The organism is Streptomyces sp. NPDC053673, assembly GCF_055585225.1.
In genome coordinates, this window is the sequence record NZ_JBVJKN010000031.1 from 1 (window position 1) to 56,778 (window position 56,778).

General features: G+C 68.7%; 46 protein-coding genes, 1 tRNA gene and 4 pseudogenes (1 of these 51 only partly in view). 21 read left to right on the top strand and 30 right to left on the bottom strand.

Annotated features, from left to right (window positions below; all coding sequences use genetic code 11):
• Positions 1-139: 139 nt before the first annotated feature.
• The 3 genes from ACZ6ZQ_RS30965 to ACZ6ZQ_RS30975 are packed head-to-tail and all read right to left on the bottom strand — an operon-like array spanning position 140 to position 2,887.
• Positions 140-1,342: a cysteine desulfurase family protein gene (locus ACZ6ZQ_RS30965; protein WP_469771830.1), complete on the bottom strand. Its 1,203-nt coding sequence runs from the start codon at positions 1,340-1,342 to the stop codon at positions 140-142.
• Positions 1,335-1,733 carry an iron-sulfur cluster assembly scaffold protein gene (locus ACZ6ZQ_RS30970; RefSeq protein WP_469771831.1) on the bottom strand — a complete coding sequence of 133 codons (399 nt, stop codon included), beginning with the start codon at positions 1,731-1,733 and terminating at the stop codon, positions 1,335-1,337. The genes ACZ6ZQ_RS30965 and ACZ6ZQ_RS30970 overlap by 8 nt, the downstream gene beginning before the upstream one ends.
• A 5-nt stretch (positions 1,734-1,738) precedes the next feature.
• Positions 1,739-2,887, bottom strand: a complete 1,149-nt coding sequence (locus ACZ6ZQ_RS30975) for a LuxE/PaaK family acyltransferase (protein ID WP_469771832.1) — start codon at positions 2,885-2,887, stop codon at positions 1,739-1,741.
• A 142-nt stretch (positions 2,888-3,029) separates the two neighbouring features.
• Between ACZ6ZQ_RS30975 and ACZ6ZQ_RS30980 the strand changes: the two genes are divergently transcribed.
• The 3 genes from ACZ6ZQ_RS30980 to ACZ6ZQ_RS30990 all read left to right on the top strand — a co-directional run bounded on the left by ACZ6ZQ_RS30980 (position 3,030) and on the right by ACZ6ZQ_RS30990 (position 4,935).
• Positions 3,030-3,395, top strand: a complete 366-nt coding sequence (locus ACZ6ZQ_RS30980; RefSeq protein ID WP_469771833.1) for a BlaI/MecI/CopY family transcriptional regulator — start codon at positions 3,030-3,032, stop codon at positions 3,393-3,395.
• Between the two features lie 146 nt (positions 3,396-3,541).
• Positions 3,542-4,390 (top strand): M56 family metallopeptidase, encoded by an 849-nt coding sequence (locus tag ACZ6ZQ_RS30985; RefSeq protein ID WP_469771834.1) that lies wholly within the window; start codon positions 3,542-3,544, stop codon positions 4,388-4,390.
• A gap of 59 nt (positions 4,391-4,449) precedes the next feature.
• Entirely contained in the window at positions 4,450-4,935 is a 486-nt protein-coding gene (locus ACZ6ZQ_RS30990; protein ID WP_469771835.1) for an SRPBCC family protein, read from the top strand.
• Between the two features lie 230 nt (positions 4,936-5,165).
• Here the strand turns inward: ACZ6ZQ_RS30990 and ACZ6ZQ_RS30995 are convergent, their stop codons facing one another.
• The 4 genes from ACZ6ZQ_RS30995 to ACZ6ZQ_RS31010 all read right to left on the bottom strand — a co-directional run bounded on the left by ACZ6ZQ_RS30995 (position 5,166) and on the right by ACZ6ZQ_RS31010 (position 9,398).
• Positions 5,166-6,767 (bottom strand): DHA2 family efflux MFS transporter permease subunit, encoded by a 1,602-nt coding sequence (locus ACZ6ZQ_RS30995; protein ID WP_469771836.1) that lies wholly within the window; start codon positions 6,765-6,767, stop codon positions 5,166-5,168.
• Positions 6,768-6,990: 223 nt separating this feature from the next.
• Positions 6,991-7,716, bottom strand: a complete 726-nt coding sequence (locus ACZ6ZQ_RS31000; protein ID WP_469771837.1) for a cation efflux transmembrane domain-containing protein — start codon at positions 7,714-7,716, stop codon at positions 6,991-6,993.
• Positions 7,716-8,051, bottom strand: coding sequence for an ArsR/SmtB family transcription factor (locus ACZ6ZQ_RS31005; protein WP_469771838.1), 336 nt, complete (start codon positions 8,049-8,051; stop codon positions 7,716-7,718). Before ACZ6ZQ_RS31005 ends, ACZ6ZQ_RS31000 begins: the two co-directional genes overlap by 1 nt.
• Positions 8,052-8,396: 345 nt before the next feature.
• Complete coding sequence (locus tag ACZ6ZQ_RS31010; protein ID WP_469771839.1) at positions 8,397-9,398, bottom strand: cation diffusion facilitator family transporter; 1,002 nt, start codon at positions 9,396-9,398, stop codon at positions 8,397-8,399.
• A 1,127-nt stretch (positions 9,399-10,525) separates the two neighbouring features.
• On the opposite strand from ACZ6ZQ_RS31010, the gene ACZ6ZQ_RS31015 reads away from it, so the two are divergent.
• Complete coding sequence (locus tag ACZ6ZQ_RS31015) at positions 10,526-10,708, top strand: hypothetical protein (protein ID WP_469771840.1); 183 nt, start codon at positions 10,526-10,528, stop codon at positions 10,706-10,708.
• A gap of 35 nt (positions 10,709-10,743) precedes the next feature.
• On the opposite strand, the gene ACZ6ZQ_RS31020 is transcribed toward ACZ6ZQ_RS31015, so the two are convergent.
• The 3 genes and pseudogenes from ACZ6ZQ_RS31020 to ACZ6ZQ_RS31030 form a co-directional block, all read right to left on the bottom strand.
• Positions 10,744-11,949, bottom strand: coding sequence for a hypothetical protein (locus ACZ6ZQ_RS31020; RefSeq protein WP_469771841.1), 1,206 nt, complete (start codon positions 11,947-11,949; stop codon positions 10,744-10,746).
• A gap of 543 nt (positions 11,950-12,492) precedes the next feature.
• A complete protein-coding gene (locus ACZ6ZQ_RS31025) occupies positions 12,493-13,218 on the bottom strand; it encodes a DUF4328 domain-containing protein (protein WP_469771842.1) in 726 nt (241 codons plus the stop codon).
• Between the two features lie 246 nt (positions 13,219-13,464).
• Positions 13,465-13,724, bottom strand: a pseudogene (locus ACZ6ZQ_RS31030) (IS5/IS1182 family transposase); the annotation flags it as partial.
• Between the two features lie 234 nt (positions 13,725-13,958).
• Between ACZ6ZQ_RS31030 and ACZ6ZQ_RS31035 the strand changes: the two are divergent.
• A complete protein-coding gene (locus ACZ6ZQ_RS31035) occupies positions 13,959-15,476 on the top strand; it encodes a DHA2 family efflux MFS transporter permease subunit (protein ID WP_469771843.1) in 1,518 nt (505 codons plus the stop codon).
• Between the two features lie 443 nt (positions 15,477-15,919).
• Positions 15,920-16,174, top strand: a complete 255-nt coding sequence (locus ACZ6ZQ_RS31040; protein ID WP_469771892.1) for an EF-hand domain-containing protein — start codon at positions 15,920-15,922, stop codon at positions 16,172-16,174.
• Between the two features lie 722 nt (positions 16,175-16,896).
• Here the strand turns inward: ACZ6ZQ_RS31040 and ACZ6ZQ_RS31045 are convergent.
• On the bottom strand, positions 16,897-17,346 hold the full coding sequence (locus tag ACZ6ZQ_RS31045; protein ID WP_469771893.1) for a hypothetical protein: 450 nt from the start codon (positions 17,344-17,346) through the stop codon (positions 16,897-16,899).
• A gap of 739 nt (positions 17,347-18,085) precedes the next feature.
• Between ACZ6ZQ_RS31045 and ACZ6ZQ_RS31050 the strand changes: the two genes are divergently transcribed.
• Positions 18,086-18,928, top strand: a complete 843-nt coding sequence (locus ACZ6ZQ_RS31050; RefSeq protein ID WP_469771844.1) for a squalene/phytoene synthase family protein — start codon at positions 18,086-18,088, stop codon at positions 18,926-18,928.
• 474 nt (positions 18,929-19,402) lie between these two features.
• Positions 19,403-19,777, top strand: coding sequence for a hypothetical protein (locus tag ACZ6ZQ_RS31055; RefSeq protein WP_469771845.1), 375 nt, complete (start codon positions 19,403-19,405; stop codon positions 19,775-19,777).
• 136 nt (positions 19,778-19,913) lie between these two features.
• Here the strand turns inward: ACZ6ZQ_RS31055 and ACZ6ZQ_RS31060 are convergent, their stop codons facing one another.
• The 4 genes from ACZ6ZQ_RS31060 to ACZ6ZQ_RS31075 all read right to left on the bottom strand — a co-directional run bounded on the left by ACZ6ZQ_RS31060 (position 19,914) and on the right by ACZ6ZQ_RS31075 (position 25,153).
• Entirely contained in the window at positions 19,914-21,437 is a 1,524-nt protein-coding gene (locus ACZ6ZQ_RS31060; RefSeq protein ID WP_469771846.1) for a hypothetical protein, read from the bottom strand.
• 424 nt (positions 21,438-21,861) lie between these two features.
• Positions 21,862-21,934: transfer RNA gene (locus ACZ6ZQ_RS31065), tRNA-Gln, on the bottom strand.
• 68 nt (positions 21,935-22,002) lie between these two features.
• Positions 22,003-23,385 carry a hypothetical protein gene (locus ACZ6ZQ_RS31070; protein ID WP_469771847.1) on the bottom strand — a complete coding sequence of 461 codons (1,383 nt, stop codon included), beginning with the start codon at positions 23,383-23,385 and terminating at the stop codon, positions 22,003-22,005.
• Positions 23,386-23,935: 550 nt separating this feature from the next.
• Positions 23,936-25,153 (bottom strand): acyltransferase domain-containing protein, encoded by a 1,218-nt coding sequence (locus tag ACZ6ZQ_RS31075; RefSeq protein WP_469771848.1) that lies wholly within the window; start codon positions 25,151-25,153, stop codon positions 23,936-23,938.
• Between the two features lie 683 nt (positions 25,154-25,836).
• Between ACZ6ZQ_RS31075 and ACZ6ZQ_RS31080 the strand changes: the two are divergent.
• From ACZ6ZQ_RS31080 to ACZ6ZQ_RS31100, 5 genes and pseudogenes are all read left to right on the top strand, one after another.
• Positions 25,837-26,013: pseudogene (locus ACZ6ZQ_RS31080) on the top strand (HNH endonuclease); the annotation flags it as partial.
• Between the two features lie 110 nt (positions 26,014-26,123).
• Positions 26,124-28,301: a recombinase family protein gene (locus ACZ6ZQ_RS31085; protein ID WP_469771849.1), complete on the top strand. Its 2,178-nt coding sequence runs from the start codon at positions 26,124-26,126 to the stop codon at positions 28,299-28,301.
• A 533-nt stretch (positions 28,302-28,834) separates the two neighbouring features.
• The gene (locus ACZ6ZQ_RS31090; RefSeq protein WP_469771850.1) at positions 28,835-29,443 is read left to right on the top strand and encodes a DJ-1/PfpI family protein; all 609 of its coding nucleotides are present in this window, start codon (positions 28,835-28,837) and stop codon (positions 29,441-29,443) included.
• Positions 29,444-29,608: 165 nt separating this feature from the next.
• Complete coding sequence (locus tag ACZ6ZQ_RS31095; protein WP_469771851.1) at positions 29,609-30,097, top strand: DUF4265 domain-containing protein; 489 nt, start codon at positions 29,609-29,611, stop codon at positions 30,095-30,097.
• 2,102 nt (positions 30,098-32,199) lie between these two features.
• Positions 32,200-32,601, top strand: a complete 402-nt coding sequence (locus tag ACZ6ZQ_RS31100; protein ID WP_469771852.1) for an SMI1/KNR4 family protein — start codon at positions 32,200-32,202, stop codon at positions 32,599-32,601.
• Positions 32,602-32,728: 127 nt separating this feature from the next.
• Here ACZ6ZQ_RS31100 and ACZ6ZQ_RS31105 read toward each other — a convergent pair whose 3' ends face one another.
• From ACZ6ZQ_RS31105 to ACZ6ZQ_RS31115, 3 genes are all read right to left on the bottom strand, one after another.
• A complete protein-coding gene (locus tag ACZ6ZQ_RS31105) occupies positions 32,729-33,124 on the bottom strand; it encodes a hypothetical protein (RefSeq protein WP_469771853.1) in 396 nt (131 codons plus the stop codon).
• Positions 33,125-33,522: 398 nt separating this feature from the next.
• On the bottom strand, positions 33,523-34,467 hold the full coding sequence (locus ACZ6ZQ_RS31110) for a PLL family lectin (protein ID WP_469771854.1): 945 nt from the start codon (positions 34,465-34,467) through the stop codon (positions 33,523-33,525).
• A gap of 251 nt (positions 34,468-34,718) precedes the next feature.
• Positions 34,719-36,173 carry a DUF6777 domain-containing protein gene (locus ACZ6ZQ_RS31115; RefSeq protein ID WP_469771855.1) on the bottom strand — a complete coding sequence of 485 codons (1,455 nt, stop codon included), beginning with the start codon at positions 36,171-36,173 and terminating at the stop codon, positions 34,719-34,721.
• A gap of 300 nt (positions 36,174-36,473) precedes the next feature.
• On the opposite strand from ACZ6ZQ_RS31115, the gene ACZ6ZQ_RS31120 reads away from it, so the two are divergent.
• From ACZ6ZQ_RS31120 to ACZ6ZQ_RS31130, 3 genes are all read left to right on the top strand, one after another.
• On the top strand, positions 36,474-39,623 hold the full coding sequence (locus ACZ6ZQ_RS31120) for an ATP-binding protein (RefSeq protein ID WP_469771856.1): 3,150 nt from the start codon (positions 36,474-36,476) through the stop codon (positions 39,621-39,623).
• 340 nt (positions 39,624-39,963) lie between these two features.
• Positions 39,964-41,358, top strand: coding sequence for an ISL3 family transposase (locus tag ACZ6ZQ_RS31125; RefSeq protein ID WP_469771857.1), 1,395 nt, complete (start codon positions 39,964-39,966; stop codon positions 41,356-41,358).
• A gap of 106 nt (positions 41,359-41,464) precedes the next feature.
• On the top strand, positions 41,465-41,983 hold the full coding sequence (locus ACZ6ZQ_RS31130) for a radical SAM protein (protein WP_469771858.1): 519 nt from the start codon (positions 41,465-41,467) through the stop codon (positions 41,981-41,983).
• Between the two features lie 6 nt (positions 41,984-41,989).
• On the opposite strand, the gene ACZ6ZQ_RS31135 is transcribed toward ACZ6ZQ_RS31130, so the two are convergent.
• Positions 41,990-42,454, bottom strand: coding sequence for a hypothetical protein (locus tag ACZ6ZQ_RS31135; protein ID WP_469771859.1), 465 nt, complete (start codon positions 42,452-42,454; stop codon positions 41,990-41,992).
• Positions 42,455-43,265: 811 nt separating this feature from the next.
• Here ACZ6ZQ_RS31135 and ACZ6ZQ_RS31140 point away from each other — a divergent pair.
• Positions 43,266-43,556 (top strand): transposase, encoded by a 291-nt coding sequence (locus tag ACZ6ZQ_RS31140; protein WP_469771894.1) that lies wholly within the window; start codon positions 43,266-43,268, stop codon positions 43,554-43,556.
• Positions 43,557-43,580: 24 nt separating this feature from the next.
• On the opposite strand, the gene ACZ6ZQ_RS31145 is transcribed toward ACZ6ZQ_RS31140, so the two are convergent.
• Both ACZ6ZQ_RS31145 and ACZ6ZQ_RS31150 read right to left on the bottom strand, forming a co-directional pair.
• Positions 43,581-44,078, bottom strand: a complete 498-nt coding sequence (locus tag ACZ6ZQ_RS31145; protein WP_469771860.1) for a hypothetical protein — start codon at positions 44,076-44,078, stop codon at positions 43,581-43,583.
• 1,157 nt (positions 44,079-45,235) lie between these two features.
• On the bottom strand, positions 45,236-46,225 hold the full coding sequence (locus ACZ6ZQ_RS31150) for a hypothetical protein (RefSeq protein ID WP_469771861.1): 990 nt from the start codon (positions 46,223-46,225) through the stop codon (positions 45,236-45,238).
• Positions 46,226-46,475: 250 nt separating this feature from the next.
• Between ACZ6ZQ_RS31150 and ACZ6ZQ_RS31155 the strand changes: the two genes are divergently transcribed.
• Both ACZ6ZQ_RS31155 and ACZ6ZQ_RS31160 read left to right on the top strand, forming a co-directional pair.
• On the top strand, positions 46,476-46,727 hold the full coding sequence (locus ACZ6ZQ_RS31155; protein ID WP_469771862.1) for a ribosomal protein L7/L12: 252 nt from the start codon (positions 46,476-46,478) through the stop codon (positions 46,725-46,727).
• Between the two features lie 283 nt (positions 46,728-47,010).
• Positions 47,011-47,271 carry a hypothetical protein gene (locus tag ACZ6ZQ_RS31160; protein ID WP_469771863.1) on the top strand — a complete coding sequence of 87 codons (261 nt, stop codon included), beginning with the start codon at positions 47,011-47,013 and terminating at the stop codon, positions 47,269-47,271.
• Here ACZ6ZQ_RS31160 and ACZ6ZQ_RS31165 read toward each other — a convergent pair.
• Positions 47,268-47,459, bottom strand: coding sequence for a hypothetical protein (locus ACZ6ZQ_RS31165; RefSeq protein WP_469771864.1), 192 nt, complete (start codon positions 47,457-47,459; stop codon positions 47,268-47,270). The genes ACZ6ZQ_RS31160 and ACZ6ZQ_RS31165 overlap by 4 nt on opposite strands.
• Before the next feature lie 242 nt (positions 47,460-47,701).
• Between ACZ6ZQ_RS31165 and ACZ6ZQ_RS31170 the strand changes: the two genes are divergently transcribed.
• Entirely contained in the window at positions 47,702-48,367 is a 666-nt protein-coding gene (locus tag ACZ6ZQ_RS31170; RefSeq protein ID WP_469771865.1) for a nitroreductase, read from the top strand.
• Positions 48,368-48,402: 35 nt separating this feature from the next.
• Here ACZ6ZQ_RS31170 and ACZ6ZQ_RS31175 read toward each other — a convergent pair.
• A pseudogene (locus ACZ6ZQ_RS31175) lies at positions 48,403-48,951 on the bottom strand (ATP-binding protein); the annotation flags it as partial.
• 144 nt (positions 48,952-49,095) lie between these two features.
• On the opposite strand from ACZ6ZQ_RS31175, the gene ACZ6ZQ_RS31180 reads away from it, so the two are divergent.
• The gene (locus tag ACZ6ZQ_RS31180) at positions 49,096-49,698 is read left to right on the top strand and encodes a DJ-1/PfpI family protein (RefSeq protein WP_469771866.1); all 603 of its coding nucleotides are present in this window, start codon (positions 49,096-49,098) and stop codon (positions 49,696-49,698) included.
• A 20-nt stretch (positions 49,699-49,718) separates the two neighbouring features.
• On the opposite strand, the gene ACZ6ZQ_RS31185 is transcribed toward ACZ6ZQ_RS31180, so the two are convergent.
• From ACZ6ZQ_RS31185 to ACZ6ZQ_RS31215, 7 genes and pseudogenes are all read right to left on the bottom strand, one after another.
• Positions 49,719-50,183, bottom strand: a complete 465-nt coding sequence (locus ACZ6ZQ_RS31185; protein WP_469771867.1) for a DUF6262 family protein — start codon at positions 50,181-50,183, stop codon at positions 49,719-49,721.
• A gap of 5 nt (positions 50,184-50,188) precedes the next feature.
• Positions 50,189-52,378 (bottom strand): tyrosine-type recombinase/integrase, encoded by a 2,190-nt coding sequence (locus tag ACZ6ZQ_RS31190; RefSeq protein ID WP_469771868.1) that lies wholly within the window; start codon positions 52,376-52,378, stop codon positions 50,189-50,191.
• Entirely contained in the window at positions 52,375-53,028 is a 654-nt protein-coding gene (locus tag ACZ6ZQ_RS31195) for a tyrosine-type recombinase/integrase (protein WP_469771895.1), read from the bottom strand. Before ACZ6ZQ_RS31195 ends, ACZ6ZQ_RS31190 begins: the two co-directional genes overlap by 4 nt.
• A complete protein-coding gene (locus tag ACZ6ZQ_RS31200; RefSeq protein ID WP_469771869.1) occupies positions 52,944-53,531 on the bottom strand; it encodes a site-specific integrase in 588 nt (195 codons plus the stop codon). Before ACZ6ZQ_RS31200 ends, ACZ6ZQ_RS31195 begins: the two co-directional genes overlap by 85 nt.
• Before the next feature lie 172 nt (positions 53,532-53,703).
• Positions 53,704-53,955 (bottom strand): annotated as a pseudogene (locus ACZ6ZQ_RS31205) (ATP-binding protein); the annotation flags it as partial.
• Entirely contained in the window at positions 53,952-55,595 is a 1,644-nt protein-coding gene (gene istA / locus ACZ6ZQ_RS31210) for an IS21 family transposase (RefSeq protein WP_469771870.1), read from the bottom strand. The gene istA and the pseudogene ACZ6ZQ_RS31205, both read right to left, overlap by 4 nt.
• A 1,179-nt stretch (positions 55,596-56,774) precedes the next feature.
• Positions 56,775-56,778, bottom strand: partial view of a hypothetical protein gene (locus ACZ6ZQ_RS31215; protein ID WP_469771871.1) — the final stretch only. Its footprint extends 515 nt past the window's final position; the window shows 4 of its 519 coding nt (coding positions 516-519); its start codon lies off the right edge, out of view; the stop codon is at positions 56,775-56,777.

The following is a 56,778-nucleotide window of genomic DNA, read 5'->3' on the forward strand; positions in this document are numbered from 1 at the left end:
GTCATCCACGTACGTCCAGTACGCGGATGATCTCCCCCAGAGCTGCGCCTGGGAGGTGCCCCCACCGCCTTGCGATTGCACGCACCGGACGCCGCACGCCCCGCCCTGCGGGCGGACGGCGCTATGTGTCAGACACGACCTAGGCGTGGGTCTGCTGCGGCGCGTCGGCCGGGCCGAGCGCCCGCAGCTTGCCGACGACCTCGACGGTCCGCCCGGCCGCCGCCGTGACCGCGTCCAGGGTGCTGGTGCGGCCGGGGCTGAACCGGACCGAGGAGCGGGCGCGTTGGGCGGGGATGCCCATCGCGGTGAGCACGTGGGAGGGCTCGTCGCTGCCGGCGTGGCAGGCGGAGCCGGCCGAGACGCAGATGCCGTGGACGGCGAGCACGTCGACGAGGGTGTCGCCGCGTATGCCGGTGAAGGACACGTTCAGTGTCTCCGGCAGGCAGGGCGCGCCCTCGCCGTTGACGGTGACGTCGCCCGCCTCCTCAAGGCCCTTGAGCAGCGTCGTGCGCAGGGCGTGGCGGTGTGCCTGGAACGCTTCGTCGTCCAGATGCCTGAGGGCCGCGGTCGCGGCTGCGGCCATGCCGAGCACTCCGGGCACGTTCTCCGTGCCGGCGCGCAGGCCGCGTTCCTGGCTGCCGCCGCGGATCAGCGGCGCCAAGTGCACCCCTGGGGCGACTTTGAGGGCGCCGACGCCCTTGGGGCCGTAGAACTTGTGCGCCGAGACCGACACCAGGTCGGCGCCGAGGCCGGCGAGGCTCACCTTGCCGGCGGTCTGCACCGCGTCGGTGTGCATCAGGGCGCCGGCGTCGTGGGCGATGTCGGCGATGTCGGCGACCGGCTGGAGGACACCGGTCTCGTTGTTGGCGTGCATCACGGAGACGAGCACGGTGTTCGGCCGCAGCGCGCGGCGCACGTCCTCGGGGTCGATCCAGCCGCGTGCATCGGGCCGCAGGATCGTGACCTCTGCCCCGAGTTCGCGGGCCATGGCGCACGATTCGAGGACGGCGGAGTGCTCGATCGCCGTCGTGATGAGGTGTACGGGGCGCCGGCCCTGGGCGGCCAGGACGGTGCCGCACACGGCGAGCGCGTCGGCCTCCGACCCGCCGCCGGTGAAGACCACATCGTCGGCCGTGCAGTCCAGGAGCGCGGCCAGCTGGGTGCGGGAGGAGTCGAGGGCTTCCTTGGCCTCGTCGCCGGCGTCGTGCCGGCTGGAGGGGTTCCCGGTGATGGTCATGCCGCGCAGGACCGCGTCGACCGCTTCCGGGCAGACGGGGCTGGTGGCCGCGTGGTCGAGGTAGATGCCCGTTCCGCCCACGGTGGGCGGGGACGGACTAGGCACAGATGAGGGGTGCGTCATCGTCCACTCCCTCCCGGTGGTTGGTCACCAGGCGGTGCGCCACCTGCCGGCCCAGCGCGGCGACGTGCCGCTGGTCGGGGGCGAGCCCGCCGAGCATCGCCTCGACCCGCTCGTCGTCCCACGTCTCGATCTCGGCGAGCTTGCTGCCCAGGGCGGCTTCGGTGATGACGCTGGCGGTGGCCAGTGAGGCGGCGCAGCCGTGGGCGCGGAAGCGGATCTCCTCAACGGCGCCGTCGCTGATGCGGGCGGTGAGCATGATCTGGTCACCGCACACCGGGTTGCCGATGAACGCCTTCACATCCGGGTTGTCGAGCTCGCCGGCGTTGCGCGGGTTGGTGAAGTGGTCCACCACGGTCGGGCTGTAGCGCGGCATCGGTCTCAGCCCTCCACCGGCGCGGCGGTGGGGACCTCGCACTCGGCGACGATCTCCTGGCTGTCGATGAACTTCTCGATGCTCACCGCGCAGCAGCCGAGTTCGGCGCCCTGCAGGCGGCGGCGGAAGGACACCGTCTGGCCGGTGCGGCCGCACGGGCAGGGGGTGTGGTCGACCTCGCCGACGTCCTCGCTGAGGATGAACGCGGGGTAGCCGGTGGACAGCGCGTCCAGCAGGGCGATGACGCCGGTCTTGCCGGGGGCGAGTTCGACGTCGGTGTTCTCGACGTCGCGAATCGAGATGTAGGACCACGGCGGCACGTGCTTGCGGTGGTGCTCGCACTCCATGGCCAGCATGTTCGACTCGATCATGCCGTACATGTCGCGGACCCGGTCCGCGGGAATGCCCAGGTACTTCTCGATCTTGGCGTTGAACTCCTCGCGGCTGATGGACTCGCCGGTGTAGCGCTTCCAGCCGCCGAGGGTGATGACCAGCGACTCGGCATCGAGCTTGAGGGTGACGTCCTCCAGCTCCAGGTAGCGCAGGAGCCGGCCGACGAGGAACGGCGGGCCGATGATGTGCCGCGTCATCGACTCCTCCCACTTGTCGAGCTGGCTGAGCGCTTCCTCGGGGTCGAAGGCGTAGTCGCGCACGATGTAGGCGTGGTCGTCGAGCAGGCCGTTGAGGACGTTGAACGCCTTGACCATGCCCATCTCCGGCGTCTCGGCCGTCGACGGGCACAGGAACAGGCCCGCTCCCTTGCCGACCTGGAAGAACTCCCGGTACTGGGCGAAGATCGCGGTCATCACGCGGCTGACCGTGGTGATGTCGCGGCGGGCGACGCTCGGGACGCCGCCGGTGCCGGTGGAGCGGATCTCCAGCTCGACGTCGGTCAGCGGGGCGGTCATCAGGACGTGGGCGTCGGGCTGCTTGAACATGCGCACCGGCAGCAGCGGGATCTTCACCACGTCGGCAAGGGTGGTGATGTCGTCGGCCTTCACACCGGCGGCATCGCACTGGGCGCGGTAGAAGGCGTTGTGCTCGGCGTGCTCGGCGAACGAGCCGCGCAGGGCGGCGGTGACCGAGGCTTCCCACTCGCTCATCGGCTGGCGGAAGGCAGTGTCCGGACAGCCGAGCATGGCAGCGAGTTCCATGAAATCCCCCTTGGATGTGAGCAGCAAGAAACTGCAGCACGCGGCCTGGCGTCGGCGGTGAGGCCCGACCACGGCGCGACCTACTATTGCAGTAGTACTACGCGGATAGTCAAGGATCGGCCGATGTTCTATGCTGCTCGCCATGGCGAGACTGGGTGACCTCGAGCGAGCGGTGCTGGACTGCCTGTGGCAGTCCGACGAACCGCAGACCGTGCGCGAGGTCCATGAGGCACTGGCGGGCCGCCAGTTGGCGTACACGACGGTCATGACCACGCTGCAGCGCCTGGCCCGCAAGGGCCTGGTCACCCAGGACTCCCAGGCCCGTGCGCACCGCTTCAGCGCGGTCGCCACACGGGAGGAGATGTTCACCGAGCTCATGACCGACGCACTGGGGATCGCCGGCGACGAGCACGAGGCGATGCTCCGGTTCGTCGACGTCATCAGCCCCGAAGCCCGCGCCGCACTCGCCGAGACCCTCGGCGAGAAGGAGCGTGACACGCGGGATTGACGTAGGACCCGCGCACGCCGCCGGCAAAGCCGGGCGGCACCGGCTCCCTGGGGAGGAAGCCGGCCCTGCGGATGCGAACAAGTGGACCTGTGTGACTGGGGGGTTACGTGGATGCGCTCTGCCTTGTGTTGTTATCCGTCCTGCTGATGACCGTGGTCTTTGCCGCGGTCACCCATGGAAAATGGCCCTACCGGGCCCCCTGCGCCGCGCTGTGCCTGTGGCTGGCCGGCTGCGTCGGCGCACTCACGGCGCTGCTGTGCGCCACCTATGTGCTGGTCTCGCCTCCGCATGTGTCCTTACAGCACCAGGCGCTGAACCTGTCGGCCGGCCTCACGGCCGTGGTGATCGCGTGGGTCTTCGTCCTGCGCGTTGCTCATGCCTACGTGAGGATCCACCGGCAGGGCTCCCAGCGCCGAAAGCGGCATCTGACCCTGCTCGGGCTGTTCGGCCGCAGGATCCAGCACCTGCCGGCGGTGGTACTGCCCAGCCGTCAGCCACTCGCCTACAGCGTTCCAGGGCCCAGGGGTGGTCATGCCGTCATCTCCGACGTCGTCCTTGCCGAGTTCAGCCGGGAAGAGGTCGACTCCGTGCTCGCCCACGAGCACGCCCATCTGCGGCAGCGGCACCATCTCCTGACGCAGCTCAGTGATGCCTTGTGCGCGGCGCTGCCCAAGCGGCCGTTCTCGGTCCGCTTCGCTGAGCGCTTCCACGGTCTGATCGAGATGCGGGCCGACTGCGCCGCCCGCCTGAAGTGCGGGCGCCACACCACGGCCAGCGCGCTGGCGCGGATGGCCCACGACAAGAGTCCCGAGCCTGATGCGGGGGCCGGTTGCCCGGTGGCCGCCCGTCGCCGGCATCTGCTGTCCAACCGCCGATGTTGCAGCTCCCTGACTTCTTCGGCCGTCTTCTGTATGGCGTGCGCTGTTGCTGTCGCTCCAGCCGTCCTCATGGCCGCCGGCGTACTGGCCGCGGCGTGTACCTGGATCTGCCGATGACCGCCCTCCGCGTGAGGGCTTTTTTGTTGAGCCGAGAACGTCTTCGAGAAGGGTTGCCGATGGACGCGAGAGTCTCCGAGTCCATAGAGATCGCTGTGCCGCCGAGCGTCGTGTACGCGGCGGTGACGAACGTGGCCGACATGGGCCGCTGGAGCCCCGAGTGCACCGGCGCCGACGTCAAGAACGACGGCCTGGCCCCCGGGGTGCGGCCGGGCATGAAGTTCACCGGTCACAACCGCTCCGCCAAGCGGCCCTGGTCGACCCAGTGCACCGTGACCGCGGCCGAGCCGGGCGAGCGGTTCGCCTTCCTCTCCCGCGGCGTGGGTCTGCGCGTCGCGATCTGGAGCTACCGCTTCGAGCCGCTCAACTTCGGCCAGGCGACCAAGGTCACCGAGACGTGGATCGACCAGCGCGGCTGGTTCATGCACTTCATCGGCCCCAAGGTCAGCGGCATCCACGACCGCGCCACCCATAACCGCCAGACGATGAAGGTCACCCTCCAGCGCCTGAAGGAGACACTGGAGAAGGAGCATCAGACCAGCTGACCGCTGCGTGCGGCAGCGACCACCGTGCGAGGGGGTGCGCGCCCGTATCGGGGCGCGCACCCCCTCGCACTGCCTGCTGGATGTTCCCTGCTGCTTGGTTGAACCGGACTGCCGGGCCGGACGGGGGCGCCGGCCCGGCAGTGGTGGGGCGCGGCACGGCACGGGGGATGGAAACCGTGCCGCGCCCGCCTGGCCGTGCCCAGCACGGGCGGGTACGACCAGGCGCCTTGTTACGAGGTGGCCGCCCCTGCCTGCGCCGCTTCCTCGGGCGATTCGGCCGGCAGGGGCGTCTCGTCCCGGGCCGGCAACAGGGCCACCACGACGACCGCGGTGACCGCGGCAAGGCCGGCGCAGATCCACGACACCGTCGACATGCCGGCCACGAACGCGTCCCGCGCCGCATCGGCGAGGGAACCCGCCTGCGCGGCCGGGAGCTTCTCCGCCACCTGGAGCGCGCCGGCCACGTTGTCCCTGATCGCCTCCTGAGCCTGGCCGGGCAGGACAGCGGGAATGTCGCCGTCCACGTTGTTGCGGTAGGCGGAGTTCAGTGAGCTGCCGAGGACCGCGACTCCGACCGAGGCGCCGATCTGGCGCATGCTGTTGGCCAGCGCGGAGCCTGCCCCGACCTGGTCGGCGGGCAGGGAGCTGAGGATGGCATCCAGCGTGGTGGGCATGGTGAAGCCGAGGGCCAGGCCCATGATGGCGAGCGCGGTTCCGGTGACGGTGAAGTCGGTGTCGGGATCCACCGTGGCCAGCAGGCCAAGGCCCGCGACCCAGAAGACCATGCCGACGGCGACGATCACCTTGGTGCCGATGCGGCCGACCAGCCTGCCGCCGACGGCGGCCGCGACGATCAGGGCACCGATCATGGGCAGCAGGTGCAGGCCGGTGTCCATGGCGTCCTTGCCCTGGACCTGCTGCAGGAACTGCGGGACCACGAACAGCACACCGAACAGGATGAACATCACCGCGGAGATGGCGACGCTGGACCAGGTGTAGCGGGCGTTGCGGAAGAAGCCGAGGTTCACGAGCGGGTTGGCACAGCGGCGCAGCCACACCAGCAGCAGGCCCAGCAGAACCAGGCCGCCGATCATGGTGATGAGGACGGTGGGGTCGCTCCAGCCCGCGTTCGGTACCTCGATGACGCCGTAGACGAACGCGGACACACCGATCAGGGACAGGGCGGCGCCGATGAGGTCGAGCCGCTTGGCGTTCGGGTCGCGGGACTCCGGCACGAACAGGATGATCCCGATCACGGCGACGATCACGACGGGGATGTTGATCAGGAAGATCGAGCCCCACCAATAGTTGCTCAGCAGCCATCCGCCGGCGAGCGGGCCGAGCGGCAGTCCGAGCGCGAAGCCGGCGGTGGCGATGGCCATCGCCTTGGAACGCTCATGCGGCGGGAACATCAGCGGCACGATCGACAACGCCAAGGGAGTGATGGCGGCGGCGCCGGCGCCCATGATCACGCGGGCGACGATCAGCCCGTCGGGGCTGTCGACCGCCATGACCATCGCCGAACCGACTCCGAACAGCAGCAGTCCGCCGATCAGAACCAGGCGGCGGCCGATCCGGTCCCCCAGCACGCCGAGCGGCAGCAGCAGGCCCGCGAAGGGAAGGGTGTAGCCGTCGGTGAACCACTGCAGTTCTGTTGTCGTCGCCTCGAGTTCGTTCGCCAGCGTCGGCAGGGCGACGGTGAGGATGGTCGCGTCCAGACCCACGATCATCAGGCCGAAGACGGGCGCGGCCAGCGCGAGCCAGCGTTTGCGTGCCAGCCCGCTGTTCACGGGCGTTGGCTGGTCGGTTGCGGTGGTGCCGGGCATTGCCATGGATGCTCCTCAGCAGGGCGCAAACAGAAGTCGAGTGAGAGCCGGGCCGCGGTGCCGGCCCGGTAGAGGCCGCCGGTGGTCGTGCCGGCAACCTCTCGTGCGCACAGCGCACGTCAAAGCCCCCTGAGCTGTTCGGTGGCGCTCAGGGGGCCGTGCACAATCCCCCTTGTGAAGTTGACGGGCCCTCAAGCCCACATTCCGCTGCGCTCGCAGCGGTGTCAGGTCAGTTGCAGCAGGCGCACCCCGGAGAGCAGCCGCAGGCGTCGGCTTCTTCGGCAGGCTTGTCGCCTGCCGCTATCGCGCTGAGGCCGGCGGGTGCGCAGCATCCGTCGCCGCGCCACGCCTCGATGCCTTCCTTGACCGCGATGGCGGCGATCACCAGTGCGGCGATGGGGTCGGCCCACGACCAGTGAAGCGTCGCGTTGGCCACGAGGCCCACCAGCAGCACGGCCGAGAGGTAGGTGCACAGCAAGGTCTGCTTGGAGTCCGCGACCGCCGACACCGACCCCAGCTCCCGGCCGGCCCGGCGCTGCGTCAGGGACAGAAACGGCATGACCGCCAGGGACAGGGCCGCGAGCACGATGCCGGGTATCGACGACTCTGCTTCTCCGCTGCCCGTGAGCGCGCGGATCGCGTCCACCGTGACGAAGGCGGCGAGCGCGAAGAACGACACGGCGATGATCCGCAGCGCCTTTCTCTCCCGCGCTTCTCGTACGGCGTGTTCGCGTGCGGAGAACTGCCAGGCCACCGCTGCCGCCGAGGAGACCTCGATGACGGAGTCCAGACCGAAGCCCACGAGTGCCGCGGAGGAGGCGATCGACCCCGCAGTGATCGCGACGACCGCCTCGATCACGTTGTACGAGATGGTGGCCGCTGCCAACAGCCGTATCCTCCGCGCCAGAACCTCCCGGCGCGCGGGAGTCGGGCCGAGCGACACCTGTGCGGCCATCAGCAGCAGCCCTTCTCCTCGGCATCCGGGCAGGTGCTGTCCGCGGCGACCGCCACCACGGCCTCCCGCAGGTCGTCCAGCGCGTGCCCGAGGCGGGGGTCGGCGAGCTCGTATCGCGTGCGGCGGCCCTCGGGTACCGCCACGACCAGGCCGCAGTCGCGCAGACACGCCAGATGATTCGACAGGCGGGTGCGGGAGATACCGATCGCGTCCGCCAGGTCTGACGGATAGGCAGGGGCCGCGCGCAGCGCGAGAAGCAGCCGGCAACGGATCGGATCGGCGAGAGCCCGTCCGAAGCGGGCCAGCACCTCGATGTCGGTCACGAGATTCAGCACGACATAAACAATACATGGATTCCTGAATTCAGAGAAGCCTGAATGATTGTGGCCCGGTCGCCGGCCCAGGGGGTGCGGCGAGCCGCTCGGCGCAGAAGGCGTGGCCTAGGGCGTGTCGCGAAAGTCCCGCCTGGCCCACGACGCCTGGCACGCCCTCCCCCGTAGCCCTTCGGGCACGGGAGGTGCCCCCACGCTGCGTTGTCGGACTCATCCGAGTACGTCCAGTACGAGGATGGTCTCCCCCAGAGCTGCGCCTGGGAGGTGCCCCCACCGCCTTGCGATCGCACGCACCAGACGCCGCGGGCCCCGCCCTCCGGGCGGACGGCGCTACTTTCGCAACACGCCCTAGTGGTCATGCGGGCCGGCGCGGTGGACCCGGCCGTGCGGGTGGGCACAGTGCACTGCCGCACCCAGCGCGCCGTCACGGGCGCCCACTTGGAGGAGGACCTCGGGCTGGTGGTCCACCTGGAGGGTGGTGTGCGCAATGCCGTGGTCGCGGCGGACGAGATCCTCCAGGCGGCGTCGTACGGCGTGGCAGTCACCGCCGGGCTCGACGAGCACATGCGCGGACAGGGCAGCCTCTTCGGAGGTGATCTGCCAGATGTGCAGGTCGTGAATCTCCCTCACCCGCGGCTGGGCCGCCAGCTTGTCGCCGAGCCGGTCAGGATCGACATGAGCGGGTGCGGCTTCGAGGAAGATCTTCCCCGAGTCGCGGAGCAGGCCGTACCCGGCCTTGAACATGAGGGCGACGACGATGAGCGTGGCAACGCCGTCGGCGCGCGCGAAGCCCGTGGTGAGGACGACGAGGGCCGCGAGGGCGGTGCCGATGAAGGCGAACAGGTCGTTGAGGATGTGCTGGTAGGCGCCCTCGACGTTGAGCGAGGAACGGTTGGCACGGGAGATGCACCATGTGGCGGCCACATTGACGGCGACTCCCGCGAGGGCGGTGGCGAGCATGAGCCCGCCCTTGACCTCGGGAGGATGGATCAGACGCTCGACGGCTTCAAAGGTCAGCCATGCGCCCAGCAGAATCAGGGAGAGGCCGTTCGCCTGGGCGGAGAGGATCTCCACTCGCTTGAGGCCGTAGGTGTAACTGCCCTTGGCAGGCCGCTTGGCTATCCGCATCGCCACGAGCGCGAGGACGATCGAGACGGCATCGGTCAGCATGTGGGCGGCGTCGGAGATGAGGGCCAGGGACTTGGCCACCACCCCGATGACGACCTCGACCGACATGAACCCGACGATCAGGGCCAGTGCGATCGAGAGCCACTTTTTGTCCGATTCCCCCGTCACTGAATGACTGTGGTCGTGGCCGTGCGAACCGCCGTGGCCATGCCCCGCACCCATCATTTCCCCCTCGCATGCGAATTCCCGGCCTTTCAGCTGTGCAGTGAAGCGCACAACAGGAGTTCACGCAAAGGCTGCAATGATGTTGGTAATCGCTACCGATAGCACGCCCCTGACCTGGCCTTTCACAATCAGAAAGGCGGATTCCTCAAAGAATCGGGAGTCGTTATCGAATTCACCGCGCGGACAGCCCTCTTGGGGCCCGTTCCCTCACGGATGCCACTTTCACCTTCAACTGTCGCCCGTCTCGATCCGTCGCGTCTTCCTCGAAAGCGGCACAGGCCGGCTGGTCTTGGCCGCAGGCGATCGCCATCTCCCGGTTGTGTTCCGCGCGGCCATCAAGAAGCCCTGCGGCCAGGGCCTACTTCTTGGTCGGTACGCTGCGGGTTTCCCCTGCCCTCCCGCCGAGTCGAGGCCGTCGGCCTCGAGCGCTACGCGAAAGCCCCGCCGCCCTGCCTGCCGTGACGGTGTGCCACCAACGGGCTCCAGCCCCAGGCCGGGCCGGGATGCGCCGGGAGCCTCAGAGCCGGCGGCCATCAGCGCACAGGGCTCTGCACAGCCGCTCTCTCCGAGAGGCCTTCGGCACGCCGACGGCAACCTGTGCCGCATGTTCACTCTTTCTGGCGATCTCGGCGCCGCACCGTACCAGCGGTTCCCGGCCACTCCCAGCTGTCCCGCGGCTGAGCGAGCCGGCGGGGCGAGGGTCTGCCTGGGGGATTTCGATCATCTGGCGCGGTGATCGCGGCCGCCCACGCAACGCACCCACGGTAACTTCATGATCACTGTGTGGAACTCGCTGGAGTCCGCCGAACAACCGCGTTGGTCTCCTCTGCGACCTCACACCACTCATCGAGAATGACATGCAGTTCCATGAGTGCTTCCCGGACATCCGGCCACACAGGCGATGAACCAGAGAGGCCGCGGAGCGCTGACACAACCCCTGTGCTGGCTTTCGCCACGGCACTGATTTCGGCACCTGAGACCATGGCCTCATCCCTTCCCCCGGTTCCTGCCTGCCTCTCCGGCGCTGCCAGAATGCCGGGTCATCCGCGCGGAAGAGAACGGGTCTTCGAAGCGGACACCTACGCGAAGCATCAGCGCTGGCCAGCCTCCATCTGCTCACATTGGTGGTCGGTAAAGAGGACCACGACGTACTGATGCTGTTCGCCCCGGCCCTCGACGGCGTCGAAGACAGCGGCAACGAGATCAACCAGGCACTGGGCATGGTCAACCTCGAGCCCCAGGAATGGTTCACTGCCTTCCACTCCGACGCGGCCCGCGATCCCGATCGCGGCTACAAGAACCCCTGACCGCAGGGTGTCGGTGGGACATCCCGCGGGGTTGCTCAGTCCGGCGCAGGAGTGAGGGCGATGAGCGCGGCGCAGGCCGGTCCCTGGGCTCGCAGCGCGCGCATCAGGGCCTTCTTCGTCCGGTGCGTGGTGATGAAGTGGGCGTACCGCTCGGTGAATGCGCTGGTGGCGCCGTCCCGGTCGGCCAGTGCGGCAAGGTCGCCCAAGAGGCGGACGATCTCCGGGTAGCGGCTGGTCGCCCGCTGGGCGAGCAGTTCTCCCACCCGTTCCCAGGCGGCTTCGGGGTCGTGCTGGAAGTCGGCCAGACGTCGGTCCTGGGCCTGGCGTGCTTCGCGGGCTTCCCGTTCCCGTTCTTCGGCTTCCTGCCGTTCCTCGGCCGCGATCCTGATCGCCCTCTGGGCGGGAACAGCGGCTCGGAGGTCAGCGACCGTTCGGGGTGCCGGGTGGGGGCCGGTGGCCGGTCGGATGTCCCGGAAGCGGCGGCGCAGCCCGCGCAGGATCTGGGGATCGCCGTCGTGGAGCAGTTGGGCGAGGGCATCGTCCTTCTCGCCCGCGTCGAGGGTGGCGATCCAGGCCCGGTGGGCCGCGAGGGAGGGAGGGGGTTCGGGGTGGGATGAGTGCTGGGCGGCGGCCGCGATGAGGTCCTCGTCGATGCGCAGGAACGTGGCCAGGTCGTCCAGTGGCTCGGGCAGGTCGGCCAGGCCCGGCGGCACCGGGGGCTCGAGGTCGTCGTCGTCGAGTTCGCCGTTGTGCAGGCACAGCAGCCAGGCGAGGTAGAGCAGGCGCAGGTCGCCCTCGGCAACCAGGTGGCGGGATCGGGTGATGGAGGGCAGCCACTGGTCGCCCATGTCGTCGCCGTCGTCATCGGGGTCGAAGAGGTCGATGAAGTCCTCCGGCGCGCCCTCGGGGTCGGACCCCAGGGTGATCAGGACGTAGCCGCTGCCCTCGCGGCCGGCCGCTGAAGGGCCGGCGCAGTAGGTGTCGGCGATGGCCAGGGGAAGGGCGGTTGCGGGCCACCGCAGGATCACCTGCCGGGTGCCCCAGTTCGCGAAGTACAGGTGGGCGTCGTAGTGGGTCTCCACCAATGTCGGGGGGTGCCCTTTGAAGTCGCCCCAGCCGTACGTGTTCACGAAGCTGTGCCGGGTCAGGCGGGCGCGCGTCGTCAACGCACGGATCTCCGCGAGCTGCTCGTCGCTCATGGGCGCGTCGACCGCGAACTGATAGTGCTGGTACTCCGACATGTCCCGGCTCCTCCCGTCCCGCCCGCTCCACACCAAGTCGTATCAGAGGCGGAGGTCCAGCAGCGGGGGAATGATCCTCGGTTCAGGCGGACGGTACGGTCCGGCACGGCCGTCATCACAGCCGGGCGTGGTCGCCCGGGCCCGGGCCCCTGGTCACCAAGTGCGTCACGTGCAGTGCGATGCGATCCTCAGAAACAGCCGCACCGACCAGACGGCAGCCCTGAAGCTGCTGCGCACCGCCTCCCCCGTGCTGCCCGGCAACGGTGTAGGAGGCCGCCGAGGAGCAGCGCCGCGCCCGGGGCGCGGCGAGCCACCGGCTCGAGCGCGGCGACGCTGACGAGCGAACCTCCCGCACTGCGGCCGCACCGAGCGACGGCTATGGCTGCTGGATCCCGTGCGTGAGCGAGGAGACCGTGTTTCTCAAGGAGCTGCCCAGGTGGCTGGGCCGGCATGTGCTGCGTCTGGACATGTGGTGCGGGCAACGAGGGTGCCGAAGGCGTCCGAGCGAGCTTGTACGGCGCGCGTGGTCCTGGCCGACACGGCCTACGCGGGCTGTTCGGAAGCTTCGGCCGGGCTGTCGTGGCCGGTCCACGTCGCCCTGCGCAGTTGCATCCGGGTGAGCCTGCGCACGACGAAGATGGCAAGCACACCGGCGGCGATGTCGAGGACGTCGGCGACCATCGTCAGTCCCACGGCCTCCTTGACCGCATCCGCCTCCTCGGCACGCGTGTAGTAGCGGGAGGCCAGATGGGTCAGCATCATGTCGCAGACCCACACCGTCCACCACACATTGACGATGGTCACCGGCGTGCGCGGTGCGTCGGGCACGTCGCGCCGCAACTCGCTCGCCGTCCAGATGTCCAGGGTGATGCGGCGCGGGAACCAGAAAGAGACGACCGGCAGGATCCAGCCCCACACCACCCAGTGCCGAGCCTTGCTGTGAGCGTCGGGCGCGAAGAGCTCGGCGTTCTCCCGCATCTGCCGGAACCAGAGGATGAACACGATCGCGCACATCAGGAAGGTGATGGTCTGGATCACTCCCGCGATGCTGTAGAGGCGCTCGACTCCCTCCACCTCCCCGAGGCCGACCGTATGGAACCCCTCCTCGCCGAAACCGCTCCAAAGGCGGTAGTACTGCGCCCCCGTGACGACCGCGAACACGTCGGCCAGCATGGCCAGGCCGAGCAGCACACAGGTCGCCGCAGCAAGCCCGGTCGGCACCGGCACCCGGAACTCGGGTCTGGGCGTGAACACAGGAAACGTGGACATGAAAGACAACCCCCCACAGGTGTGCGACATCCACCCGAGCGGCGGACGCTCGCGGAACCTACGGGGAGAAAAGGCGAGTTGTCCATGCGGTTTGCCCGCGGGAGCGGCCCGCAAAGGTCGGTCGAGAACCCTTCTGATCACACCGTCGGCCATGGCCTTGCACAGCCGCCAGGGCCCGGTCGGCGATCAGTCGCCCCGTCGGCGGACCGGCCGCGTCCCGGCAGCGCAGAGGTGAAGCGACTATTAGTCGCCCCCGAGATGATCGGGCCGGGTACGTGGGCGTCCGCCACCAGGGCGCGGGACAACTGCGGGGCATCACCCCAGTGGCCGGGCGTGATGACGAACGCAAGCGGACGGCGCCCGCCCTCACCAGTCAGATGAATCTTGCAGTTCAGCCCTCCCCGGGAACGTCCCAGAGCCTCGTCGGCGCGGTGACGAACGGGCCGGTTACGCCGGCCCGGGATCCGCGGAGAACGGGGGCGGGCTCCTGCCGCGTACTGATGGGCCGGGACACTTGATGCAAGCGGAAAGAAGAGGGCGTAAATGTGTTCATTCCGGGTCGGTCCAGGTGGGACCGCGGCCGTGACGCGGACCACATACCGATCAGCGTCGGCAAATTGGTTTGATCGTTGTCAGTGGTCCCGGAGAGGATCGGGCATCCTCGATGAGTTCTGAACACCGCCGCGGTCTATCGGTGTGACCCACCACCTGCGCAGGACTCCCCTATGACGGAAGGCACCATGTCCCAGCCACACGCAGCGCCCACGCTGTCACCCACGCACGTCACCGTCGTGCTGCGGATCCTCGTGCTGTCGACCTTCGTCGTCCTCCTCAACGAGACGATCATGGTCAACGCGATCCCGCGGCTCATGCGCGAGTTCGAGGTCACCGCAACGGCCGCGGGGTGGCTGTCAACGGCGTTCATGCTCACCATGGCCGTCGTCATCCCGGTGACGGGCTGGTTCCTCCAGCGCGTCTCGACCCGCAGTGCCTTCGGCCTGGCCATGGCACTGTTCCTCACCGGCACGGCCCTCGCCGCGGCCGCCCCCGCCTTCGGCGTGCTGCTGGCCGCCCGAGTGATCCAAGCCAGCGGCACCGCCGTCATGATGCCGCTGCTCATGACGACGCTGATGACCCTCGTACCCGCGCAGGACCGCGGCCGGGTCATGGGCAACGTCACCCTCGTCATCTCCGTCGCACCGGCCCTGGGCCCGGCGGTCTCGGGTGTGCTGCTGCAGCTCGGGTCGTGGCGGCTGCTGTTCCTGGCGGTGCTGCCGATCGCCGGGGCCATGGCCGTCTTCGGCCTGCGCAAGCTGGTCAACATCGGTGAGCCGCGCATCAGCCCGATCGACTGGCCGTCCGTCCTCCTGGCAGCACTGGGCTTCGGTGCCCTCGTCTACGGCCTGAGCGGGCTCGGCGCCGGCAACGCCGCCCAGGCCCCGGTACCGCCGCTGGCCACGACCCTGGCTGGTGCCCTGCTGGTGGGCCTGTTCATGTGGCGGCAGCTCTCGCTGCAACGCTCCTCCGCTCCGCTGCTGGACCTGCGCACCCTGACATTCCGGCATTTCTCCGTGACACTCGGCCTGATATGCCTGTCGTTCATGGCGCTGATGGGCGCGTTCATCATGCTGCCGATGTACCTGCAGGACGTGCGTGGCCTGACCTCGCTGCAGACCGGGCTGCTGCTCATGCCCGGTGGCCTGGCGATGGGCCTGCTCGGGCCGCAGGTCGGCAAGCTCTACGACCGGCTCGGCGCGCCACGTCTGGTCGTGCCCGGCGCCGTGGTGACCGCGTTGTGCCTGGCACTGTTCGCCCTCGTGGGCGAGCAGACCTCGCCGTGGCTGGTGCTCGCCCTGCACGTGACCCTGAGCGCCGGCTTGGCGTTCATCTTCACCCCGGTCTTCACCTCCGGCCTGTCCGTGCTGCCGCCGCACCTCTACCCGCACGGCTCGGCCATCCTCGGCTCGCTGCAACAGGTCGCGGCCGCGGCCGGCACCGCGCTGGTCGTCAGCGTCATGTCGGGGCAGGCTGCCGCCGCGGCAGCAGCCGATGGCGCGAGCGCCACCGGCGCGCTGGCCGTGGGTGTCCGGTGGGGGTTCGGTGTCAGCGCGGTGCTGGGCGCGCTGGCCGTGCTCGTCGCGCTGCTGGTCCGCACTCCGCCCGCGCCGCAGCTGCCCACAGCCTCCGGGGCACAGGACGAGAACGACACGACTGCAGACAAGACGGCCGGGGACGCCGGTGTGAGCCCGGTCGCCTGACCCGGCCACCGATGCCGGCCAGGGCCTGACACCCCCCATCGGGTGTCCAGACCCACCGCCGGTGACGTATGTCCCTCGACAAAGGCGAGCAACATGCAAAGGCAACACGCACCCGTAACAAAGAGCCTGGTGTCGATCCTCTGAGGCCCAGCTGAGGCGGCGAGGCCGGAATCTCTGCTGCAGCCAGCCTGCCTTCGAAGCGCGCTATGTGCGGTCGCCGTCGCGCTACGGCAGATCCTCGAGCCGGGCGAGCAGGCCGACGGCGATGGCGACGGGGCCTTGGCGCACCGGCGAGGGCGGCCGCGGGGTGGAAGATGCGGCGGCCGGCCGTGGGCGCGACGGCGTGCGGCAGCCAAACGGGAACCCGGACGGGAGGGGAGGCGTTTGTGCCGGTGAGCGGGTGGGCCGGCCCGCCCATCGGTGAAAGGGACGAGTACGACGTGATGAGTGACAAGGCCCGCAAGCTGTTCGAGGCACTCGACCTGGACAAGAACGGGACCCTGACCCGCGAGGAGGTGATCACTGCCCTGCGCACGAAGGGCCCGCACCTGGCCGCGTCCGGGGATCTGCCGTTCTGGGGCCTGGGGGACGCCGATGCCTCCTCGGCACTGTTCGACGCCGCCGACCAGAACGGGGACGCGGTACTGACCCTGGAGGAGTTCGCGGCGGTCGTGGACCGCCGTTTCGGCTGGCACTGACACCAAACCCGGCGCCGGCTCGGGGGCGCGGCAAGAGCACGGGCGCCCCGCGCGGCACAACAGACCGCCGTGACGGCCGAAGATCGCGGACACGCACGGAGCCCAGGCCGGCTGAGGCGAACAACGGCGAAGCCCAAGCAGTTCGCAGAACCCAGATCTCGTGCCCGTTGCGGTAGTGGGCTGTGATCGCCAGGGTTGCCGTGTGGCGAGCAGCTGCTTGATGCCCGCGACCCACGAGCCCGGGGCCGACTTGCCTGCAACGTGATGGCGCAACACAGGTGCGGACGAACGAAACCAGTCGTGTGCTGCGCTTCTTTGAGAGGCTGGATCGGCCGGGGCCGGGGTGTGTCCCGAGTCCTCGGGCCGTGGCGACCTGGCGCATCCAGCAGCATCTCCCCCTCCGCACGCGGCCCGCCGTCATACCGCAGCCCGTGGTTGCGCGCCCGCCGACAGGTCAGCACAGTCTTGGTGTCCAGCGGGTCGGTTGGAGGTGACGGGATGGGTCAAGGGTGTTCGCGTGCATTCGCCGGCGCGGCACGCTTCGACAGCCCCACCGTGGAAAGTTGAGCCAGAACCTGCGTCGCCCGGTGGTCCGGGCCGCTGCGGCCCGGACCGAGCGCTGCGTGCTCTCACGCACCGGGGCCCGGCAGCCGGTCGACGGGGACGCTGCGCGCCCTGCTTTCTCGCTTCACGCTGCCGTTACGCGGTGGCTTCGCATCCGCCTAGGGTCGGGGGTTCATGGCGCCGGAACCGGGGCCAAGCGCCATGAGGCTCCACCCGGCGGCCGCCGTCAGCGCGACGGCCGCCATGAGGGCCAGCATCGGCCACTCGGGGCGCCAGCCGAGCGACAGCCGGGTCCCGAGCCAGGTGACGCCGAGGGCGATCGTCTCCGGTGCGTGGACCGGCACTCTGGCGGCGGCGGCCCGCAGCACGGTGGCCGCGGCGAGACCGGTCACGGTCCAGGCGGCCAGATACGGCAGCAGAGGGCCAGGGGCGGCGCTGGGCAGACCGTATTCCTCGGGGCCGATGCGGAACAGGCCGGTTGTCCAGCCGAGTCCGACACCGACAGCCGTGACAGCCACCACCCACACGGCATGGCGCCAGAGCGGCCCGGGCCTGACTTCTTCCGAGTCGTCCGGGTTGTCGTATGCGGCCGGGCCGATGTTGTCGATCACGTCTGGAAGGGACGCCGCCCAGGCGCTTCGGGTTGCCTGCCCGGCGGCTGACGGGCGGGACGTCAGGCATCACCGCTCCCGCTCCGGGGGTGGAGATCCTGCGCCACTTGCGGCCTCGCGCTGGGGAGGCTCCGCCGGTGCCTGTTGCGGAGTTCCGGTCAGCGTGATGGTCGTCCTCGTCCGCGCGGCTGCTGCCGGGTGCCATGGTCAGCGCTTCTTCCAGCGGAAGAAGCGCTGCTCGCCCGGCCGGCTCCGAGTCCGGCACCGGAGCATCCCGTCGCGGGCGCGATCACCGGGCAAGGTAGTGTCCCCGTACCGGCGTTCGGTGGTTGGGACGAGGTCTCGGCGCACCTTCGCGCCGGTCGTCGACGCGACCCGGCAGTTGTCGACGACCGCCGGCCTCGCCCAGCCCCACGTGACAGGCCCCATCCGCCCAGATACCGGCTCGCCCGATGGGCCGGCGACAAACTCATGACAGCATCTGTCATGGATCCGCACATCAATGCCGCCTTCATGCACGTGGTGCACATGCGCTCACACCCACGAGTCCTCACCCGGCCGGCCCTGCTCCTTCGAGCGGCGCGCGCGGCGTCACGCCTCTGACGCAGCCGGCAGCACCGCACAGACCACCACTCGGAGGAACCACACCATCATGCCCACGTGGTCTCAGACCCTCGACCAGGCAGGCATCACGGACACCCTGCTGCGCCGCGATTACACCGAGCATCGTCGGCTGGTGGCCCGCTTCGCCAGGGCCGAGTACGTCGCCGTACGCCTCCTGCTGCCAGCGGCTCTTGTCCCCGACGTCATCTGCGCTACGGCGTTCATGCACCACAGTGACGATCTCCTCGACAACGGCCCGCTTCACGAGCGCCTCACAGCACTTGCCGACTGGGACAGCCACGTACACAACGCCCTGGACAGCGGCACAGCAGACCAGCCGGTTCTGCGGACCCTCCTCCACACGATCCAACGGCACCCGCATCTGCGGGATCACACCGAGCGCTTCCTCGCCGGCGCCCCTGCAGAAGTCACGTGGGAGAGCTTCGCCACCGAGGCCGACTTTCAGCACTATGTCGACTCCTACTCGCATCCCGCCTTCATGCTGATCGCATGCCTGCTCTCTGAGCCGTCCGAGGACTACTTGGCCGGATGCCGTACCTTCATCGAAGCAAGCCAGCGCCTGGACTTCCTGGAGGATTTGGCCGAGGACCTCCGTGCCGGACGTCCCGGGATCCCGGAAGACTCCCTTGCCCAGCACGGCCTCACGCGCGAGGACCTCCTTGCCGGCGCACCACCAGCCCGCATCGAGCCCCTCGTGCGGCAGCAAGCCGACCTCGTCCGTCGCGGGCTGGTGGCGTCACGCCCGCTCGTAGATCTTGTGCAACCGCACGGCAAGGCGCTTGTCCGCGCCCTCGTCACCCTGAACGAACTCCGGCTGCGCCAGATCGAGGCGAAGGGCGCGACCCTGCTCCGCGCCTCTCCCACGACACCCGTCGTTGCAGCCCTTCGCGTGCTGATACGCGAGTACCGCGCAGGTCGCGGCACACGCAGTCACCGACAAGCTGATGGCCCGTAGAGGGGTCGGCGCAGGGCAGAAAGCCACGGTTCGTCGCCAACGGCAACACGAGCAGCCCCCGGTTCTCGAAGGACAGGCGTCACGGACGACCCCAGCGCGTCACCCCGGCACCTGCGCGGCGCACCATCGCTGCCAGCCTGCCGAAGCGACGGGGGTCCATGCCGGTGAACGGCGCCATCCAGGAGGGCGCTTGGGCTGCAAAGCGGCGGCGTACAGGAACGGGACAGGGATCGCCGGGGAGGCAAATGCCGCGGCGGCTGGTGAAGTCGGCCCGGGGCGCGGTGCCCGTCTTTCGACCGGTCCGTTCCCCGGAGCCGCTTCCCGAACCGGGCATGCGACTTTGCACCGCACCCGGCTCTCCACAAGCCTCGCGAGGGACCCGCGATGACTGTCCTCATCCCGTGGCGTCCCAGGGAGTGGGAATCGCCAGTCCCCGTTATCAGTAGCGCGTAGTTCCTACCGAGATCGGATCACATGGTCGAGTCCTGGGTCTTCAGCGACGGCACCGCGCCGGCTTCAGCGGCGGCGGTCCTCGAGGTGCTGCGGGAACGGATCAGCACCGGGCAACTCGAGATACGGCTGACCAGTTCGACCGGCCGGTCGTTCGCTTTCACCAGCAACACCGCGCGAGCCATGGTCATGCTGATGGACGGCGAAGACGAGCCCGCCCAACACGCGGTGGACCCAGGCGCGACCGGCTCGAGTAACGGCTTCATCCTGGCGAACGGGCAACACGACGAGTATCCCAACCAGGACACCCTGCCCCTGGCTGAGGCACTCCCGGTCGTCAACCACATCCTGACCACGGGTGCCCCGCCACCTCAGGCTGCGCGGTGTATCGACCGCTGAACCGCTGCACCACCTGGGGAATTACGTGAACACCTGGGTGGGGAAATAAATTTGGAAACGCGTGTCTGGTGTGTTGACGTCAGTCGATGGTCCACGGAGGGTGCCATACCTGTGATCGCTACGTGGGCGTCGTCCGTCAGCGCTGGACGGCCCCCGGCGGGGTGGCGGTGCCGTTCAGGCAGTGGTCGAGTAGTGCGTGCATACGCGGAACGGGGAGGGCCGGATTGGCCGCAGCGCCCTCGGCGATACGGGGGTCGGCGAGGAAGGTCTCAAGGGCTTCCTGTGACAGGCTCGGGTTGGCGGCCGCTGCCCGGCGCACCGACGCGTCGGGGTCCTCCAGCGGGGGGTCGGGCAAGGCTGGATCGGCTGCGGCCAGAGCCCGTACCTCGGGATCCGGGTGGTCGATGAGGTGGGTCCGGCCGGTGCGGGGGAACGCGGGCAGGGTCAGCAGGTGCGGACGGTGGGCCGGGCGGGTGACGAAGACGTCCAGGAGGAGGTGCGGCGGAGCGAGCGGGTGGTGGCAGGCCAGCCGGATCCTCACCTCCTCGTCGTCGTCCTGCGCGAGCGTCTCGGTGAGCTCCGCCGACAGGCCCGGCCAACTTGCCGCAACCCGGCGGAGCACCGGTTCCTCGGACACCGCACAGGCGGCGAACCAGTGGGGCGACGGCCCGACGGCCGGCTCAGTATTCGACTCGGAAAACGGCTCGGTGATCGGGCAGGTGCAGTCAGGGCCGTGCCCGATGACCCGGCGGATCGCCCAGTACTCGGCCCAGGTGCGGGGGAAGGGGTGGAGGCGCGCGCACATCCGCACGTCCTCGTCCGAGTCCTCCCTCAACTCCGCCACCAGGTCCGGTCCCACGTCGGGCCGGGCGGCGATCAACGCGCGGACCTCCGCCTCGGGGTGGCGGGCGAGCCGGGCGACGGCGTAGGCCGGGGTGAGCTCGTTCCGGGCCAGGGGGTGCACCGTGCCGTCCGCGAAGCACTGCTCGACGAGCGCGGGGGACAGGGCGCACGTGGCGAACACGAATTCGTTGCGCGAACCGAAGGACGGCAGCATGGCCTCCACCCGTTCCGGGTCCAGCGACCAGTTCCTGTCCTGCGCCGCCTCACGGACCGCGGGGTCTGGATCGTCGAGCAGCGCCGCCCGCTGCGCCGGGGTGAGCGACTCCCACCTCCAGGTGGCCACTATCCGCAGTTCGGGGCGCTCGCGGCCGGCCATGGAACGGAAGAAGGACAGCGGGATCTGCCGGGACGAATCGAGCTCCGCGATGATCTCGTTCGCGGTGACCTTGCCGTCCTCGCCCCCGTCCTGAGCAGTGAGGAGGGTCACGAGGATGTCCTCCGGCAGCGGTCGGACCCATTGGGGGTGGTGACGGGGGCCACTGGCGAGCCACGCGCGGACGAGCCCCGACGGGTCCGTCGCCAAGGGCGCGAGCCGCGCCGGGTCGACGTACCGATTGCGGGCGAGCGCGCGGCGGATAACTCCGTCCGGATGGCGCAGGGCCGCGTCGATGACGGCGTCAGGCAGGTCACGACCCTCGCACATCAGCAGTCCGGCCTCACCAGCCGCTCGATCCAACAGGCGTACCAGTACGTCGGAGGGCGCCGCCGGATTGAAGGCGATGCCGCGCAGCCACGGTTCACGCAGAGAGTCGGACACCGTGTCATCCTGCCACCTCGCCTCCTGAACCGGGCCGCGCGACCACGACCGCGGCGGCGCTTACCGGCGGCTCCGTCCGCAGGGCTTCGGACCAGGTGGCGAGGGTCTTGCCCATGATGCACACGCTGACCGACCCGGCACGCCGCCAGGCTCCGCATCCACCCCCGCCGGGGGCACGCACGACATCCGGGCAAGTCAAGCAACCGGGCGTTGCTGAAACTCGGCTACATCGTCTTCCGTGCCCATGGGGCAGTTCACCGTGCAGGTGGCTGACCAGGTCGTGGAAGGTGCGGGCCAGGTCGCAGGCGCGGGTGATGTCCGAGCAGGAGAGTCGGACCGCCAGCGGTTTCTCCTCTTCCTTGGCGGTGAGGCGGTCGCGGGGGATCGATCAATCCCTACGCCGAGGCGACTGCAATCGTAGAGGCGACGAGGGCAGGATTCGAACCTACGTCCACCCGGGATCAGAGCCGGGCGCTCCTCCGCAGAGCTTCCTCGTCGCCGTGTTGATCATTGCTGGGGCCGCCGCACAGGTCAACTGATTTCTTCGGACGCGCGGGGCCGTTGGTCACAGCCACTCTTTCGCAGCGGCGTTCTTGCCCTTCCCGGAGAAGATTCCTGCCGACCGGAAGGCGCTGGCCATGAGAGGGTCAGCGACAGCAACTCCGTGCACGAGTTCGGGCGTCCGGCGGAACGCGACAGCCTCGGCCGCTGGCCTGGGAGCGGTCCAGGCACCGGCGACCGGATCCACCCGATGCCGGTTACAGACTGCTTCGACTAGCGAGCGTGGGCATTCCTTCTGGCCCCGGAGCACTTCCCAGGGCAAGGGCAGCTCTGCCCAGATGTAGGTGTCCGGGTGTAGCCCGCCGCCGCTCATGCGGTGCCAGTACGCCACGTCGGCCGCCATCAACCGGGGCACTTTTCCTGGGCAGATCCGATCCAGGACCTTCTCCTGGCCCAGTTCGGTGAGGAGCGCGAACCAGTGGGCTCGGGCTGCATTCCATGCCTGTGCGGCCTGGTTCCACGTCGACGAGTCGTCGCCACGCCGCACGATCATGGTGTCGCGCTCCAGCGGGTGCCGGTTCCAGGCGTCCTCCAGTAGTTCCGCCACCTGGCGCAGGAAGCCGTTCCACCGGACCAGCAGCTGAGTGAGTTCCCCGTCGGACACAGCGGCCAGTACCTCGGCCGTGGGATACACATGCGCGACCGCGTACCAGCAGGTCCGCTCGGGGTACGCGCGCAAGCGCTGGAACAGTGCCTCGGCGACCTCGTCGTAGACCTGACGCTGGCGGCCGTTGGTGAAGACACTGCGCATGTAGCCGCGCGCTGTGACGTACGCGATGAATGCCGCCGTGTCTGGGTCAGCGGCGAAGAGATCGTATGGCAGAGCGTGGGCGAGCGCTCCTTTGCCCGTCATCGTTACTTCGCGGCGGCGCTGCTCGTGGACAAGCCGTGCCAGTTTGGCTTCCATCCGGCGAAGGAGCCGGAAGCGCTTGTTGTACTGGCGCTTGGAGATCTCACCGAGGCCGGCCGCGGTGCGCTCGGCTCGGTCGAGGCGGTCCATGCCGAAGTCGTTCTGGCCGTATGAGCGGCCTATGGACTCCCCTGCACGCCGGATCACCGCCTCGATTTGTGCTGGATCATCGCCCGTGCCGTCCGGGAGTTCCGGCACATTCGTGAACAGGCTTGCCGCACGGGCGAGCTGGCGCTGTGCGCCGACCGGGCGGGCGAAGTCTTCCCGCATGGAGGTATAGCCGTGCCAGAGGTTGCGCAGCGAGTGCTCGGCGGCCTTGGCGAGTATTGCTTCAGTGACCGCGTCGAGGTCGGCGCCCTGGGCCGCATACAGATCCTGGATGAGCCTGGCCACATCCTCCGGACGTTTGCGCAGAGCGAGCGAGGCATGCAGTTCACGGAGCAGTTGTTCGACTGTAGGCGACGGCATGAGCCCCACCCTGTCATCACTTGACCAGGTGCCCAACTGGATATCCGTCGGCTGTAGTCATAGCTCGAACCCACTCTTCGAGCAGATCGAACAGGATCGCAACTGCCTGCTTGTCCTGCTCAGGAGTCACGTAACGGATGTCCGGCAGAGCGCCATCGTCATACACCTGACACAAGACGAGTTGCGGCCAGTAGAGCTCCGGACGCCCTTGCGCGCGAGGAACAAGCCAATTATGGAACTCCTTAGGAATGAGGTGACCCGAGCCCTGCTCTTAGCCGGTCAGGAATGCGCAGGTCCCTTCGTAAGTTTGCCGCATCACATAGATGCCTGGGCCGGCAGAGCCCCCGCGAGCACATCGTCGACCACGGGAAGGGTCTCACCGGGAGCCGGCGTCTCGTTGCTCACCCGGCATACCGTAGAGCCGCACGGCCGCCCCCGGAGACAGGTTCACCACTCCCGGGGACGGCGGGAGATCCAGCGCTGCGTCGCGGTCGGCATCCTCCGGGCGTGGCGTTGGAGTTCGCAGGCCGGAAGGGGGACACAGCCGACGGCGAGCAGGTCAGCGGTTGAAGATCGGGTGGCCGGCGCCAGGCCGGGTCCAGTGGTGGCCGGCCTGGATGTGATCGAGCACTGCCTGCTGGGTGTCGGTCGTGGCAGTCAGCGAGAGTGCGTCGTCCAGGTCCCACATGAGTCGTCCGAAGGCGTACTCGATGGCATCACGGTCGCCCGCGGACAGTCCGAGGTGGTCTGGTGCGGGATGGTGGTCCTGCGCCCTGGTGAAGTGGCCGAGCCTGGCGACGAACCGGCGCAGTTGGTGGTCCTCTGGCAGATAGTCCCTCAGGGCCGTGTCGACCATCCAGCTGCGCACATTGATGGTGATGGCGCTCTGGCCGAATCGGATACCGTCTCCGTACCTGTGCGGCAGGCGACGGAAGAAGGCGTGAACGCCGTCCGCCCACGCCTGGTCCGGCACGGTCGTCAGCGGATGTGCTCCGTCGGGGACGGATACGTCCACGCTGCCGTTCCAGGCCAGGCAGTCGAGCTGTCCCAGCCGGTACATGCGCCCACGGAAAATGCCCATGACGTAGTGGTGCTGGGTGAGACCGCCCACGCCGCTGACCGACCGTCGCAGGGTGCTGATCTTCTCCCCGAGTACGGCCAGACTTGCCGCGGAGACCTCGTCCGGCACGTCGGTCGAGCGGTGGAACGCGCGCACGGCTGGTGTCGCGGCCAGGAAGACCACGACGTAGAAGTACAGGCCTGCTCTTCCGTGGTCAGCCATGACCGGGCCGACGGGGACGTGCCGGTCGCTTCCCATCCGGTCCTGGATCAGCCTGAGGGTCCGCTCCAGCAGCCACCGCCAAGCAGAGTCGGCCTCGGTCACGACGGCTATCGCCTCGGTGACACCGGCGTGATCCGCCTGAGGGATCGCCAGCTCGTTCAGCAGCGCGATGAGCTCGTCGCCCACGGGTATGTCGATCGACGGGAACGGGGCCTTCACCGCATCGAGCGCCTCGGTCCACTCCCGGAAGTCCTCGCTCAGCCCCAAGGCCTTCCTGACATCGGCAGCCGTCAGTGCCCTGCGGGCCTCCACCTCCCAGTGACCTATCAGCGTACGCAGGTGCTGCTCCGTCTCGGGCCGACGGTCGAGCTCGCGCAGCAGTTTGCTGTGGAGCTCGGCCTCGGCCGCTGCCACATCGGCCCCTCGGCACTCCTCACCCGCCTCCACCCAGCGGCGGCGCCACTCGCTCAGCCATCGGGCGTAATGAGCTTCCATCTCAGCCGGACTCACCCCGGTGAGAAAGCACATGAGGTTGTAGTACACATCGCTATGCCAACGGTGGTCCGTGCAGGCGATGCCGGACACGGCGCTCACCGCTCGCTCCACCAACTCGCCATGCGCTGACGCGGCGGTCGTGGTGTCCTGCGTCGATGTCATCCATGCCCCCGATGGGAAATCACTGGCCCTCAGTACACACTTCAGGCTGTCCCGACTGATCCGAGCACCCCGTTGGGCTCAAGGATCATCCTGACAGAAGGCCTCGATCGCTCAGCGGGTGCGGCTGCCGCCGCGCGGGAATCGCTCTCCGTGCTGCTACCCCTGTGACCCGTGCGGTCGATTACGGTGGCTGGGCGCAGGATCAGCGACGCATGGGGTGAACAGCATCGGGTTCATGAAGGCCAGGTAGCGGTCGAGGTCCTCGGCCCAGTCGACGGTGATCGGTTACTGGGTGGTGCTCAGGGCGATGGCGGCTCCGCCTGCCACCCCCTCGGGTGCGAGTCCTCCGACGCGGACCCACTGAGCCCACATCACATCGCTCACCATCCGGGAATCTCCGGCAGCACAACCATCCCTCCCTGTTGGCGCGCGCTACCGCCTACGAGGAGCCGAGGATCATGCCAGTGCCTTGGATTATCGCAAGGTTGGAATGATGCTCCCCGCCAGGTGACGGCTACGGATGGACTGCGGCCCGACGCGAGGCCTACGCCAACGACCAGGGAGTGGCCACTTCATTGGTCGCGGTCACTGCCCGCACGAACCGGAGCAAGGCCGGCCAGGACCCGGCGCAGTGGCTGCCCACGGCGGTGCATGTATGGTCGCGTGCGTGGAGTTGCTACGTGTGTCCAAGGCTGCGAAGCGTTCGGGATACACCCGATGACGCTTCGCCAGTGGGCGCTGGACGGCAAGATCGCGTTCACGTGGGTCGGCCGTGAGGCGCGGTTTCTCCTCCGTGGACGTGGAGGACATGAAGCGTGGTAGCGATTCTTCAACCGGCCGTCCGCGCCTGGAGTTGCTGTATGTGCGCGTGTCCGGCTCGTCCGGGCAGGAGTCCTCTGTGGGGGCGCAGGAGGCCGAACTGCGGGCCACGTCGACCGGTGAGATCGTCAAGGTCGTCCGGGACCGTGGCTCGGGCCTGAAGGAGAACCGGCCGGGTCTCAACCGGGTGTTGGCGATGGTGTCGGACGGCTCGGTGACCGTGGTCCGCGTCACCCATGAGGATCGGCTGGCTTGCTTCGGGGTGGGCTGGCTGAAGCGGCTGTTCGCCGTGTACGGGGTCACTGTGGAGGTGCTGCACCCGAAGAAGCTCGGGGGCCGGGACGAACTCCTCGAAGACTTCGTCTTGCTGGTGACGACGTTCGCCGGGCGCCTGTACGGGATGCGCAGTGCGGAGAACCACAAGCGGTTGCTGGCCGAGTTGGGCCAGTGCAACGACGAGGGCCGTTGCACGTGGCCGGAAACTGCCGTGCGCCGACGGGGAGACCTCCCGCACCGCATGCGCCCGCGCCCTCATCCGATCGGGCGTGGACGAGGAGACCGGCGAACTCCTCACCGCCACGGCCTTGGCCGAACGCGCGGGCTGGTGCACCGAGCTGGTAGCCGGCATGACCAGCACGCTTGTGGCCGAGCACTGGAACACCACCGACGTGGACACGCTCGCCTCCGGCCGGATGCGGGCGGCAGGAAGCTGCCGTCGAACGCCTGGATGGCGCTGCGCCGCCTCGGCTGGACCGCCGCCTTGGAGGCGAAGGTGAACGACCGGATCGTACGCATGGCCCAGGAACAGGCCGGGCGTGCACTACGGTCGGTCAAGTGGCGCGCCGACCTGCTGGCCGGAGTCCTGGCCGCATGGCCCGCCGACCCGAACAAGCGCACCCCGCAGGAGTGGGAGCGAGTGCGCGCCGCGATACCGGGTGGCGAGTACCTGCCATCCAGCATCATCCGCTCCCGCACCCGTCAGATCATCTCCTTCGAGCGCAAAGGCGGCCGTCTCCCGGCCGACGTGTTCGAGCTGGAGCCCACCCCGCGTGTGCCGCGCATGCTGCTCCTCGCCGCCTGCGACGGGCAGCAGGCCACCATCGAACGATCCGCCACGGAGCCGACGAAGGCCCTGCTGCGTTTACAGCTCCCCACCCGGCCCGACCCACAGGCATACCGTGACTGGACCTGGGTCGAGTGCCCCATCACGCTGCCGCCCACGGTCCCGGCGAACGCGGTAATCCACCTGCCCACCCTGCGCATCACCGACCGGAAGGTGCGCGCTGACCTCGCCTGCACCCACCCGGTCCCCAAAGCCCAGCGCACCGGCCACACCGTGGCCTTGGGCGTGGACTGGGGCCTGGGCACCCTCCTCAGCGCGGGTGCTGCCCGGCTCCACCAGGACGGGCGGATCACCGCCCTCGGGGCAGGCGCCCAGTTCCGGGCCGCCGGGGTGCTCGCCAAGCAGTACCGGCTGCGCCGCATCTGCGAGCGCCTGCACGCCAAGACCGACCACTACGCCCGGCTCGCCGAGACCACCCTGGACGGCAAGGCCGCCACCTTGGCACAGGAGATCCGCCGCGTCTGCGAGCGTCGCTCCAACCTCAACGACGCGTTGGCGTGGGCCGCCGCCCACTGGGCCGTCGATCAGGCCGTTGCTGCCGGGGCCACGGTCATCTACCTGGAAGACCTGCGGTCGATGGAAGCCGGGGGCATGGGCCGCACCCACAACACCCGCCTGTCGCAGACCGTGCGCGGGCAGATCGCCGACCGCATGCGGCACCTCGCCACCGAAGTCGGCATCGCCGTCGTCACCGTTCCACCGCGCAACACCTCCAAGCACTGCCCCTGCTGCTTGACGCAGCTCCGCCACCGCAAGGCACCGGACCGGCCCACCGTGTCCGGCTGGAAGTGGGCCATCTGCCCGCTGCGGCTGGCAGGGCGACCGAGACCAGGGCGCTTGGCAGCGTATTGCTGCACGCGGCCTCTCGCACCAGGCCAAGACCATGGCGGACCGCGCCAGCGATACCATGATGATCCGCGCCGTGGTGGACACGATGGAGGCCAAGGCCGTCATCACGGCCGCCCCCAGGACCAGCCGGACGGACCGGTCGAAGACCGGCCCCACCCGGCCGCGAAACAACCGCCTCACGCCCAGGCGACGTGAGGTTCCCTCCCCAGCACGGCCTTCCGGTCGTACTGACAAGCGTCCGGAGGGACACGCACCAACGGGCCGGACCCGGCTGCCCCGCGCAGCCCACCGGCACCAGGGCGTGACCACGATCAGCACACCCACCAACCGGCACAAGCCGCGAGGGGCAGCACTGGGCGCGGGATTCCATCTCCACGCTCATGCTGCCCCGCCCAGGTGGGCAGAACCCACACCGGACCTCACCGTTCGCACGAATTCGCTTAGCTGATCAGAGACGCTCCCAGCTCCTGCCTCGCCGACGCGACCACCGTTGACCACGTCCGACGGCACCAGCGCCTGTCGAGGGCGAGCACGATCGTGCTCTCGCTGAGCTGAGCCTGGCGAGCCTCGGGACGTCAGCAGGTCGGCGCGACAGTAGGAACTGTACTCAGGTCGGAGCTCGAAACGCAGAGCGGCGGCAGGCATGCCACCAGCCGCCGATTGGCCCTCGCCCCGGAACCTGGCGCCAGGGAGACTGCAGACCTGATGCCGTACTTGAAGGAGTTGTGATGCAGGTAGCCGTCGTCACCTTCGACGGGTTCAACGAACTCGACAGCTTCATCGCTTCCGCGCTGATCAACCGGTGCCGTAAGGACGGCTTGGAAGCCTTCATCACGACGCCGACGCCGGGGGTCACGTCGATGAATGGCGTCGAGGTGACCGGGCAGCGCCCGATGGAGTTCGTGACCGAGGCCGACGTCGTGCTGATCGGTAGTGGGGTGAAGGCGCGCGACGTGGTCGCCGACGACCGGTTGATCTCCAAGCTGCTGCTTGACCCTTCGCGACAGCTGATCGGTGCGCAGTGCTCCGGCGCGCTGGTGCTCGCCCGGCTCGGGTTGCTGGAGGGCATGCCGGCTTGCACGGACATGAAGAGCCGGCCCTTTGTCGAAGCCTGTGACGTCACCGTGCTGGACGCGCCGTTCCACGCCGAGGGGAACATCGCCACGGCGGGCGGTTGCCTGGCGTCCCAGTATCTTGCCACGTGGGTGATCACCCGAATGCTCGGGGAGGACGCCGCACGCAACGTCATCGACTACGTGGCTCCGGTCGGCCAAAATCAGGAGACTGTCGAGCGCGCCATGCGTGCCGTCCACGCGGGCGAGGTCGCACTGCCCTGACGCCCCGCGATCAGCCGTTCGAGGCCGTCTGCCCTCATGGCGACGACTCCTGAGCGCATTGAGGGCGTGGCATTGTCTGAGCTCTCCAGCCTCCGGCTGTCTCGTGACAGCGACGGTTGATCGCCCGGCTCAGACCCGGTGCGGGGTACTTTTGCCGGTCGGCGCATGATGGCCGTCATGGAGAACGTGGTCGAGAAGATCAAGGTCTGGTTCCGGTTCGTCCCTCGCGACGGGTGGTTCCCGCAGGACACCGAGGGCCTGTGGGCGACGAAGCTCGGTGATGACACGGCCAGTGTGCAGAACGCTCCCTTCCTTCAGGACGGGGTGGCCGAGGGCGACGTAGTGCGGTACCAGACCGACTCCGACGGGCTCCATTGGGCTGTCGGGCGGGTCAGTTCCTCCGGCAACTGCACGATCCGTGTTGTGCCCGTGCCCACCGGTCCCCTGGGGCGCAGTCCGCAGGCGGTGCATCGGCGCCTTTCGGCGTTCGGGCTCGGGGGCGAGGTCTTCAGTGAGGACTTCCCCATGGTGGCCTTCACCGCACCGGCAGGCGGGGACTTCGCCGGGATCAAGGCCCTTCTGGCCCGAGGGCAAGAGGAGGGATGGTGGCACTACGAGGTCGGCTGTGGCACCGACGAATGGTGGAACGCCTGACCTCTGCCGGACTTCTTCGCGGCGAACCGGTGGCACGTGCGGGCTCGAACGCTGCCTCGAACTGGAGCCGTGCTCGACTGGCACCCCGGCCCCCGGCCATCATCCCGACGGACAGCGGGTGCGCTGGACCAACCGCACCGGCTGGCACCCCATCCGACCAGGCAGCGCCGCTGTACGTCACGCTTGCCGCCTCGCGCAACGAGCCGCACGTCGGTGCCACGCTCTCGAACGGCAGCGACCGGAGCAGCCCACCACGTCCTGGCGACGCCACCCCCGGCGAACGTGATCTGACCGCACTCTGGGCAGGTCAGCAGCCGGATCATGCTGGTGTCGCCGTTCCGTTCCGCCTCGGCGAGCATCAGCCCGAGCCCCAGCGCCCGGTATGAGGTCGGTCGCTTCCGGTACGACTGGGCCCGGTGTACGTCGTCGCAGTAGAGGCGCCTGACCGACTCGCTCCTCGGCTGCCGGGCCCCGCAGGAGACGCAGAAGCGAATGCGAGCCACGCTTTCAGGTTCGCTCGCCAGGGCCTCTCCCGCAGGCGCGTGCTGTCGGAACGCGTGGAGGGGAGGCAGCTGGGCGCTGAGGCGGGGGCCATTCTCATGGACAGAGCCACGCTGCGAACCGCAGGGCGGCGGGGCGGTTCCGGTGCCCGCACACAGTCCGCGAACACCGGCTCGTGCACCCCGCACGCCACCGCCAACCGGAGGGCAGCCGTCCTGGCTCGCTCCGCGACGGCCTCGCGACGACCTCGGTACGCGCGGGCGAGCGCGGCTCCGGCCTGGCACACTCACCCCTTCTGGCCTGGTGCTCCATACAGGGTCCGCGTCACCCAGGGGTGGGACCATGACAGGGCTCAGCTACTCCACAGCCATCGCGGCCACGTTGCCGCTCACCGCTTGCGCGGGAGCGCGTGGCCGCTTGATCGCCAGCCCACTCCTTCCTCCAGGGGCCGGTCCGCCTCCGGGCTCCGGGCTCCGGGCTCCGGGAAGGCCGACGGCACGCTCGGCGTTCCGCGCCACCGCATCAAGATGAATCACGCTGTACGATCTGCGCGAGTCTCGCCGCGATCTCCGGTGTGAACTGCCCGGGACGGTCCGGGGGTCCGGGCATCGACGGCAACAGTCGTGCTGGGGGCGGTCTCCGTGGTCGTCATGCCCCCTGTCGAGCCGGTCACCAGATCAACCGCTCATTATGGCCTGCCGGTATGACAGAGCCCCGGAGCCGGCTCGGCGGTCTCCGGGGCTCGCGTGCGCGCGTCGGACTACGGCGGCTGGCCGTCGCAGTCGATGTACCCGTCGGCGGTGCGGTGCGGCTGGGTGCACGCCGCGTGGGAAGCGGCGTTGTCGTAGGCGCGCAGCTGGAGGAACGCGCCGGCCTGCGCCCCAGGTGTTCTGCGGCTTCAGTTGCCGACGAAGCGCGGTGTCTCAGAGCCTGGGCAGGCGGCCCTCGTCAACCTGCTTTGTCGGTAGTGGCCGCTGGACTGCCTTTGTTCACGAGAACGAGCTCTGGCTGGACTTTCGTGGGAGTGACGGCGGAGCGTCGGCTTGTGCCACGCTCCAGGTAAAGGGCTCGCCCTGTACAGGGCGCTGTCTCTATCCTGACCGAGAGCGGGACTGCACAGTTCCCGCAGGTTGTGGAGCCGTGGCAGAGCGGCCCATTGCGATCGGCGTGAGAGAGGCCCCTCCCACGCCGGCGGACGGGGACCGGGCGGGTCTGCCTCTCCCCGTCCGCGGGTTCGAATCCCGCCGGCACCGCAGCCGACCAGCATCGCGTCCGAATTCGCTCTGGCTCCAGGAATCTCACTCACGGGCAACCGCACCACGGAAGTTACGGAAGTTGCAGGGTTGCCGAGTTCCTTCGCACGGCCGAGCTGGACCCGGGCGAGCGGGCCGCGCTCGACCAGGACGTGACCGTACGGCGCGGTCGGGGCTACACGCTGCGCGTCCGCGCCGTGCCCTCCGTGCACCGCGGGCTCCTCGCCCGCTGTCAGCACCAGATGTTCGGACGAGTGAAACTTCCCCTCCTCCGGAAGCGAGTCCTGCTCACCGCAGTTCAAGGCAGCCACCGCCATCAGACATGACCTGCCTTGATAGAACGGCCTCATGAGTTCGAACGGCGACCAGATCACGCAGGCCGAGTGCCACTTCGGAGTCCGTTTTCCCGAGGACTACCGACACTTCCTGGCTACGGAAGGGAGCATGGCCCGGTTCGTTCCTCCTGCGGACGACTTCCTCATGATCAATGCCATTGCAGAGCTCATCGAAGTCAATGAGGCTGGCGACTTCCAGGAACGCTTCCCCGGGAGCGTCGTCATCGGCGGGGACGGAAGCCGCGAGATGCTCACCTACGACTTTCGGCAGGAACCCCCTTCTCTGGTCCTGCTCGACGTCTCCGCTCAGGACTGGTCGTCCGCCATCCACCAGGCGACTTCGTTCTCTGTCCTGCTCGAGCAGTTCCCCGAAACCGGGTGGAAATGGGACGACTCTGAACCCTCGCCCTCCTGACAGGCGTCGTCACGGAATTTGTGCCTGATCCGAGAACGGACAGCAGATGTTCACGGCTTCGGGAGGCGCCTGCACACACTGAGGATTCGAACGCTCCGTGGGAGTCGCACAGGCGACCTGGACGTGCTCAGTGGTCGCCCGTGCGCGGGCGCACGGGGCGTGGCAGTGGCTGACGCCAGTCGCCCAGCGTCGTGAGGAGAAACTGGCGGGCGAGAGATCGTATTCCGTCCCACGCCGGATCTGTGGCCAGGACGTTGGCCCAGAGGCCGGCGCGGCAGGCGGGATCGATCTCGCCGAGGCGACGGCCGATGGCCTGGAGATCGCGCAGATTCTTGGGTTCGAAGGCTCCGCGCTCCGCGAGTCCTTCGGAGATGCGGCAGAGGAGCTCCACCTCTTCAACGACGGACTCCGTCTCCAGCTCACGCTCGCCCAGCCAGGCAAGCTGATCCTGAGTGTCGGCTGCGAGGAGGGCCATCCATCGCAGCGTCCAGGTGCGCAGGTGAGCGTCGCCGAGATGGTTCATACCTGCATGATCGCACTTAACTCCCGCCAGATCCGCCATCCGTTCACCCGGCACCCGCTGGCACCCGCTGGCACCCGCTGGCACCCGCTGGCACCCGCTGGCACCCGCTGGCACCCGCTGGCACCCGCTACGAACGGCTGTTGGAGGCGATGAGCAACCACGACGGCGGGCCGCATCGCCGTCGGCTGTGACGAGGCGGAGGGGGTCCGCGCTCCCCCCTCCGCCGTGCCCAGTTCGCCTGTGTGCGCCGTGCGTCAGGTGACGATGGTGATCCCGCCCTCGGTGACTCCGGTGGCGATCTGCCGCGCCTTCGGTCGGATCAGCCGATGGCCGAGCGGGCGAAGGCGACCGTGGCGCCGAGAGCGGCTCCGCCGGCAAGCGCGGTGGGCCTGCGTCCGTCAGCTCATTCCGGGCGATCCGCTGGTCCGCCGGTCCAGCAGCACCCGCTGCCCCGACCAGACCGATCCGTTGAACGAGGACCACGAGATGTGGTCATCCGCACCCGTCCCGCGCCAGGCCATGTACAGCCGGCCGGCCCCCCTTCCCAGCGCCGGGTAGTTCGCCGTCCGACGGTCCGCCAGCACCCGCCGCCCGGACCACGAGGTGCCGTTGAAGGTGGACCACCAGATGCGGTCGTCCGTTCCCGCGCCGCGCCAGGCCATCACCAGGGTCCGCCCGTGCGCCCCCAGGGTGGGCCAGGCGGCGGTCCGACGGTCCGCCAGCACCCGCTGCCCGGACCACGAGGTGCCGTTGAAGGTCGACCACCAGATGCGGTCGTCCGTTCCCGCGCCGCGCCAGGCCATCACCAGCCTGCCGTTGGCCGACCCCAGCGCCGGCGCACCCACCGCGCGCCGGTCGTTCAGCACCCGCTGGCCGGACCAGGAGGTGCCGTTGAAGGTGGACCACCAGATGTGGTTGTCCGGCTGGGCTCCGCGCCAGGCCATCACCAGCCTGCCGTTCACCACGCCGAGCGCCGGCGCGTAGGTGCTGCGCCGGTCGGCCAGCTGCCGCGGCCTGGCCCAGCGCTGCCCATCGAAGCTCGACCACCAGATGTGGTTGTCCGCCCCGTAGCCGCGCCACGCCATGTACGCCCGGCCGTTGAGGTATGCCAGGTCAGGCTCCCTGGCGGTGGTCGCCGGGAACCCCTGTTGCCGAGTCCACTGCCCGTTCACCAGGCGCGACCAGTAGATGTTCGGGTCGTTGCCGGTCCCGCGCCACGCCATGTAGGCGGTGTCCGGCGCCCCGGCCGCAGCGACGGCGCCCTCCGGCGCAGCCCCGAGCAGTGCGCCCAACGCGAGCAGCGCGCCGGCGCAGGCCGTTCGCCGCGTGATGTTCTTCGCCATGATCGTCTCGTCCCTCCTTCGTGTGTTGAGTCCTGACGGACTGCGTCCCCAGCGGCAAGGGCGCTGTTGACGTGTCACCGCACCCCGGGGGGTCTGCGGGCAACGGGCCAGGGCATGTCGTGCGTGTGGCGGCTTCCGGTCCGCGCACACGCTGTGGACCACCTGCCTTCTGGCCCTCAGCCCCCTTACTGCCCTGGCCGTAGCACGGGGGGGCGGGCGCGGGGCCCGCCCCCCGCCCGATCAGGTGTCCGTCACTGTCCCGCCTGCAGAGCCGCCCACGTCTGCGGCCCCACGACACCGTCGGACTCCAGGCCGCGGGAGGACTGGTACGAGCGGACGGCGTTCTCCGTCACCGTGCCGAATTCGCCGTCGATGAACACGGTCTCGCCCAGGGCAGCCGTCAGGGCACGCTGCAGCCGGGTGACGGCCTCGCCGTTCGAGCCCGCTCGCAGTTCCGGGGTGTCGCCGCGGGACAGCAGGACCGTCCAGGTCTTCGGCCCGACGATGCCCAGGCTCTGCAGCCCGTGGTCGGACTGAAGGCTCAGCGCGGCGGCGGCCGTCACCTCGCCGAACTCCCCGTCGGCCGGGCCCGGATCGTAGCCCGCCGCCATCAGCAGACACTGCGCGGCGGCCACGAGCGCGCCTCTCGCTCCGGGTTCGAGCGGGTCGTACGCGGGGAAGTCGACGCCTACTTCAGTGCAGTCGGCCGCACGCCTGCCCGAGTCCTCCGCCCGGTACAGCGTGACCGTCATGCCTCTGATCGCGACGGTGCCGGCTTCCGGATCCTGTCGTACCACCCGGCCGGGTTCGGCGGACTCCGCTTCGCCTGGCTCCGCGGCGGCCGTCTCGACCTCGAACCCGGCCTCTCGCAGGCTCGCTTCAGCCTCTTCGGCCGGCTTGCCCACGACGTCCGGCACTTCGGCCTCCTCCTCGGTCCCCGGGTCGGCCTTCAGCACCTGGTCCTGTTCGCCGGATGTACCGGGGGGCCGTTCGAGGCCCGTGACCTCTCCCTGCCGGGTGTGTTCGACGAGGAGGACGGCGTCGAGCTTCTTCCCAGCGGGCTCGACCTTCACGATCCTCTTCCTGTCGAACCCCTTCCATTCCTTGCCTTTCTTGCCTTTCCCGCCCTTGTTGTCCCGGTCCCTGTCCGTGCCGAAGTCGACCTCCACGTCGTCACGCGACTTGTCGAAGCCCTGCAGCGGGTTGCCGCAGCGGCACTGGACCACGGGCAGGCCGTAGGCGTCGATGAGGACGGCCACCCCGGCTTCGAGCAGGGCGTAGAACGACGTGGGTTTCTTCTTCCGTGTGTCGTAGTCGTAGTTCTTGACCAGGGTGTCGTTGCGCAGGAGCACGGGAGTGAGTTTGTTGACGTAGCTCTCGATCTGCTCGATGTCGATACCCCGGACCTCTGCCCAGGCCGCTGCTTTCTCAGCGTTCTCCTTCAGGTACTTGATGAGCTGCCCCTTGTCGCAGCTGGACTTCCGCCGCGTCCCGCCGTAGAGCCCCGGCGTGGCACCCGACTTCGAGCCGCCCTCCAAGGCGGAGATCGTGCCGATGAGGTCGACGGCCAGGCCGGCCGTGCGGAAGAACGGCGAGGCGCTCATGGCGCCCCGGGCGAGTGCTTTCACCGTGACCTTGGCGCCCGCGCAGCCCGAGGGCCCGAGGGTGAACATCAGGCTCGCTGCCACGCCCAGGGCGGTCAACATGACTCCCCGGTGCCGGGATGCGGGCCTCAACCCCTGACGTAGCGCCGGTAACCAGGCCATGTCTCCCCCTGTCTCTCTCTGTCTCTCTTCCGCACGGCCGGTGCTGCTGCGGGCGGCCGGAGCCCGGCCGGGGTGTGCAGACGGTGGTGCCGTGCGGCTGGTGCACGCCAATTGATGCAGCCGGTGCGCGGTGATTGGTGCCGGTTCGGTGACGGCGGGGGTATTGCTGCTGGTGAAGGGCCTATGGTGGGTTTTCCGGTCCGGTCCGGTCCGGACATTGCGGTCTGCTGGGGACGGGGTATGGGCAAGGCGGAGCCGACACCGCGGCGGGTGTTCGCCGACCGGCTGAGCGAGCTGCTGGGACTGGCGGCGGATCTTCCGATCAAGAGTGCGGTGGCCGACGCCAACCGGCGCCGTCCCGCCGGGCGGAGCCGGCCGATCTCGGGACGCCGGGTCAGCGACTGGAAGCAGGGCCGGCACCTGCCTGAGTCGGAGGTGGCGTTCCTGGTCCTGGTCCGGGTGCTGCTTGAGCATTGCCGCGGCCGGCGTATCCCTGCCGACGCGATCGGTGCAGGACTGCTGGACGAGGAGCAGTGGCGGCGCTGGCTGCGGGCCGCCCGCGCCTCCCCGCCCGAGCCTGAGCCCCCGGCCCAGCAGTCCCCCGCACAGGACCAGCAGGCCGAGCAGGCGGCGCCCGACCAGCGTCAGCGGGAGCCGGACCAGGGCGCCTCGGCAGTGCCCACCCGCGATCGTGGCGAACGCCCGGTGCACCCACGTGAAGACTTCGTCGGGCGCGCAACTGAACTCGCGGCTCTCGCAGAGCGGATCGAGGCTGCGGCGAGTGGCACCGGATCCGTGGTGCTGCTCGCCGGCCCGGCGGGCATCGGCAAGAGCACCCTTGCGGCCGAGGCGCTGCGCCGCAACACCGATTCCGCAAGATTCACCGTCGTACGAGGCCATTGCCCCAGAGACGCGGTGGCGCCACCACTGTGGCCCTGGCGGCGAGCGTTGCGCCTTGCGGGAGTCACCCCTGGGGCACAGGCGCAGCGAACCGCCGCGCCGCGGCCGGGAGCCGGGGCCGCGACGGGGCAGCAGCCGTGGGAGGCGACGGAGCCGGCCGCCGCCGCGGCGGCGCGGTTCCTGGAACTGGCCGGGATGAGTGAGGCGCTGGCCGTGGCAGCCTCCGAACGCCCGCTGGTCGTCCTGCTGGAGGATCTGCACTGGGCCGACACCGCCAGCCTTGACCTGCTGCGGCAGGTGACTGGCGAGGCGGCCGAGTGCGGGCTGTTCGTGCTCGGCACCTTCCGGGAGCCGGTGCCCGAAGAAGCCGCCGGAGCGCTCGCGGACCTGGGCCGCTACGGGGCTGCCGTGCTGCGGCTGGCGCCGTTCACCCGGGAGGAGGTCGCACAGTGCGTCGGCGAGCCGAACGCGGCGGAGTCGTACCGGCGTACCGGTGGGCTGCCGCTTCTCGTCGCGGCACTGCGCACGCACGCAGCCGACCTCAGCACCCTCGTCAGCGGGCTGCTGACCGGGCTCACCACGGAGCAGCGGAGCGTCATGCGTGCCGCGGCCGTGCTCGACGAACGGCTGGATGTCACCCAGCTCGCCGCAGTCCTGCCGGAGTTGGGCGAGACCGTCGTCGCCCAGGCGCTGGCGGCGGCCTGGCACGCCGGTGTCCTCACCACGGCAGAGACCACCGACGCCGGACGCACCTACCGCTTCACCCACGATCTGGTACGCGACGAGGTTCTCGGCCGAACGGACCCTGCCGTCGCCCGTGCCCTGCATCGAGCCGCCGCGCGGGCACTGGAGCAGGCCGAAGACGCGGCCGCGGCGGCCCGCATCGCGGCGCACTGGCGACGGGCCGGCAAGGAGCCCGGCCACCGTGCCGCCGCCGCGCACTGGTCCCGGATCGCAGCGGATCAGGCACGCGAGCGGCACGCCTACGCCGATGCCGCCAGGCACCTGGCGGACGCCGCCGCCGTACTCGGCCCGACGGACCCGCAGCGCGCCCCAGCCCTCATCGAGCTGGCCCGCGCCGAGTACCTTGCCGGGCGCTACGACGCCAGCCTGTGCCACTGCACCGAAGCGGCCGACGCGGCGAACGCAACCGGCCAGCCGGCCCTGCTCGCCGAGGTCGCCCTGGTGCTGCAGGGCGTCACATTCCCGCAGGCCTCACAGACGATCAGCCGGCTGTGCAGGGCGGCGCTGGCCGTCGAGGGCTTAGCAGGCGCCGTGCGTGCCCGGCTGCTCGCCCAGCTCGCAGGCGCTTCGGCCGATCTCGGCTCGCCCGAGATGGCGGCCGAGCACGCCCGCGCCGCCCTCGATCTGGCCGAGGCCACCGGTGACCTGCGGGCCGAACTCGACGCGGCTCGGGCCAGGGAGATGACCCTGGCCCATCCGGACGACACCGCCGAACGCCTGCGCCTGGGTGAGCTGTCCGTATCCCGCGCCGAGCAGCTCGGCGACCCGCTCGCCGCGGTGCTGGGCCACGAGTGGCGTATCCAAGCCGGGTACCTGCTGGGGCGGCTGGACCTGGTGGCCGATGCGATCCGCGGCATCGAGGCGATCGCGGCCCGTTCCGTGCTGCCGCTGACTCGCTGGCACCTGCTGCGCGTCAGCGCCTCCCGGGCCGTTCAGGAAGGACAGTTCGCCGCTGCCCGCCGCTGCAACGAGGGCGCCGCCGAACTCGCCCTGGCCAGCGGAGACCAGACCGCGATCGCCATGAACTACGTACTGTGCCAGCAGCTGGCTCTGGTTCGCGGCGACGCCGGGGAACTGCCCGAGGAGATGTGGCGTGACCTCGACCGGGCGCCGAGACAGCCGGTGATCCTGTCTGTGCGGGCGCGGGCGCTGTTCCTCGCCGGGCGGCTGGACGAGGCGCGGGAGGCCTACACCCAGCTGCGCCCGCTGCTGCCGATCCCGATGACGAACCCGACGTGGCCGGCGGTGCTGCTGCACCTGGTCGACCTTATCGAGCTGATCGGCGATGCTGAGGCCGCGCGGCTGGTGTATGACCAGCTTGCTCTGTTCCGGCCGTACCCAGGAGCGCTCGGCACGCCCACGGCCTACTTCTCCGGTACGGTCAGTCGCGAACTCGGCCGTCTCGCCCTGTCCGCCGGCCGCCCGGCGGAAGCCGAGGAGCTGTTACGCGAGGCGCTGGTCCGCAACCGGGCCCTCGGCGCGCGACCGTACGTGGCGCTGACCTGCCTGGACCTCGCCGCCGTCCAGCGCGACCGGGGTGCCCTGGCAGAGGCTGCAGCCCTCGCCGGGGAGGCGCTGGCCATCGCTGATCAGCTCGACCAGCCCGGCCCGTCCGCTGCTGCCGTGCGCCTCATCAACGAGATCACTACCCTGCGCGTCGACGCCGACCCGCTCACTCCCGTGAACGCGAGGTCGCAAAGAACGAACGGGCCGAGTACCTCGCGGGCCAGACACAGGGAACGGTGAACCGTTCCTGAGCTTGGTATCCAGGCTGCCTGCCCTGCCGCGGTACGACTTCGCCGGGCCCTGGCAAGATTTCCGTGAAGCTGGGGTGCGCCACCGTGCGCCGGTGACGCTCCGTCACAGGTGACGGCATTGTCAGCGAGTGTGATGACCTCGTACGGATTGTGTCTCCGCACCTGGATACGGTGCGGGTGGAACGGGTGTGGGCGGAGGTCGGCACTGTGCATGTGGCCGCCTGTACCCGTGAGTTGATGGTGGCGTGTCCGGAGTGCGGTCGCGGTTCTGCCCGGTGCACAGTCGCTATTGCCGCACGTTGGCCGATGTCCCTGTCGGGAGCCGCCCGGTGCTGATCGGACTGTCGGTGCGCCGGCTGTTCTATGACAGCCCGGACCGCGGTCGGCGGACGTTCGCCGAGCAGGTAGAGGGGCTGACGGTGCGCTACCAGCACCGTAGCCCGGTGCTGCAGCACTTGGTGGAGATGGCCGGGGTGCTGCTCGCCGGCCGCGGCGGCGCCCGGCTCCTGCAGATCCTGAAGGTGCCGCTGTCGCGGACGAGCGTGCTGTTCCACTTGATGCGATTACCGCTTCCGTCGGCAGCAGCGCCGCGGGTGCTGGGCGTGGACGACTTCGCGCTGTACGCGGACGTCTACGGCACCCTTCTGGTGGATGCCGACACCCGGCTGCCGATCGAGCTGTGGGCCGGTCGCGACGCCGAGCAGTTGGCGGCCAGGCTGCGGACGCATCCCGGTGTTGATGTGGTCTGCCGGGACGGATCGCTGGTCTACCGGCAGGGCATCACCGACGGCGCCCCGGATGCGGTGCAGGTCAGCGACCGCTTCCAGCTGTGGCAGGGCCTGTCGAAGCGGGTCGGGGATGTCGCCGCCCACCGCGGCTGCCTGCCCTCCGCGGTGCTCGAGCCCGAACCGGCCCTGCCACCGAGCCCAGCGGCACCGTCCGACCAGGCCGATACCCCCGCCCGCCGCCACGCGAAGAACCTCTTCGAGGCGGTGCACGCGGTCACCGACACAGGCCGCTCGCTCAACGCCGCAGCCCACCAGCTGGGCCTGAACCGGCGCACCGTGCGCAAATACGCGCGAGCCGCCATCTGGCAGGAATGCGTGCGCCGCACCCGGCCCCGCCGGCCTACCAGCCTCGATCCATACCTGGAGTACCTGCGGCAACGCTGGGAGGAAGGTGAGCACACCGCGACGGTGTTGCACCAGGAGATCGTCGCCAAGGGCTACCGCGGTCACTACCAGCGGGTCAAGATGGCCATCGCGCCGCTGCGCCGCGGCCTGCCGATCGACACGCCGCGAGAGCGACCACCCTCGCCCCGTCAGGTCGCCCGCTGGATCACCACCGCGCCATCCCGGCGCAGACTGCACGCCGCGGAGGCACTCAGGCGGCTGCTCGAGCACTGTCCCGAACTGGACCGAACCCACGACCTGGTACGTCAGTTCGCCGCCATGCTCGACGCCCGCGACGCCGCCCCGCTGACGGACTGGCTCGAGCAACTCACGACCGCCCGCCTCCCAGCCCTGGCCAGCCTGGCCAACGCCATCCGCGAGGACCAGCCCGCAGTCGTGCAGGGCATCACCACCCCGTTCAACTCCGGCGTCAACGAAGGCCGCATCACCGACCTGAAACTCCAGAAACGAATCATGGCCGGCCGCGCGGGAGTCCCGCTGCTCCGCCACCGCGTCATCCTCATGGCCCTGCTCCGACGCCGCCACCTGTGACGGAGCGTCACCGGCGCACGGTGGCGCACCCGAGCTTCACGGAAATCTTGCCAGGGCCACTTTCCCAAGCACGCCGACACTGGGCGGAGTACACGAGGTAGGCGGCATGAAGACGCTCCAGGTAGCTGGCACGGTTACGGAGGACCTCCTGCCGGTGCAGGAGATCGGCCCGGTGCCCCAGGGCGAGGGCCCGTACACGGGCCGGTGCGCGTGCTTCATCCGGCTGGGCCGGTGCAACCTGCACTGTCCGCCCTGCGATTCGAAGCGGACGTGGGACACCAGCCGATACAACCTGGCGCAGACGTGCCCGCCGCGCACCGCCAAGGAGATCGTCGACGCCGCCAGCGAGCATGGCGCCGGATCGGGGATCACGGTGGTCTCCGGCGGTGAACCGCTGCTGTGGCAGCTCACGACGGCGTGGCAGCAGATGCTCGCGGCGCCGCCCGGGGACGTGCACATCGAGACCAACGGCACGATCTCCCCGAACGCGTTCACGGCCGATCGTGTCGCCCACTTCAGCGTGTCCCCGAAGATCGGGCGTATGGGCGCGGCCGATCCCGCCAAGCGCCGTATCCACCCCGCGGTCCTCAGCGACTTCGCGGAGCTGGCGCGGGCGGGGAGCTGAGTGGGCTCATCGTTTGGTGATGTGCGGCTCGGAGTACGGCGCCGGCCAGGCTTGCAGTCGCACCTGCTCGGTGGTCTCGGGTGTCCGGTCTGATTCGCTGCGCACGGCAGCGGCCAGGTTCCTCCGAGAGGCCCGGATGCGGGTCCACCCGGCGGGCATCTCGAATCGTGCCGCATCGGGGAAGTAATCGGTACAGCCCAGCACGACGAGTCGTCCGGACGTCAGATTGAGGCTTGCCTCGACAACGTGGTCGAAGTCGTCGCTGTCATCAGCGGGCTGTTCTGCGAGGACATCGACGCTGACTGCCACGGTGACGTTGACGGCGGTGCCGATGGCCAGGGCGTCCTCGATGACGCCAAGCCCGTCGGAAACGGCCTGTTCGGTCCATACGTCACTGAGGTCGCCCTCGGACTCGTCGTCCAGGACGTGGATCTGGAAGTAGTCCGCGAAGAGTTCAAGGTTGGTTGCCACGGGGGCATCATCGCTGCTGCACCCGACGGGCACGGCAGCGGGGTGGTATCGGCTTCAGGGTGAGGCCGCTGACCGGGTGATCCGAACATGAACGCTGGCCCGTCCGGAGAGGTTCCGGCTGATTGCTGCAGGTCAGGCGGAGGTGGCGGTGCTGGTGGTGGACTCGGACGTGCTGCTGATGGAGCGGCAGCTTCGGGCTGGCCGGTTGAGCTGTCCGGCCTGGTCGACGAACTGATTGCCGTGTGGGATGGGAAGCCGGCATGGGGGTACGGCGGGACGGCGGACGATGTGGCGTACGCAGAGCGGACCAGGGTCCCCGTGCGGGTCATCTGGCCGGAGGACGCCAGCCGCTGACCCGGGAGAGACCCTGTCACCGCATAGCGGTTTCTGCGGATCCGTATCCTCACTCAGCAGAACTGACCGCTGTGGCTCTCGGAGGATGCGATGACTTGGTCGATAGTCGCACTGTCACGAGTTCGACGAGCGCGACGCCAGAACTGGGACCCTGACATCGTCCATGCGCTCAAGCTCCCAGTCCCCATCTCCGAGCAGGAGCACGCAAGCGAGCTGATCAAGCAACGACGATGGGAGGAAGCGATCAGCGAGATCCGGGCCTCCACCGGTTACGACCGCCGGGACGCCAGATGCATCGCTCTCGCCCTGATGTATTCGTGGAAGTTGCCGGTCACCAGGCCGAAGCATCAACGGAGACGCGCAGCGGAACTTACGGACCACCCACGCAGCGCTTGATCATTCACGAAACTCCGGTCAGAGCCAGCAACTCGACCAGGTCCGGCTCGCCTGCCCGGACATCGCCAGGGCCTGCGACCTCGCCCGCGTCTTCCGTGACCTGGTCCGCAACCGCCGCGGCCAGCTCCTGCTTGATTGGATCCGCCAAGCCGAGTTGGACAGCCCAGCCCCGATCCGTAGCTTCGCTGGCTTTCTCCGTCAGGACCTCGGCGCGGTGACCGCCGGCCTGACCCTCGTCTGGAGCTCCGGCATCGTCGAGGGTCACGTCAACAGGGTGAAAACGATCAAGAGAGCCATGTACGGCCGCGCCTCGTTCCGGCTCCTAAGGATCCGAATCCTTACCCGGATTTGAGTCGGCTTGCCCTTCGAACGGATGTCAGAGCTGGCTGTTGATCTGCCGGGAGAGCCCTTCGAAGAACTCCTGAAGACTGGCCGCAGCGAGGTCGAACTGATCGAACCACGAGGCGGTGGTCGACCTCCAGACCTGCCCGGATCCTGCCAGTGCGAACAGATGACCGCCGCCGTCGCTGGCGAAGACCAGAGCGGGCTCTTCCCCGTCGATCTGGACGGCCCCGTACTCGCGGAAGTGGTCCGTGACCAGCGAGGCCGGATGGACGAAGTAGCCGTTCTGCACATCGGGCAGGGAGACTTTGTCGATCACCCAGTACATCGTGGTCAGGTCCGAAGGAATCGGTGTCAGCTGCACGAGCGTGTGGGTGGCCTGGTGGCTCTTTTCCGTAGCGAGCGCGACCAGGTTGCTGCCCGGCTCGAAGGCGTGCCGTGTTTGGAACGACTGCATCAGCTTCGCGAGCGCCGCATCCGCCTGCTGACACCAGCCGCGGAGCCACTCGGCATCAAGTCGTTCGCCAGCCACGATCGCCCCCTCAAGCTCCTGGGAAGTTCACCCTCACCGAGTCCCGGAAGAACATGCAGGAGCGTCCACGCAGATCAGTGAAAGCCGCTGGTGCTTCCGCTGGTACGCATCACGCGCCACGGCCCCATCGTGAGTAGCCCTGTTCGATCGCAGCTAGGTACTGGGTCAGGTCAAATCGAACTTCCTCGATCACCCGGTCGTCAGCACCTGGGTACATCAGATCGCCCCAGACCACCGTCTGACCTCGGAGCCGGATCCGGATACAAACCGCCGAGGCGGCGTTGGTGCCCTGCTCTTGGGTCGCAACATCCACAATCCGGGCTTGATCAGCGGATAGAGGGGGCCTCCGGGCCTGAGTAGCCGATTCGGATGATCACCGCTTGCACCGTTGTAGCTGCGCGCGATCAAGTCGAGGCCATCGACATAGAGGTACGTGTGTACGGCGCTGCAAGTGGGTGGCCCAGGGCAGGCAGTAGTCAGCAGCGTGCTGACCGAGTCATGCCCTTGGCGATCAGCGAGGCTGGCTCGCACCAGGCGCGGGGACTTACGCGGCATCTGACCTTCGCGACATCACGGAGCCGATAATAGGTGCCCAGGAGACCCTCTCGCCTTCCCTTTCCCAGCCACAGATCACGCTCCCCTGCCATCCCGTCCAACCAGGCGGCTCTGGCCGACCACGGGATCGGGGGACTGGAAGATCATTCACGCAATCGCGGCCAGAGCCAGGTTCGGCGAGCGCGGCAGTGGGTGCTCGCCGGGGCCACCCGGCCAAGCTACGGCGAACGGACGACCAGCTGGAGAGCGCTACGACGCTCGTGGCCTTCCTGGAGAAGGTCTGAGTTCGAGGAGTCCAGCCGCGGCCTGCTCACCCTGCGGCCGCCGTCCGGCGACGCCGAGCACATCCGTACCGAGCAGCAGGAGACCGACCGCGGCCGCCAGCTCGTCGAGCGACCCCGCTCCCTGGTCGGCCGCTTGGTGGTCGCCTACCAGTACAACGAGGAGAGGTCCTCGAACCGGCAGCACAACGTGCGCACCCTCGCCCACCTCATGAACCTCGGCGACGGCGCGATCACCGTAACCGCCTCAAACGCCTCCATTACCGAGACCCGATACTCTCTATGGCTTCATCACCGGAACCGGCCTCGCCCTCGATGCCCCTACGTCACGCTCTTTGAGCCGCCGAGGTCAGAAACGGCCCAGAGAGGCCATTGGTCGCCTTGGACGATCAGGGAATCCCCCATGATCCAGAGCGTTGCCATGCCTTCGAGTTGGATCTCGAACCGGACCTCGAGTTCGGCCCAGACCTCGACCGCGGGGTTCAGGACGCCCTGGCCGGGCGAGCAAATCGGCATCTGCTCGAATCCATGGAAGGGGAACTCCTTGAACTTGCCCCACTCCTCGAGGAAGACCAACTCTTTGTGCTCGACGCTCTCATCGATCTTGACCCAGGGCGTTCCCCCGGGCGGGGCAAGGGTGGGCTGAAAGAGACTCTGCCGCTTCACCATCCAGCACTTGCTCCAAAAGTCCCCGTCGGGGAAGAGGCCTGCGGAGGTGCCGCCGCTGATTTTGCCGCGGATGTCGACGTGCGGTTCGGACTGCCACCGTCGGTAATAGGGGTCGGGGAAAGGGATCCGATCCGGGCTGATGTTGTAACGGAACACTGCCCCGAAGGCGAAGTTGGCCAGGTCGCCGTCGTCGTAGGTCTTCTTGCCCTTGAAGTGGACTCCATCCACCTCATCCGAGGACGTGTACACGTCCTCGGCGTAGCTTCTCGTCTGGGCGAACCAGAAGTTGTGTCTCCCGGCCACCGGGATGGGGTGGAGGTTCGTCGGCGGAACCAGGGCGTTCACGGTGGCCGGCTCGGTGAGGGCGAGTTCGTCCAGCTGCTTACGGCGCTCCGCGCTTCGGTCCTTGCGGCGGGCGACCACCGAGTTGAGATCGGCATTGGCCGACGTGGCCAGCAGCGCGGCGTTCTCGCTCCGCTCGACCTCGGTGGGCCGCAGCGTCCTGGCGATCTCGAATGCGTGCCTTCTGCTTGCGCGCCAAGCCTCTCCTGCCTGGTCCATGGCTTCGGCGGCGCCCTGGGGAATCGGGTTGGCCGAGTTTGTGATCGTCGTGCCTTCGAGGGTATCCGGGGTGGCGGGCATAACGAACGAACCTCCCTCATCCGAGTATAAAGCGATCAATCGTAATCACGGGATGCCGCGACGACTGATACCAAGTGCATCCGAACGGGTGATCGGGCAGCGAATCCCATGCGTCGGATCACGTTCTCTGGGGGCCCGCGACCTGTTCGTACTCCGGCCGCCCTCCAGCCAGGGCGGCCCATCGGGACGTGCCGCCGAGCCTCGCCATATGCTGCAGGCAATCTGAAAGCTGTTGGAGGGACCGGCGACGGTGAGCGAATCGTTCTTGCTGGTCTGCGACGACGTGCCGCACACCGTAGTTCTGACAGAGCCTGGCCCCCGGGACGTCGAGGTCGTGAAGCTACTTCACGGGCGGACCAAGCTGAGTTTGTGGCACTGCGAGTCCCTCATCAGCCGGCTGCCCGCCATCATCCTCAAGAACGTGCCGGAAGAAGTCGCCACCGCAATGGTGGCCGAGCTCCACGAAGCGGGTGCTAGCGCTCACGCCGAAGTGAATCAGTAGGCGCTCGGCATCCTCGTCGTCACAAGATCGGCGGCAGAGCCAGTTTGGTCGTATGCAGTGATCACATAGCCGAGTACGCCGAGAAGACTGTCCGTCGACCTCTAGGCGCATCGGTCGAGGGGGGACGAATCCGAGACGATCAGGACCCTCAACCCGGCTCCGGTATGCCCATGGGGATCCCGAGAGACGAAGGCTTTGCCAGCGATCTGACCACTCATTTCGGGAACGTCTGCGTCACAGGACTGGACTGGCTCGGACGGACGGCTGTGGCATGCTCGCCTGCATGATCCATGGCCCAGACGACGGCTGGCCCTTCGCGACCGCGCGGGAGGCGGCCCGCTTCGGCGCGGGCGAGCGCAGAGAGGTTCCCGGCGTTGAGCACGCGATGGCCGACAGCGGAACGCTCTGCGGCATTCCTGAGCACCAGGTCACCCGCTATCTGCACCTCTTCGGCTCGGCGGCCCCGCAGGGGTGTCCGAAGTGCCGCCAGCAGGCTGAAGCGCGGCCAGCCTGTGGCTCACCGCCCACGCAGACCGGGGCCTAGAGATCTACGCGCTGGGGACGGGCTCCTTCCCGTCCGAACGCCAGCACTTGGGCGAGCACCTCCCGCATCCGCTCGATGTCTTCGGCCGGCATGTCGAGTTCTGCCTCAAACTCGGCGTCTTCCAGTCCCAGATCGTCCAGCGACGCGGGGTCCAGCGACACGGTGAGCAGGCCCTTCGACAGAGCCACCTCTTGGACACAGCCGTAGGACGTGCCCTGGTCTAAGGACCTGCGCCGTTGGTAAGCCGCTTGGCTTTGTCGCTGAGAACCGACAGCGCATGCAGGTGAGTTTTGGCAGCACTTCGTGATCGGTCGGCGGAGGCATGTCGGTCAGTTTTGGCAGCACCAAAGCTCCGCCCGGCCTGCTCGCCGGGTGCGATGATCATCCTCGTGTCTTCGCTGCCCGCCATGGAGTGAGAGGACCAGAAGACGTGGATGTGTATGAAGCCGTGGACAGTCGCAGGGCCGTGCGAGCGTTCAGCGATGAGCCGGTGCCCAGAGATGTCCTCGAACGAGTGCTGGCGGCAGCGACACGGGCCCCGTCGAGTGGGAACCTGCAGCCGTGGCATGTGTATGTCGTGACCGGCGAGCCTTTGGCCGAACTGAAGAGGCGTGCGACGGCCAGGGCACTGGTGGGAGACCCGGGTGATGAGCGGGAGTATCCGATGTACCCGGCCGAACTGACCTCGCCGTATCTGGACCGTTTTTCCGCCGCGGCCGCCCAGCGATACGAAGCGCTGGGAATCGAGCGTGACGACCCCGCCCGGCCCGTGAAGATCGCCGCCTTGAACTCGGAGGCGTTCGGGGCACCGGTTGTGCTGTTCTGCTACCTCGACCGGACGATGGGGCCGGGGCAGTGGGGGGACGCGGGGATGTACTTGCAGACGGTCATGCTTTTACTGAGGGCGGAAGGGTTGCACAGCTGCCCGCAGGTGATGTGGACGATGTATCGCGAGACCGTCAGCCAGATAGTCGGAGCCGATGACGAACTCGTGCTGTTCTGCGGTGTCTCGGTGGGATTTGAGGAAGAAGGCGTGCCACGGCTGCGTACTGGGCGGGCGGACATGACCGAAACGGTGAGGTTCATCGGAGCGTGACCTGCTGATCGGTGATCCTCACAGCAGACGGGTCGTCAGTCGGTGTCGCTCCGCTCATTGCGGGCTCGGGTCTGGGCGAGGCGGAAGGAGTCGGTGCCGGTCTCGATGATGTTCCCGCCGAAGGTGAGCCGGTCGACGATGGCCGCGCAGAGCCGGGGATCCGTGAAGGTTTTCGTCCAGCCTCCAAAACTTTCGTTGGACGCGATGGCCACGCTGTTCTTTTCCTCCCGTTCGGTCAAAACCTGGAACAACAACTCGGCGCCGCGTTTGTCGAGTTCCATGTATCCAAGTTCATCGATCGCGAGGAGATCGACACGTCCGTAGCGGGCGATCGTCTTGGTCAACTGCTTCTCGTCGGCGGCCTCGACCAGCTCGTTGACCAGCTTGGTGGCCAGGACGTACTTCACCCGGTAGCCCGCCATCGCTGCCTCGGTGCCCAGCGCGATCAGCAGGTGGGACTTTCCTGTTCCGGAGTCTCCTATCAGGCAGAGCGGAAGTCCTTTCTTCACCCATTCGCAGGACGCGAGGGTGTGGATCACGGCGGGGTCGATGTTCGGGTTGGCATCGAAATCGAATTGCTCCAGTTATCTGGGGTTGGAGTTCGATAGACCGGCGTATGCCCTGGTGGGAACGTTACTGACGTGTCGGTGGCGTGCTGGGCGGGAGTCGGCTTGAGGGCTGGGCGAAAACTCGTGGCTGTGCGAGATCGAGCCTGCTTGGATCGCGGTATGAGCAACCAAAGCGTGCGGCAGATCGGGATCCTGTTGTTCCCGGACGTTGAGGAGTTGGACGCGGTCGGTCCCTGGGAGGTCCTGTCGTACTGGACGCGGGTCTTCCCTGATGACGAGTGGGCGGTGTTCTGCTTCTCCGCCGACGGCAAGCCTGTGACCTGCTCGAAGGGGCTCACGATCGGATCGCATTACTCGATGGACGATATGCCCGCGCTGGACGTCCTGCTGTATCCCGGCGGTCGGGGAACCCGGCCTCAGCTCAACGACAGCCAGCACCTGGAGTGGGTGCGCCGCCAGCGCCGGTCGGTTCCGCTCATGACGAGCGTGTGCACCGGCTCGCTGGTCTTCGCCGCAGCCGGCCTGCTGGTTGGGCGTCCGGCCACTACCCATTGGGGCGCATTGGAACGGCTCAAGGAACTCGACCCGACAATCGACGTGCGGGCCGACGAGCGGTTCGTCGATGACGGTGACATGGTCACCTCCGCGGGGGTCTCGGCCGGCATCGACATGGCTCTTCACCTCGTCGCCCGGCTGTCATCTCCGGAACGCGCGCGTCAGGTGCGCCGCGGTATTCAGTACGATCCGCAGCCACCGGTGTGACCTGACCACGTCGAAGACGATCAATCGGGCAGACCTCGCTCGCTGAGCCGTCGTTGCAGGCGGAGGATCTCGCCATGCGCGGCGGCCAGCCTCTGTTCGAGTTCCTGGACTTGTTCGCGGTGCGTAGTGCGCTGGCGTCGCAAGGATTCGGTGAGTGTGTGGATCACCGTGCCGTCGTCGCTTGATGTGGCCTCGGCCGGAGGGTGGGGTGTTTTCTGCTGCTGGCTGCGGAGGGTTTCGATCCGGTGTCGTAGATTTGCGTGGGCGTAGAGGAAGTCGAGGCTGACGCCGGCGGCGCGGGCGACGGCCCGGAAGTTGATCTCCTCGTTGTCCTTGATGAGTCGGCGGATCCCGGTCTCCGCGCGCTGGACGGCCTGCTCGTGTTTGTCTCGGGCGGCCTTCCTCAGGGCATCGACTCGCCGGTCGCTGGTGGCGCTCGGATCGGTGGGTGCAGCCGACTTCCCTGACGTTGTTCGATGAGTCATGATCCTCAGATCCCTTTGTTTCCGGTGGGGTTCGCGTCGCTCTGGTAAGCGTCGCGGCCGAGGACGCCGGCGCCACGGACCGCGGCCGTGCTGTCGGCGGGCTGGGCCTCCAAGGCGGTGATCTCCAGGCGCATGCTGCGGATCTCGGCGTTTCGTTGTTCGAGCCACACGTTGGCCTTGCTCATCGGCTCGCCGTAGCGGGCTGTGTGCCGGGCCTGTCGGGCCGCGATCAGGGACTCGGTCTCGACGAGCTGGCGGCGGATGTCCGGCAGGAAGGTGCGGTCGGTGGCGAAGTGGTCGCAGCCATGGCAGGCGTTTCCCTTGTCGCAGGACCGGGTGGGCGGCAGCAAGCAGTAGCCGTTGGGCAGGATGCGGTCGGTGCGGCGGTCGAGCTGCACGAGGTCGAGCATGTCGCGGCGGTCCATGCCGATCTCACGTCCGTCGCGCCCGATCTTGGCCAGGGCGAGGAACTCGCGCTCGGCGGTGCTGGCGAGGGTCGCCGCGTAACGCATCGTCATCTCAGGGGAGAGGTGGCCAAGGTAGCGCTGGACGACGTGGATGGGGGCTCCGGCGTTGATGAGGGTGGTCGCCTTGGTGTGGCGGAGCCGATGGCTTCGTGAGTAGAGGAGGAGCTCGCCACGTGAGTCGCGCAGGTCCAGGTGGTGGCTGAAGTCCTTCAGGACGTGGTTGTAGTTGCTGGTCTCCCAGGACTTGGTGCCGCGCCGGTTGCCGGTGGTCTTCGGGAACAGGTAGCGGATGGTCCCGGCGGGGTCCAGGTGCCAGTGCTCTCGTACCCATGCCTGCTGTTCCCGGATGATCTCGACTACGTCGCGGCCGACGAGGATGGTGTTCGGCGCCGCGTCGATCTTCGTCTGCTGGTAGCGGAGCCGCGCGACCATCCCGCCCTCCGGGACGGCTGTGGCGTCCAGGCCGGGGATGTCGGAGAGCGGTTCGAAGTCCATCATCAGCACTTCGCTGGCCCGGCGTCCGGTCATGGCTTGGATGAGCCAGGCCCGCATGACTGCGGGATGCCCGAGTCCGGCCAGCTCGACCTGGCGGGCATCGCGGACGACGGTGCGGGTCTGCTCGTTCGGCAGGCCGAGGAGCTCGATGTGGGTGAGCATGCTGCTGAGGTCGGTGTCGTTGATGTAGTTGCGTTCGTCGGCCTCGCGGACCTCGCGTTGGCGGGGCCGGTCGGCGGGGCGGAACATGCGGGCATGGCTGTCGGTGAGCGCCAACCACCGGTCATCGTCCAGGGCTTCGGCAGCCTCGGTGCGGCAGTCGGTCATGACCCTGTAGAACTGGTCGATCGTCTGCAGGTTCTTGTTGATCGTCCTCGGCTGGAGGCTACCGCCGACCTCGGCTCGGCCCGGCGTCTCGCGCTGCCAGTGGTGCAGGAAGGTGCCGAAGTCCAGGGCGAGTGCGCGCAGGCTCCGCTCGGAGTCGTCCGCCAGGGCGGGGTGGTCGATTCTGCGCTCGGCCACGAACGCGGCGAAGCGCGCCGCGTTCACGCGGTACTGCATCACCGTCGACCAGGTCAGTTGTCCAGACTCCATCTGCAGCCGGAGGTAGAACTTGGTCCCCTGCCACAGCCAGACCGGGGTGATGTCGCCCCAGCGGACGGCGGTGTTGGCGCGCGGCTCGTGCTCACGCCGCGGGATGCGCGCATCCAGCCGCAGCGACCAGATGTCGTGCCGCCACCAGTCGACCTCGCTGGCGTACTGCCGCAGCAGCCGCTCCAGCATGCCGCGCAGAGCGTGCTCGGCCCGGAGACGATGCCCGGGGGCGGGCATCCGGCCCCGGTCGGCGTGGAATCTGCGGGCCCAGGCGGTCATCCACTCGGCCAGGGGCCGGTCGGCGAAGGAGGCGACGTGCGGGTGGCGTGCGATGACGTCGGCGGCGGTGGCCGCCCAGCGGTTCCACTCGCTGGCGTGGGCCTGCCGCTCGCCGGTGCGCGCGCAGGTGGCCAGCCACCATCCGACCTCGCGGCGCATGACCAGCGGCAGGGCGGTGATGTCCAGCCGGACCTGCCGCGATCCGCGCATGAACACCCCGGCCAGGCGCGGGTCCCGCCCATCGAACAGCGGCCCGGCGAACACCGGGTCCAGGCCGTCGATCAGCGCGGCGCTCTGCGCGAACCGGTCCGGGCCAGTCGAACCGCCGGCAGGAACTGGCGGGAGGCGGTGGTCGGTCATGCTGAACTTCCCTCCATACCCCGCCAGTTGGTGGTGAACGAGTTCCAGTTCGCCAGGGTCTTCAGCTCGGCGTCCTCGGTGACCCAGCCGTAGAGGTTCAGCGTGGTCTGCACGTCGGCGTGGCCCATCCGCCGCATCACCACGTGCTCGTGTGCCCCGGACAGCAGCAGTGCGGTTGCGTGGGTATGGCGCCACCAGTGCGGCGTCCAGGCGGATGGAACCGCCTTCCCCAGTCGGCGCTTGAGGCGGTCGACCAGGTCGTAGACGGTCTCCGGCCGCAGCGGCGCGAGCCACTCACCGCGACGCAGGTTGACGAACACCCACCAGCTCTCCAGGTCCACCGCCCGGTGGGCGTCCGCATCGCACAGTTCCCACACGTACTCGCTGTGCAGACGCTCCAGGTCGTCGCTGATGTAGATGCGGCGGAACCGGCTGTTCTTCACTCGCACCCCAACCGGATGGTCTTGCCGCGGCACGACCTCGATGAACGGGGTCCTGCCCCGGCCGACATGCCAGTCGCAGTGCTTGAGCGACAGGCACTCGCCCAGCCGCATCCCGGTCTCGCTCAGAGTCGCGAACAACAGCCGATCGCGTACGGATCCCGACCACTGCCCCGAGACGGCATCGAAGCGCGCGCACCCATCGAGGATCGCCTCGGCCTGGCCGGCGTGAGCACCGGTGCCGGCCCGCGATCGCGGGTTCGGACGCGCACCACCGGGCTCGCCTGATCACTCCCGCGGTCCAGGTGAGCCAGGGCCCTGACATAGCGGCTGCGGGCCCGGCGCCCACCGACCCGGTAGAGCCGTCCGGCGACCGCCACCCCATGCACATCCGCGTGATAGCGGTAGAACGACAGCACCGCCGCCACTCGCAGCCCCACCGTCGACTCCGCCACCCCACCCCCGGCAGCACCGGCACCCGGCAAGCGGTGCACTCCGACCGGATCACCGGTCCGCAGCACCGTCAGGAATGGCAGGAACGACGGTAGCGTCACCTCGTCCCACGCCAGCCCGGCCGCCTCCAGGTACTCCCACCACGCGCTCAGCGACGCGGCGTAGGAACGCAGGGTGTGAGGCGACGCGTCCCGGCCGACGCGCAAGAACTCCAAGAACTCCTCGACGGGCACGACCGGCAGGTAGTCGGGACCGACCACGGTCCACGTCCGCCCATCGCCCAACTCAACTCTCTATACTGGCACGGTGCCATGCTGCCGACGTCACCGACGCTGCCGGGCGACCCCGGATAGCGAAACGCCAACGACCACCACAACGAGTGAACCCCACGCTGAGTGACGTTCCAGACGGGCACAAAAGAACCCCGGATAACCGCAGGGACTTTTCCCGGGGGAATGAGGCGGCCTTGATCCGACGCTCGGAGCGTCGGCGGGCCCGGTCGTCGCACTCTGCCAGCAGCAGTTCCGCGAGGAACCCGCGGTAGGTCATCTGGCCCTTGGCCGCTTCGGTGGCGATGTCGGCGAACTGGCTCCGGATGGTGGGCAGTCGCAGGGCCTTGCAGGACGCTTCGATGGCCGCGTCGGCGGCCTGTTCGGTCAGGCCACGGTGGCGTTTGACGGTCACGGCTCTTCTCCCTCGGGGTCGGGCCGGCCGCCAGGCCGGCGTCGTCGCAGTAACTGGTCGTAGACGGCCACCGACGGCAGCGGCCGGGTGTCCGGGGGCAGATGCGCCAGCCTCCGCTCGGTCAGCGACGTGACCTTCGGCTGCCGGAACCGGTCCGGCTCCGCAGGCCCGGACCGCACCGGGGCCAAGGTGTCGTCGGCCTCCGCCGCTTTGCGTGCCTCCAGCGCGACCGCGTCCGAGGTCATCGCGCCCGCCCGCAGGGCCGCGGCGAGTCCGGCGACCAGGTGCTCGTGGGGCATGTGCCGGCCCAGCAGCAGGACCTCGATCAGCGCTCGGGTGCCGTCGCGGTCACCGTGGGCCTTGCACGCAGCGGCCCACCAGGCGTCGTGGACCGGGGTGAACTTCCCTGCGGAGCGGGCCTGTTCCAGCGCGATCGAGCCGGGCAGGGCTCCCGGTTTGCGGACCAGTGCCTCCAGGTAGTGGTCCAGCACCAGCCGGGAGCCGGCCTTGGTCATCAGCCGTTCGTGCCGGGCGACTTCGACGCCGTCGTCATAGACCACCAGCTCGGAGGCGTGCAGTATCACTCTCACCCGTCTTCCGATCAGCCGCACCGGCACGGAGTAGTGGTTCGTGCGGACGCTGATCTGGCTGTAGCGGTCCACCCGCAGCGCGAACAGCCGACCCGTCTCGAACAGCTCAGCCGGCAACGGCTTCAGCAACGGCTGTTCCGCGGCGAAGTACTCGCCGACCGTCCGCGGGCGGGAGCGGATCCGCCGGGCGTCGTCCTCCTGGTCCCAGCGGTCAACCATCGCGTTCAGCTCGGCCAGGGAGCCGACCTCAGGGACGGGGACGAAGTGGTTGCGGCGGAAGTAGCCGATCTGCCCTTCCACCCCGCCTTTCTCGTGAGCCCCCTCGATGCCGGGACGGCAGTAGAAGACCTCGATGCCGAAGTGGGAGCGGAACGCGGTCCATCGTTCGGTCTCGACTCGGGCCCGGTTGAAGCCCAGCACTTGGGCGACAGCCGAGTTGAGGTTGTCGTAGCGGACCTTGCCGGTCGGCACCCCTCCGAGCACGCTGAGAGCGTGGACGTGGCCCTCGAAGAACGCCTCCTGGCCGCCGGAGGCGGAGACCCGGTGCACCGCCTTGCCGGAGTACGACAGGCGGAAGGAGAACAGGCTGCACTTGACCTGTTCGCCGGCCAGACGAATGGTCACGTCTCCGAAGTCGACCTCTGCTTCGGCGCCTGGCCGGTGGGACTGCGGCACGAATGCCTTCGCGATGCCCCGGCCTGCGGCGATCCGGATCTCGTCACGACGCTCGGCGACGTAGGCGCGGACGATCCCGTACGTGAGGTCGACCGCACCGTACTCGGCGACCAGCCGGTCGAAGATCCGCTTGGCCGTGTGCTGCTGCTTCCGCGGAGCGGTGAGGTCCGCCCGCAGCATCTGATCGACCAGCCCTTTGTAGGGTTCCAACCGTGTCTTGCGCGGCGGGAGCTTCTTGCGCGGCTCCGGCCAGACCGAGGTCAGCGCCTTGCGCACCGTACGGAAACCCACCCCGTACTTGTGCTGCAGAGCTCGGTTCGACATACCCGCCCGGGAATCACGGCGGATCGCCGCGTACAGATCGACCTTGGACATCGGCGGCATCCATGCCCCCTCACGACGCAGAGCACTTCGATGCTCCCACCGCAAGCACTCAAGTGGTGTCAAAACTCATCGATACCGCTACCCGATGAGCCCCGGTGGTGTCGTCGCTGACCGACAGGCGGTGTCACTACTCACGCACACAGCCAACCGCTGCCACCCCCGCCGCACATCGAAGGATCACCGTGCACCGAGACCTGACCGCCCACCAACAGCTCACCGACCACTTCGACCGGTGGATCGGGCCGCTGTGCGGCGTCTGGCCGGAAGGCCATGACGACTGGTCGGGTTTGCTCTCCAGTGCGCACGACCGTCTGCAGCCGGTCCTGAAGCACACTGGCGATGACCCCTACCGGGAGATCGCGAACCTGACCGCCCCAGCCGTCCAAGGGGTAGGGAACCCCGCTGACATGCATTGCGCCCTCGGAGCCCTCAGCGCCGCGGAGGCGATCGCAGACCAGGCCCGTCGCGATGCCATCCACACGACCGCGCATCCCGGAGCTCCAGGGGCACCTGAAGGGTGAGCACCAAGGTGCCGCCTGCGATCGCTCGACGCGCCGCGCCCAGTTGCAGATATGTGCGATAAACCACCTAGTTGCGCGGTACGTTGACCCTGCCGTTCTCGGACGCCGCTTTCCCCCGTGAGCGGCGTCCGAGAACACACGCAGCGGTTCCAGGCGGCGCTTCTTGGGCTGCTCGGGCAGCGGGATGTTGTGCGGCAGGCGGTCCTCGTCCTTGCGGTTGCGCAGGGTGCTCGTCGAGGAGTGGACGCGATCCCTTTCAGCTTCCGAACTGCCGCTTGCCTGGCCTGAACCGGCGCGTTCGCGGTGGGCGTGGTCCCCGTCGCACAAGCCGAGCTGGCCCGTTCGCGGCGGCGCCACGGTAACCCCGACTCACAGCCGGGGACTGAGTTCCGTCGGTCAGGCCTCCGGCGCCAGGACTGCCACGTGCTCCCGGTAGATGCTCTCAGAACCGGCTCCCAGCCAGCGACTCCCGCAGGAGACGCGGTCGGTTGCGGGTGAGGGCCTTGGCCCGGACGATGCCCAGGTACAGGCCCATCTTCTCCCCGGTGCTGCGAGAATGCGCGCCCGCTTGCGTGCGCCTCCGTACAGCCGCACATCCGGCTCCTGGGGTCTCTGCTGTTTGCTCAGGTGCGAAGTTTGCGGCCCGGTCTCAT

Excerpts from the sequence above, each read along its gene's own strand:
- ACZ6ZQ_RS31010 (WP_469771839.1), bottom strand. The coding sequence starts at position 9,398 with ATGGGTGCGGGGCATGGCCACGGCGGTTCGCACGGCCACGACCACAGT.
- ACZ6ZQ_RS30995 (WP_469771836.1), bottom strand. The coding sequence starts at position 6,767 with ATGGCAATGCCCGGCACCACCGCAACCGACCAGCCAACGCCCGTGAAC.
- ACZ6ZQ_RS30990 (WP_469771835.1), top strand. The coding sequence starts at position 4,450 with ATGGACGCGAGAGTCTCCGAGTCCATAGAGATCGCTGTGCCGCCGAGC.
- ACZ6ZQ_RS31085 (WP_469771849.1), top strand. The coding sequence starts at position 26,124 with ATGAAGCGTGGTAGCGATTCTTCAACCGGCCGTCCGCGCCTGGAGTTG.
- ACZ6ZQ_RS31040 (WP_469771892.1), top strand. The coding sequence starts at position 15,920 with ATGAGTGACAAGGCCCGCAAGCTGTTCGAGGCACTCGACCTGGACAAG.
- ACZ6ZQ_RS31180 (WP_469771866.1), top strand. The coding sequence starts at position 49,096 with ATGAGCAACCAAAGCGTGCGGCAGATCGGGATCCTGTTGTTCCCGGAC.
- ACZ6ZQ_RS31120 (WP_469771856.1), top strand. The coding sequence starts at position 36,474 with ATGGGCAAGGCGGAGCCGACACCGCGGCGGGTGTTCGCCGACCGGCTG.
- ACZ6ZQ_RS31020 (WP_469771841.1), bottom strand. The coding sequence starts at position 11,949 with ATGTCGGAGTACCAGCACTATCAGTTCGCGGTCGACGCGCCCATGAGC.
- ACZ6ZQ_RS31095 (WP_469771851.1), top strand. The coding sequence starts at position 29,609 with ATGATGGCCGTCATGGAGAACGTGGTCGAGAAGATCAAGGTCTGGTTC.
- ACZ6ZQ_RS31090 (WP_469771850.1), top strand. The coding sequence starts at position 28,835 with ATGCAGGTAGCCGTCGTCACCTTCGACGGGTTCAACGAACTCGACAGC.
- ACZ6ZQ_RS31075 (WP_469771848.1), bottom strand. The coding sequence starts at position 25,153 with ATGGAAGCTCATTACGCCCGATGGCTGAGCGAGTGGCGCCGCCGCTGG.
- ACZ6ZQ_RS31100 (WP_469771852.1), top strand. The coding sequence starts at position 32,200 with ATGAGTTCGAACGGCGACCAGATCACGCAGGCCGAGTGCCACTTCGGA.
- ACZ6ZQ_RS30980 (WP_469771833.1), top strand. The coding sequence starts at position 3,030 with ATGGCGAGACTGGGTGACCTCGAGCGAGCGGTGCTGGACTGCCTGTGG.
- ACZ6ZQ_RS31115 (WP_469771855.1), bottom strand. The coding sequence starts at position 36,173 with ATGTTGACCGCCCTGGGCGTGGCAGCGAGCCTGATGTTCACCCTCGGG.
- ACZ6ZQ_RS31190 (WP_469771868.1), bottom strand. The coding sequence starts at position 52,378 with ATGACCGACCACCGCCTCCCGCCAGTTCCTGCCGGCGGTTCGACTGGC.
- ACZ6ZQ_RS31105 (WP_469771853.1), bottom strand. The coding sequence starts at position 33,124 with ATGAACCATCTCGGCGACGCTCACCTGCGCACCTGGACGCTGCGATGG.
- ACZ6ZQ_RS31025 (WP_469771842.1), bottom strand. The coding sequence starts at position 13,218 with ATGTCCACGTTTCCTGTGTTCACGCCCAGACCCGAGTTCCGGGTGCCG.
- ACZ6ZQ_RS31150 (WP_469771861.1), bottom strand. The coding sequence starts at position 46,225 with ATGCCCGCCACCCCGGATACCCTCGAAGGCACGACGATCACAAACTCG.
- ACZ6ZQ_RS31185 (WP_469771867.1), bottom strand. The coding sequence starts at position 50,183 with ATGACTCATCGAACAACGTCAGGGAAGTCGGCTGCACCCACCGATCCG.
- ACZ6ZQ_RS30975 (WP_469771832.1), bottom strand. The coding sequence starts at position 2,887 with ATGGAACTCGCTGCCATGCTCGGCTGTCCGGACACTGCCTTCCGCCAG.
- ACZ6ZQ_RS30970 (WP_469771831.1), bottom strand. The coding sequence starts at position 1,733 with ATGCCGCGCTACAGCCCGACCGTGGTGGACCACTTCACCAACCCGCGC.
- ACZ6ZQ_RS31055 (WP_469771845.1), top strand. The coding sequence starts at position 19,403 with ATGGTCGAGTCCTGGGTCTTCAGCGACGGCACCGCGCCGGCTTCAGCG.
- ACZ6ZQ_RS31130 (WP_469771858.1), top strand. The coding sequence starts at position 41,465 with ATGAAGACGCTCCAGGTAGCTGGCACGGTTACGGAGGACCTCCTGCCG.
- ACZ6ZQ_RS31110 (WP_469771854.1), bottom strand. The coding sequence starts at position 34,467 with ATGGCGAAGAACATCACGCGGCGAACGGCCTGCGCCGGCGCGCTGCTC.
- ACZ6ZQ_RS31000 (WP_469771837.1), bottom strand. The coding sequence starts at position 7,716 with ATGGCCGCACAGGTGTCGCTCGGCCCGACTCCCGCGCGCCGGGAGGTT.
- ACZ6ZQ_RS30985 (WP_469771834.1), top strand. The coding sequence starts at position 3,542 with ATGACCGTGGTCTTTGCCGCGGTCACCCATGGAAAATGGCCCTACCGG.
- ACZ6ZQ_RS31160 (WP_469771863.1), top strand. The coding sequence starts at position 47,011 with ATGATCCATGGCCCAGACGACGGCTGGCCCTTCGCGACCGCGCGGGAG.
- ACZ6ZQ_RS31035 (WP_469771843.1), top strand. The coding sequence starts at position 13,959 with ATGTCCCAGCCACACGCAGCGCCCACGCTGTCACCCACGCACGTCACC.
- istA (WP_469771870.1), bottom strand. The coding sequence starts at position 55,595 with ATGTCCAAGGTCGATCTGTACGCGGCGATCCGCCGTGATTCCCGGGCG.